The following is a 57,671-nucleotide window of genomic DNA, read 5'->3' on the forward strand; positions in this document are numbered from 1 at the left end:
TCATCAGCGTGAAGTGGTCAACCATGCACTGGATGGTTCAGAGCGACATGTACTACTGCAATTTTCCATTTTTCCAAGCTATGAACATGACTGGTCGATGGTGCAACTGGCAATGACGGATATTACTGCACGCAAAAAAGCAGAGTCTTATCTGGAATATCTGGGTAAACATGATGTGTTGACCAAACTGTATAATCGCGCATTTTTTCATGAAGAACTGAAGCGTTTAACCCGACAGAAAATTTTCCCTGTGTCGGCAATTTATCTGGATCTCAATGCCTTAAAGACAGTCAATGATGATTTTGGACATGATGCTGGCGATGATATCTTGCGGCGAACAGGTGAAATTCTGCAACAGGCAATCAGTCCGCCATATTCAGGTTCACGTATCGGTGGTGATGAATTTGTTCTGCTGCTGCCACGTGCAGATCAGCAGGCTGCAGCAAAACTTGTAGTGACTTTGAGAGAACTATTTCATTTGGACAACCAGTACCATGCCAGCTTACCGATGAGTATCGCAATCGGAACAGCAACCAGTGAACCATATGAATCTCTGGAAGATATGCTCAAACGTGCTGATCATCAGATGTATCTGGACAAAAACCGTTACTATGCCAAAAACTCGGCAGTTTTAAACCCTTAAGCCCAAATTATTTGCTGAAAATGTTGCTGGTAACTGGCAAGATCAATCTCTGATTTGGCTTCCTGATTGCTAATGAGCATGGAAACTTCATGATGTTGTGCATAACGCACACGACTGACCACACCGAGTTTACTCTGATCTGCCAAAATAAAAGTTTGTTTGGCTTGCTTGACCATAGCTTTGGCAATGTTGGCTTCTTCACTATAGAAACTGCTTGCACCGTGTACAGGGTCAATCCCGACAGGTGACAATAATGCAATATTTGCCTGATAGCGATAAATCTCCGAAATCACTAAATCGCCTTGAGTTTGCGGGCGCTGTTGTACCCGCCCACCGAGTAAAATAATTTCATGTTGTGGGGCATCATGCTTATAGCCAACGGTTAAGTTAAATACCGCCTGTAAGCTATTGGTGATAATCATTAGTCCTGATAGGGTTCTGAGTTCTTCTGCCAAAATTGATGTGGTACTGCCTGCATCTAGAAAAATGATTTGCCTAGTCTGCAAATGTTGTAGTGCTGCCCCGTGCAATGGCGCATTACTAATGTATATCATGAGCATGTTGAGTTTGTTTAAGCTGCGCCGTTCTGAACCAAACTTAAACCGTTCATTTTTTATTGTGATTTATCTTGGTTGAAGTGGTTCATGAAAAAAGAAACAACCTTAATATTCCTGCAAGATCTTGCCACTAATAAAGGCAAAATACTCTCGAAGCCATGCGTTATAACGTGTTTCTAATGGTGTTTGTGCTGCAAACATCATGCTGTGAGTGTAGTGTTGTTTGCATGCAATTGCTTGCGCACGGATGGTATGAAAGTCACTGGTGACAATCGCAATCGGCATATCTTTTGTTACCTGATGCTGTGCCAATAAAACGGTACTGTTTTTAAAATTAAGTTCAGTACTGGTGCTTCGATCTTCTAGCAACATGTGCTGTCTAGGTAGTCCATATTTTTGCTGTAAATAGTTTGCCATGACCTGTGCTTCCGTCACTGTTTCTGCAAAATCTAATCCACCTGACAGTACAAGCCATGCTTGAGGCTGTTGCTTGGCAAGCGCTGCTGCACGGTCAAGGCGCAGTGCCAATGTTGGGCTAGGCTGCCCCTGAATCACGCCACTACCCAACACAATAATCGCTCGTACAGGTGATGTAATTTGTGTTTGAGCTTGCATATGGATTTTGAGCTGGTAAATGAAAACTGCAAAAGAAATCAGCCAGATAACAAATAATCCCCAAAGAATAAAGTATGTAGATTGCAGCGCAGGATGCTGTGCCAAATAGCCGTGTATAAACTGCCATGCCAAAGCAATAAAGACAAACCCGATTCCCATCAAGAAGGGCAATATAATCCCAATATGAATTTTGCCTTGTAACAATAAATAGAGGCTGTCAGCCAGAAAAACGCTGCCAATAAAAAATAAAATAATTCGAAAACATATTGTTAGAAGAATTGTCATAGATGCTCAGTTGTTTTTTTGCAAAATGCAACGATTAATTATATTGAAACAATACTGCAAAGAAACGATTCAGATTGAATTATTCTTTCGCAGTAGAATGCCGTGGATTTCCTTTTTTGATTGTCATTTCAAAGATGCTGCCTATGAAACACTGGATTGTGACTGTGACTTGTTTGGGGGCTTTGGTTGGATGTCAAAGCATTCCTCACCATGAGACTCAAACCGCAACTTTACCTATGGTTGCCACTACGGCTATTGTAGATGAAGAGGCTCAATCACGCCCAAATCTGATTAACTTTGAGCAGATCAAACAACAGCAGCATCGTCCAATTGTTGCATTGGTGCTGGGGAGTGGCGGAGCACGAGGCTATGCGCATATCGGTGCAATACAGGTGCTTGAAGAACATGGGATTCATCCTGATTTTATTGTCGGAACCAGTGCTGGCAGCATAGTGGGCGCACTGTACGCTAGTGGGAAGTCTCCTGAACAAATCAAAGATATTGCCTTAAATATGAAAGTGCAGGATGTTCGTGAAATTACCTTGCGCAAAAATGGCTTTTTAGATGGCAGTAAAGTTGAAGACTTTATTAATGATCAGATTGGAAATCTACCTTTGGAAAAGATGAGAATTCCTCTGTTTGTTGTTGCAACAGAACTCAAAGAAGGTAAAAAAGTCGTCTTTAATTATGGTAATACAGGGCAAGCTGTACGTGCATCTTCGTCTATTCCAAGCATGTTCATTCCAACCAAAATTCAAAATAAGGAATATGTTGACGGCGGACTGGTCAGTCCTGTTCCTGTTGATGTTGCCCGTCAGCTTGGTGCGGATATTGTGATTGCCGTGGATATTTTGGCACAACCACAATATACCGAAACAACCAATATGTGGGGGCTATTTAACCAAAATATTAATATTATGCAGCAACAGCTATCTCGTGTTGAACTGAGTCATGCCGATGTGATCATTCAACCTGATTTACGAGAAAAAGCCCATATTTTTGATGTTACCGAACGAGACCGCACCCGTTTAGCTGGAGTTTATGCCACTCAGGCTAAGCTTGAGGACATTCAGCAAGTCATTCATGATAAAGAAGAGCAACTACTTGTGGCTGCTCGGTCTTAACTGGTTAAGATTAAGGCATTGATTTTAAAAAATATTAAAAACACAGCGCATCTTGATAAGATACGCTGTATAATCTTGAGCGTTTCTATCTGAAATACTGATAAATAATCAGAACAATAATTATGAAAAAATCAGCTATAATTGTTAACTGTCAATTATTCTTTAGTCGAAGAGTGTTTTAATGTCACCTTTAGATCAAGTTCTACAGTCAGCGGATGACCAATCTGAATTAACCATGACGGTTCTTATGACACCTGATATGGCAAATTTCTCAGGGAATGTACATGGTGGAGCCATCTTAAAATTACTTGACCAAGTGGCGTATGCATGTGCAAGCCGCTATTCAGGTAGCTATGTCGTGACTTTATCTGTCGATAAGGTAACTTTTAAAGAACCGATTTATGTAGGTGAGCTGGTAACATTCCTTGCAAGTGTTAACCATGTAGGTCGTACTTCTATGGAAATTGGGATTCGCGTTGAAGCTCAAAATATTCGTAGCCGTAGTATGCGTCATACCAATAGCTGCTTCTTTACCATGGTCGCGGTTGATGAACATGGTCAACCTCAAGCAGTTCCTCCATTAAAATTAGACAACGAGTGGAAGCGTTGCCGTTTTGAAGCTGCCGAACAGCGTAAAAAATTACGTTTACATGAAAATCATCACCCTTCTTGTAGTATTTATAAAGAAAGTGCTAAACAGGGCGAATAATCCTGTTTGTGTAAAAAAGACTGCCAGTGTCTAACGCGGCGGTCTTTTTTTATTGCACTTGGAGTGAAAATGCGGGGATCTTATTTTTTACTAAAAATAAAAAACTAGCCATCGGTTTGTTGTTAAGAAGCCCGTAAAATAAGTTTCTTTTATTTAGAGTCTGAATAGTCATGCAAGAGTTGGAAATTATTGATCTAAAAGTCGGTGAAGGTAAAGAAGCTGTGAAAGGTGCGCTCATTACCACGCATTATACAGGCTGGTTAGAAGATGGAACAAAATTTGATTCCTCAATTGATCGTGGTCAGTATTTTGAATGTGTGATTGGTACGGGTCGAGTAATTAAGGGTTGGGATCAGGGTATTATGGGAATGCGTGTGGGCGGTAAGCGAAAATTGAAAGTGCCTGCACATTTGGCTTATGGTGAACGCAAAATGGGTAAAGTCATTCCTGCTAATTCTAACCTGATTTTTGAAATTGAATTGTTTGATGTTAAAACCCGAGACCAATAAACGACTTGAGGTGATGGTCATTCAGTTCTTAAGCTAAGCTGAATGATCATTGTCAAAGAATTGACATGTTTGCTTATTACTATTTAGCCTCGAAGATGTACTAAATTGTAAAAATATGCAGTATCATGTAAGTGTAAGACACGGATCTTTATGATTTCTTGTGTTTTAATATTCAAAAAAATCACGTAAATTTTCACCAAGTTTTTGATTTTGTTTGAATTTAATGTATAATTCTAAGTTATTTTATCGGTTAGCTAAACACAGTTCTTGGGATGGAAATATCTAAATCAGTGGCATGGAAAGAACCAAGCTTTTAAGCTAGTTTTCAGTTTACTTTTTGAAAATATATTGTAATTACTAATCTGAATAGTCATGCAATATAAAAGATTGTTTTCACGACTTGAGTGTTTGAAGTGTAATGTCAGATTGGTTACATCACGATTTATAAAACAGGCATATTATGTTTAATCGCTTTTTAAGTTCAGTGCTTGCAACGTGCGTTGGTATGGCAGCCGTGGGTATGACTCAAGCCGTTTCCGCAAAGAAGCCAAAAATTAATCCAACAACGCTTACAGTGATTGGTTACCATGAAGTTACCGATGATAAAGAAGCGTTGATCCCGATGTATTCGGTTAGTACAGCACGCTTTGAAGAACAAGTTCGTTGGTTACAGAAAAGTGGTTTTCACTTTATTAGCGTTGATCAGTTATTAAAAGCCCATCAAGGCAAAACTGTATTACCAGAAAAACCTGTTTTATTAACAGTCGATGATGGATATGAAAATTTTTATACCAATGTTTATCCATTTGTAAAAGCGAACAAAATTCCTATCGTTTTGGCTGTTGTTGGTTCGTGGTTAGAGCCAAAAGCGGGTGAGATGGTGAATTTTGGTGATGATAAAATTCCTCGTAGCAAAATTGTGACTTGGCCACAGCTTAAAGAAATGAGCAAAAGTGGCTATGTTGAAATTGCAAGCCACAGTTACGATTTACACCACGGTATCTTAGGTAACCCGCAAGGTAACTCTGAACCTGCTGCGACTACACGCTTATATGACACAAAAACTAAAACTTATGAGGGTGATGGTGCATATGCTAAACGTATTTATGATGATTTAAAGAAAAATAATGATTTGATCAAGGCGCACGGGATTCCGTCACCGCGTGTTATGGTTTGGCCGTATGGACGTTATAACCTAGAAACAGTTCGTATCGCAAAAGGACTGGGTATGCCGATTACCGTTAGTCTTGACGATGGTCCTGTATATTTGAAAAAGTCATTGGGTGCAATCAACCGTATTTTGGTTGAACATGACATGACCTTAGACGGTTTGTCAAAAGAGATCACTATACGTGATAAAAACTTGGGTGATAATTATCGCCCACAAAAAATCATGCATGTTGACTTGGATTATATCTATGATCCAGATCCTGAGCAGCAAGAACGTAACTTAGGCGATTTACTTGACCGTATTCAAAAAATGCACATTACGACTGTGTATTTGCAAGCATTCTCTGATCCTGATGCTAATGGTTCAGCCGATATGGTGTATTTCCCGAACCGTTATCTTCCAGTGCGTGCTGACCTATTTAACCGTGTATCTTGGCAAATCCAAAGCCGTACTCAGGTAACTCGTTTATATGCGTGGATGCCACTTTTAGCATGGGAATTGCCAAAATCTAACCCTGTATCTCAAGACTTGGTGGTAACACAGCAGCCTAAAACCAGTGATCACCTGAACATGGGTTATATCCGTTTAAGCCCATTCTCTGCCCCAGCACGTCATGTGATTGAAGGCTTGTATCAGGATTTGGCGAAGTCTTCAACTTTCAACGGTATCCTGTTCCATGATGATACGACGTTGTCAGATTATGAAGATGCGAGTCCATATGCATTGAAGGCATACGCAAAAGCAGGTCTTCCAACTGATTTGGAAGAAATGCGAAATAATGATGCTGAAATGGAAAAATGGACGAAATTCAAAACCAACTATATTGACAACTTTGCTTTGCAGTTGGCAGGTGAAGTTCGCCAGTATCAACCATTTTTAGTGACTGCCCGTAATTTATATGCACAAGTGGCATTGAATCCGTATGCTGAAAACTGGTATGCACAGTCATTAGAGCAATCTTTAAAACGCTATGACTTTACTGCCATTATGGCAATGCCATACATGGAACAGGCACCAGATAAAGATAAGTTCTATCAAGATATTGTGAATCATGTTAAATCCTATCCAAACGGTCTACACAAAACAGTATTTGAACTACAAGCAGAAAATTGGCGTACCAATGAACCTGTACCGTCAGAAGAGTTAGGCGATACGATTAAGTCTTTGTATAAACAAGGTGCTTTGCATATTGCGTATTACCCAGATGATCCAGTCAAGCAACATCCTGATGTCGATATTATGCGTAAGGCTTTTGATTCTAAACCAGATCGCATAGTGCCGTAGGAGTTTGAGCATTATGTCTGCGTTACAGCACTTTTGGCGATCTGCCTTAGAGTTCGTGTTTTATTACCCGTTATTTATGTCCTATTTGTGGATGATCGGCGCGATTGTGTTCTATATGAAAGAGCGCAAAGAGCCTGCGTACAATCAGCCAAAGGATTTGCCTTCATATCCAAAGGTAGCAGTTCTTGTTCCTTGTTTTAATGAAGGTGAAAATGCTGAAGAAACTATCAGCCATGCACTAAAACTGGATTATCCAGACTTTGAAGTGATTGCGATTAACGATGGTAGTTCGGACAATACGGGCGAAGTGCTAGATCGACTGGCGGAAAAATTTGATAAATTACGCGTGGTGCATTTGGCGCAAAATCAGGGCAAAGCCATGGGGCTTCAGGCAGGCAGTTTAATGACTGACGCTGAATTCCTGATCGGAATTGATGGCGATGCCTTGCTTGACCCACATGCGGCAAAGTGGATGATTCGTCATTTCCTTGCTGATGAAAAAATTGCAGCCGTAACAGGTAATCCTCGTATCCGTACCCGTTCAACATTGCTTGGACGGATTCAGGTGGGTGAGTTTTCATCCATTGTTGGCATGATCAAACGTGCCCAGCGGGTATTCGGACGCTTATTTACGGTTTCTGGTGTAATTACTGCTTTTCGTAAAAGCGCAGTACATGAAGTTGGCTATTGGTCTCCCAATATGCTCACTGAAGATATTGACATTACTTGGAAATTGCAACGTGCTGGTTGGGATGTAGAGTTTGAACCTAATGCATTGGTTTGGATATTGATGCCTGAAACCTTAAAAGGTTTGTACAAGCAGCGTTTGCGCTGGGCGATGGGTGGCGCACAAGTTCTAATCAAAAATTTTGATGTAATATTTCGACCTGGTTTGAACTTTTTATGGCCACTCATGATAGAATTACTACTAACATTAGTATGGTCATATTTAATGTTATTGGTAGCTTGTATTTGGTTAGTGGATCTCATCGTTCCTAATCATTTCTTACCTGTCATGAGCTCACCATTTCTCCCATACGGTACAGGTATTTTGTTAGGTGCGACCTGCTTGTTCCAATTCATGATTAGTAAATGGATGGATAGCCGTTATGAACCAGGTCTACTGAAAAATTATTACTGGATGATTTGGTATCCATTCGTATTTTGGCTAATCACCGTGACTGCTAGCATTATTGCCTTTCCAAAAGTATTAATAAGAGGGGATGGCAAACGTGCGCGCTGGGTAAGCCCGGATCGCGGTATTCGCTAAAATCGTCGATAACTTAGGTGTATATAGATTCTCATGAGTACAAATTCGTTAATTATTGACTTGCGTGCACAGTTACCTTGGCATAGACGCTATATGTCTACAACCTCAACTGCAATCCTGTGGGGTGCGTGGTTCTTGCTTTGGCGTCCAATGCTAGTGTTGTTTACCCTTATGAGTTATAACAAGCCGTATGGATTCCATCGCTTGTTTAATGCTTTCTGGTTTGGTTTGCAAATGGATATGATCACTTTGCTGACCTGTGCTGCGATTTTGTGCTTATGGTGTAAGTTAATCCCTGCACATAGTGTGAAACACGCCAAAGTGAAATCGACCAATGATTATGCACGTCATTTTGATTTGCCTGAGCAAGAAATTGTACAAGGTCGTCAGCAAAAAGTGACCGTGGTACATCATAATGAACAAGGTCAAATTATTCGCGTAGAATAAAATATTTAAATCGTGATATGAAGCCCCTAAATCAGGGGCTTTTTTCTATTTATTCTTGCATGAGCGTGGATTCAGTCCTATGCTTGGCACGTTTAAAAAATTCTTGATTGCTCCCACTATGGCAAAATTAAATGCAGCGGAAAGTATTCGTGGTTTGGCATGTTTGGCTGTGGTGTTTTCACACCTCTCCTTAAGCTTTTACCCATACCTACATCACTTTAGTCCAGATGATCGAGCGCATGGTCAGTGGGACTATTTTATGCACCACTCGCCATTTGCTTTCTGGTATTCGGGTACTGCTGCGGTTTTTGTCTTTTTTGTATTAAGTGGTTTTGTATTAAGTTATGCCATTTTAAGACATGACGATGTTCCCCGAAAAGTCACTGAAATGGCGATCAAGCGTTATCCACGATTGGCAATTCCTGCATTTTTTTCTTGTATTTTGGCTTGGTTAGCACTCAGTTATACCAGTATAAACAGTGATCTAGTTAATGATTGGTTACAAGCCTATGCAACACAGCAAGTCAGCCTGAAACAAGCAGTTTATGAAGGCAGTATAGGCGCATTTTTGTTTGCTGAAAGTAGTACTAACTGGGTTTTGTGGACCATGCAAATTGAGCTATTTGGTTCAATTCTCTTGTTTGTTTTATTGTTGCTCTATCATTATAAAAAACTGCTGTTTCATATTGGCTCAATATTTTTGCCACTGCTTGGCTTATGGGATGATGAGCGCTTTTTTTTAGGTTTGTTGAGTTTTGTGATTGGCGCTTATATGTACTTGTATGGCAGGCAAATTAAGCCTGTTTTTGCATGGTCAATGTTTGTTGCAGGGCTATACTTTGCAGGTGCACATAATAGCAGTCATGCTTATCACTGGTTATATAAAATCTTAGGTTGGAGAACCTACGACTATAGTAATTTCTTTTCAGGTATTTTAATTGTTTATAGCATTTTACTGTGTACTCAACTGTCCGATATATTTGATAAAAAGCCATTAGTTTATTTAGGTAAATTATCGTTCTCGATTTACTTATTACACATGATGCTGATTTATTTGGTCTGTATCCCTGCATTTAATTGGTTGATGGGTATGGGATTCAACTATGATCTTTCTGTACTGTTAGCCGTGCTGACTTGCCTGAGCAGTATTTTAGTGGCTTCTGCATTTTATAGTGAATACGTCGATAGTTTGGCAGTTAAAATCAGCAACAAGTTGGCGAAATGGGCCATGAAATCTTGAGTTTTGTGTCTGTTGTTTTAGCCCAGACTTTTGTTGGCGAAACTCGGCTGTATAGTGATGTTTGTTTATGTCAAATCTAGAAATTTTTTCGGTCATTATTAGCTTGATTGGCGTTGGATTAACGATTCTTCGCAATATGTGGTGTTGGCCGTTTAATATGCTTGCTTATATTTTATATGGCTATTTGTTCTTTACCTACCAGCTTTATGGGGAAGTCATTCTGCAAATTTTCTTTTCTGTGATGAATTTGTATGGCTTCTATGTCTGGATGAAAAGTAAGCAAGTCGATCATGATATTAAAATTGAGCCATTAGCTTTTTCTAAAATTATTTTACAACTGATTGTCTCGGCAATCGCGGGTCTGGCTTTTGGCCTGATCTTGAAAAATTTTACCAATGCGGCAGTTCCAATGCTGGATGCACAACTTGCAGCGTTTAGTTTGCTAGCCACTTACTGGACGAGCCGTAAACATATTGCAACATGGGTACTGTGGGTGGTTGTTGACATTATTTATGTGGGTATGTTTATTTACAAGGACTTGTATCTAACTGCAGGCTTATATGCCGCATTTGTGGTCATGGCGGCGTATGGCTGGCATCAGTGGTTGCGTGTACAAAGTCAGCAACGTACGGAACTTATGTCGACTGAGAACTAAATTAATTAATTTCAATGAAAAGCTTGCAGATTGCAGGCTTTTTATTTTTATCCATAAAAAATAATAAGATTTTGATTTTGCAAAACTTCACTATAATTCTTTTTGAACATTTTCTACTATAACGGGTTTGAGTTGCAGCATTTCACCTGATTGGACAATTTTTTATGTTAATACGCCTGAAACAACTAACTTGGTCCTTGTGTTTGATTGGGGTGAGCACGGCAACATTTGCCCAGACTGTTTTGGTGAGAAGTCAGCATCAGATTAATGAGTACCAACTAGATAATGGCTTACGGATAATCCTGGCCCCAAATAATAGTGAAAATAAGGTGTTTATGAACACCGTTTATTTGACAGGTTCTTTGAACGACCCACAGGGTAAGGGCGGGTTAGCACATTTGTTGGAACATCTGGCATTTAAAGGTACACAAGATGTGCAAGGTGAAGAATTTCAGCGCAGACTCGATCAGTACACCTTAGCCACCAATGCCAGTACGGATTACTATTCAACCAAATATACCAATATTATTCGCCCTGACCAAAAAGCGATTGATCAAGTGCTTTATCTTGAAGCACAGCGTATGGATAAACTGGTTTTACAGCAAAAATTTGTACCTTCAGAAATTGAAACTGTACGTCGTGAACGTGAGTTACGTCTTGATCAGCCTTTTGCAGTGTTAATGGATCAGATGTTTAAAGCAGCTTATGGCAATCGTGATTTGGGGCGTTTGCCGATTGGTGATCTGAATGAGCTGAAGTCGATTCAGATGAAGGAGCTCAATCAATTTTATCGTAAATGGTACGCTCCCAATAATGCGGTGATGGTAGTTACAGGTAAGTTTGATCAGGCACAGGTATTGCAGCATATTGAGCAAAACTTTGGCAAAATTCAGGCACATGCTGTACCTGCCATGGCTAAAGTACCTTTACTGGATGCCAGTAAAATTCAGCAGCGTCAGTTGAGCGTACAAAAGGGCAGTGATCTGGCTAAAGTCAATATGTATCTGAATAGTCGCGATTTGAAAATTCAACCTGTGCTTGCTGTCGCGCCATATTTGTATACCTTGCAACCGAGCGGGCAATTGTATAAAGCCATGGTAGAAACAGGTATGACCACGACAGTACAATCGACCACATGGCTTGATCAGGATTTTAATGTGGTATTTATGGGAGCGATGTATGCGCCAACCCAAGATGCTCAACAAATTTCCAAAAACTTGGCACAGAATATTGAAACTCCAGCACATTTTAATGATGCTGATTTGAACCGCGTTAAAAGTGTATTTAAAAATCAGGCTGACAGTATTGCAACCAATGCAGTCGCGCTGGGTAATCGTCTGAGCGACTATGCGGTGTCTTCACATGGACATTGGGAACAATATTTTAATGATGTGCAGGCAGTTCAAAATCTGTCAACTCAACAGGTCAATCAGAGCTTGAATACATTTTTTCAACCTCAACATCGTATTTCTGGTGATATCCAGCCAACACCTGATTCACAAAAAAAAGCGATGCAGCTTCAGCCATCACAACCGAAAAAACCGTTGCAGACCGCTCAAAGTGCTGACCCAGAACCTGTTAAAAATATCCAGCAGTATCAACAAGAAATCCAGGATTATCTGACACGCTCCAAACAGCACTTACAAACCACTGAACAGCAGATTCAGCGTGGCAAGCTCAAGAATGGTTTGCGCTATGCCTTATTTTCAGTGCCTACGCATGACAACAAAGTCTATGCCACTATTAGTCTGAACTTTGGTACAGAAAAATCTTTATGGAACAAAGGGCAAATACTGGATTTAACCGCTTATTTGTTGTTGCGTGGTTCAGATCAGCAAACTTTACAGCAGGTGATGGATCAATCGATTGCTGCCGATGGGCAGGCAACTGCAGTAAGTCAAGACAATGGAATGCTGATTCAGATTCAAGCCAATAAACAGCACTTTGCCGATTATTTTCAATATATTGTTGGCATTATGCAGCACCCGAGTTTTGAGCAAAGCCAGTTTGATCTGATCAAGTCGCAAAGTCTGGCTAGCCTGAACAGACCTTATACTGAACCTGAAACTGTAGCGGCTTTAACCATGTCTCGATTAGTGGAACAGTATTCGGCAGGTGATTTGCGTTACCACTTTGAGCCTGAGCAGGTTAAACAACAACTTCAAGCCGTAACGCAGCCTCAGGTTCAACAACTGTATCGGCAGTTTATGGGGTTTAACCATGCTGAATTGGCAATGACAGGAGAATTCAATACTCAGCAAATGCATGACTTGATTACCCGCCAGTTTGCGACATGGTCATCGAAACAAAGCTATCAGCGCTTATCATCTAAATACAAAAGTTATCCTGCAACCCAAGTTCATGCGTTAGCAGAGCAGCGTGAATTTGGCAATTATCAGGGTTTACTGGTATTGCCTGTGGGAATAGACGATGCTGATGCGCCTGCTTTGCAAGTCTTGAGTTATATTTTAGGCGACTCGCAGCTTTCATCGCGTTTAGGGCAAGCACTGCGCGAAAAAAATCATTTAGTTTATGGTTTTTCGAGTGATTTAAATCTGGATTTACATGATTCGGTAGGTGTTCTGACCATTCAGGCAAATTACACGGCAAATAAAGCGGCACAAACCTCGCAAGCTGTGCATCACGTATTGCAGGACTTGATTCAAAACGGCATTACGCCACAGGAGCTTGCTGCGGCAAAAGCCAATATTTTAAAACAGCGTGTCACTAGCCTTGAGGATAGCCGAATTATTCATCAAATGCTTAACAGTCAGCTTGAACGTGGTAAAATCATGCTGAGTCGTGAACAGCGTGATCAGGCGATTGCACAGCTCAGAAAAGCTGATGTTGATAGCGTGATTAAAAAATATATCCAGCCTGATCATTATGTTGAAGTCATGGCGGATCAATATGGTCAGTAACAAACTGACTTAAAAGTAGCGGCATTGAGCAAATAAAAAAAGCGGTATATTTCGATAAAAAAAGAGCTTGAATTCAAGCTCTTTTTTTGAGTTTCAAACAGGGGTAATTAGTGATCGTGTTCATGATCATGTTTATGTGCATGAAAATCTTCATTTTTACGAAAACGTAGATAATTCTCAAACTGCTCACAATACTCATCATAATTGTCATCAAGCATCATTTGAAACTGCTGCATCAAGTAAGACATAACTTGATCTTTGGCATCACGCATTTCATTGCCATCTTTAAAATTGTTGGCAGCAACCCATGTATTAAAACGAGCAGTTGCAAAAAGCATCGCTGCGCTTACTTGTCCGCGTAACTCGGCAGGTTTAGGCTTTTGACCTTTTTCAGGGCGACAAAAATCGTTTGCCAGTTTGATAAATTCATCGGTACGCTCGAAAAAGACCGCATTCTGTGCTTCTTCTTCAGTAATATCCGTCGCTTGAATTTTTTGGGTCATAGGGAAGTTCCAACACAAAAATGACAGCCCCTATTATAGGCAAAGCCTTGCAGAAACTAAACAGTTGGCTTAATCTTTAAATAGCCTAAGCATGATGAGCCGAATGTATGCAAGATTCAATTGCGATACAAAATCTAAAACAAGATATTCAACTTCTGCGTCAGCAAATCTGGCCGCCTGAACATCTGGAACATGTCGAAGGTTTACCGATTTATTATGCATCGCAAGCCGAAGCAGAGCATTATTTTAGCCAATGGCGTGAGTTAACTGAACGGGCACAGCAGTTGTGCCAACCATTTTTACAAGATGAAGTGATTGATGCGATTCATTTGCCAAGCCATCTAAATTTACCGTTATTTTTCTTTCATGTAGACCGAATTCGAATTAATAAAACTCGCGCTAAAGAGTCCAAAACTTTTCGGGGCATACTTAGTCTGGTAGAAAAATGTGGGCAGTTTGACCCTGAACAGATGCTGGCAATGAAAACATGGCTGGAAAGTGATGACACCGCAGCTTTGGTTGCACACCGCGAATTTATTGATTTGAGAACTTATGTTTTTCAGCATGGGCAAAGTGAATATACCCGCACGCGTTTTTACAACAATGGCATTGTTCTGGGTGGGGGAAAGCATTTTAAAGTGCTTGATGCGCGGGAAAAGCCACGTAAGCAGCGCAGTGATAGCTATAGCGACCCGCTTGCCGATAATGGTGTCTGGAAAGTATTTGGGAAGTATCGTTAAACAAAAAAGCTATGCTGTTCAAATTTAAACAGCATAGCCTGTTACTCAAATATGTGGTTTTAAACGTCTAGTTTTTTTAACAGTTTTTTGATGGTTATTTCTAAATGTGCCTGTTGTGAAGGAATTTGATTGGCGAGCCAACCTAACACAAAATATTGCTGCTCTGCTGAAACCAGATATTTATAAGCATGTTGCTGAGCAACCCAGATATCTAGACTTTCATTGAGTTCAGGCTGTAGTTCTACATAAAGTGCCAAGTGTTTTTTGATGGTAAATGGTGTACAGAGCGCCAGAGCATCACCCCAACACTGGATATGGCTCAAGACTTGACATTTTTCAGCGACATCGAGTTGTGCAAAGTTTGCAAAATCCGCAGTAAATTGTTCAATCTGCTGTTTAAATTGTTTTTTAATGCTGCTTTTGATTTTGCGAGGTGGCTCAGCATCAGCATCGTTTAAGCTGAATGCCAGTAGTTCCAAGATCAATAATGTACAACCCGTTTGCGTAAATACATGATTGGCATGATGTAATTCTAAATCGGCAGTCTCGGCATGTTCAGCATGTAACAATATTGCAGGGTAAAGTGTTGTTGCCAAATATGCTTGATGAGTGGTCTTTAATAAGTGCTGTAACTGTGTAACATGTTGAATCAGCGCGGCTGGAGCAAAATCCTGAAATAATTGCAAGCTGCTGGCGAGTTGGCGCAGTGCCAAATAAGCCTGATAATAATGAGCCGGTTCAGCAATCTGATCTGCAATTGCAGCAAAGTTAGGTAAAGCATGACGTAATGCAGCTGCAATCAGCTGTTTTAAAATAAAATCTGGCTGAGCTTTCTTGTCATATTTTGTAGGTGAAGCAACCGTTGCTGGGCTGACTTGTAGTTTTTGAGCCAATAAATTGCCACGTTCAGCTTTACTGCGAACATCGAGCCAAATGTGATACTTCTTAACCCATTGTTGTGTAAGCTGAATCAGGTCGGAAATTTGTCCTTGCTTGAGTTCAAACTCAACTTCATAAATTTCACGTTGTTCGTCAACATTTTGTACAACGCCTCGGTCAAGGCAAATTTCAATCTTGGAATTGTTAAATTGCACAACACGATAAGCACGTTGCACAATCGTTTCAAATTTTAAAATTAATCCATTAAAATCATCACCCAAGGCATTTTTGAGTAATTTCAATGCCTGTGGTTCTTCTTTATAAACACTGAGATCTAGTTCCGGAGCTAGAGTTGATTCTCCTAAGTTCACTTCATGTTCGTAACGCTTTAAAGGATTTTCACCTGCGCCTTTGAGGGTCTGAACCCAAAAAATTCCTTCTTTACGAATTCGGATTGCAATCTGCTTTGCTGCTAGTTTTGAGTCAGCAGTGTCAAAATAACGCGCATGTAACTCAATATGCTGAGTGGTTTTTGTGTCAAAAGCCTTAACGATTGCAGCACGTTTCTGCTCAGGAATTTGTAGTTTTAATTCAATTTCATGCATGAGCTAAGCCCTATGAGTTCTTTTGAAGATAATGTCACTATAGACCGAGATGCTTCAGTTGAACATTTAAAAAATCAGATTTGCACTAATTTTTTTATGCTTCTTTCAACTCGTTTGTAATAAGCTTATCCTTAAATCATAAGACTAATTTTAATTTTATATATTTTTTAAGTACTTACATGGTTTTTTAAGGGTTTAAAAGATAAACATTTAAAAGAATCGCGACTGATGAGTATTCTTTTATAAGTAATTGATAATATATGTTTTTTTTAAATTAAAATGATTTTTAGATTTATTGGAAAATAAATATTGACTTTATCGTATTGCTATTTAAAGTAATTATTCTAATATTAAAAACAAATGATGAAGGCTTGGAAGCCTCGTGATCGCTGTTTAACCATGATGATGGAATCTTAATTTATGAAAAAATTGACTAAAGCACTCATTCCAGCTGCTTTATTTGCAGTCAGCTTTGCAACGCATGCTGAGACTTCAGAGGGCAAGGTCTTGGCTGTTTCTGCAGGCTGGGCACATATTATGCCGCAAGGGACTAAACAAGGCGTGTCTACTCAAGTGGGGAGCACAGGCCCATATTTACCATTTACACCCTCTGCTGGTTTTGAATTGAAAGATTCTGATACTGCTGAGTTTAAATTTGATTATTTAGTAGATGATAATGTTAGTTTGGGGTTAATTGTAGGCGTGCCACCAACCTTTGATATTAAAGGTAAAGGACAATTATTAGGTGGGGCGTTAAATCTAGATAAATTTAGTAAAGTGGGCGACGTTAAAGTTTATAGCCCAGTTGTAACAGGTAAATATACTTTTGGTGCAGTAAACAATAAATTGCGCCCATATGTTGGTGCAGGTCTTATGTATGCGCACTTTAGTAACTTTAAATTAGACTCTGCAGTAGTTTCTGATACTGCGTCAAAAGGTATAAGTATCCGTAACGTAAAAATTGATGATGCTGTAGCTCCTGTTGCTTTTATTGGTGCAGATTACAATATTACGAAAAACTGGTTTGCAACAGCTTCTGTGAGCTATGTTCATCTAAGTACTAATGCCAAACTTGATGTCGCTAATAATGTAACAGGGGCTACATTGGTTACAGGTCGCAGTAAAATCGAAATCAATCCAATCGTGACTTACCTTGGTGTTGGTTACCGTTTCTAAAATCTAATATGATTTAGACAATAAACCGAGAAGTTAACTTCTCGGTTTTTTATTGGAAGTTTGAACTTAAGAGATGTGAGCGTTACACTAAACTCAAATTCGCTTGATATTTAGAGTTTATATGCGTGGTTTATATCTCATTACTAATGATGACCCTTTAGAAATATTACTTGAAAAATTAGACGCTGCGCTGGCGACAGGACAGGTGGCAATTTTGCAATATCGCCGTAAAAAAGTTGCTAGAAGCGATCAGCCTGTTGAGGTTGAGCAGATCAAGCAGCTTTGTGAAAAATACCAAACGCCTTTTGTGATCAATGATGATTTAAGCCTTGCTGCACAATTTGGCTTGGGTGTGCATCTGGGGCAAACAGACGGTGAAATTACCGATGCCAAAGCTCAACTCGCTGAAGGTGCAATTATTGGTCGGACTTGTGCCAATTCACTTGAACTGGCTGAACTCGCTATTGCCCAAGGCGCAACTTACGTGGCATTTGGTGCGATTTATGCCACATCGACCAAACCTGAAGCGGGCAATATCGGTCTGGAGACTTTAAAGCAAGCATCCTTGCAGTTTAAAAATGTGCCGATCTGCGCGATTGGTGGTTTAAGCGTTGAAAATTCTCAGGTCGTGGTCGATTCTGGTGCAGACCTATGCGCGGTTATTAGTGATATATTAGCGCGACCAGTCGCTGAAATTCCTGCACGTGTGAATGCATGGGCGAATTTATTTTAATCATTCCTAAATCATTCAGTCTATTTGAGTAATGCTATGAGCCTTTCTGCAAAACAACAGCAACTTTTTAAGCAAGCCAGCAAACATATTCCAGGTGGTGTCAATTCACCAGTGCGTGCATTTAATGGTGTTGGTGGAACGCCTGTTTTTATTGAAAAAGCGCAAGGCGCATATTTATGGGATGTCGATGGTAAACGCTATGTCGACTACATTGGTTCATGGGGGCCAATGATTTTAGGTCATTCACATCCAAGTATTGTGAAGGCAGTTCAAGATGCAGCACAAGACGGTTTAAGCTTTGGTGCACCAACTGTACATGAAACCACGTTGGCAGATGTGATCTGCGAAATCATGCCGTCGATTGAAATGGTGCGTATGACCAACTCGGGCACAGAAGCGACCATGTCAGCGATCCGTTTGGCACGTGGCTATACGGGGCGTGACAAAATCGTGAAATTTGAAGGTTGCTATCATGGGCACTCAGATTCACTGTTGGTAAAAGCAGGTTCAGGCATGCTGACTTTGGGTGAGCCAACCTCTAAGGGCGTACCTGCTGATTTTGCTAAACATACAATTACTTTGCCATACAATGACATTGAAGCAGTGAAAGCCTGTTTTGCGAAATTTGGCGGTGAAATTGCAGGGGTGATTGTAGAACCTGTTGCAGGTAACATGAATTTGGTGAAACCAGTTGCAGGGTTCTTGGAAACCATTCGCGAAATGTGTGATGAGCACAAATCTGTCTTTATCATTGATGAAGTGATGACAGGTTTCCGTGTAGCGCTAGGTGGAGCGCAATCGGTTTATAACGTTAAACCAGATTTAACTACGCTAGGGAAAATTATTGGTGCAGGTTTGCCTGTGGGTGCATTTGGCGGTAAGCGCGAAATTATGGAATGCATCGCACCACTTGGTGGCGTGTATCAGGCAGGGACATTGTCAGGTAATCCGCTCGCGATGCGTGCGGGTATTGAAATGTTCAAACATTTGCGTCAAGAAAATTTCTACACTGATTTATCTGCAAAACTGGCGAAATTATTGGCTGGTTTTCAGCAAGTGGCTGAAGAAACGGGTATTGCACTTAAAACTGAACAAATTGGCGGCATGTTTGGTTTGTACTTTACCGATCAAACTGAAATCACCAGCTTCGATGATATCTTGAAGTGTGATGTAAATGCCTTTAAACAGTTCTTCCACGGTATGTTGGATCGCGGGATTCATTTTGCACCGTCTGCATTTGAAGCTGGTTTTATCTCATCTGCACATAGTGATGAGGATATTGCTTATACCATCGCGGCAGCAAAAGAAGTGTTTACCGAGATGAAACAGGCATAAATCATTGCTCAAAAAACGGAATCACGAGATTCCGTTTTTTATTTGGTGATGCTTTCGGATGAAATAACAGGAATTTATGCTTTTGTTGCAGATTGTCTCTTGTATTTCAGGCGTAAGCTTTTTATTATTGCCCGCTTGTTTTCGTGGTCAGCTTGGGATTAAATTTTGAGTAATTTTTTAACCGATCATCTGATTCATCGAGATGAAGATTTTATGGTCATCCATAAACCCGCAGGTTTACTCAGTGTTCCAGGTAAAGGCGAAGCCTTACAAGATAGCGTGCTGACACGTTTACTTGCGATAGAACCGAAAACTTTACTGATTCATCGTCTTGATCGTGACACCTCTGGCATTTTGGTCTTTGGTTTATCCCGCTTAGGGCAAAACCGAATTTCACGCCAGTTTCAGGAGCGCCACACCACTAAAACCTATCAGGCTTTGGTCGCAGGTTCGCTTTCAGGTGAAGGTACTATTGATATTCCTGTAGTGTATGATCCAGATCGACCACCACTTCATATTGTTGATCCACAACATTCCAAGCCAGCACTGACGCATTGGCAGGCGTTAGAGCAGTTTGAACTGGCAGGTCAAGTGGTGACACGTGTCAAATTAACCCCAATTACTGGGCGTTCACATCAACTTCGGGTACATATGCAATACTTGGGACATCCGATAGTCGGAGATACCCTGTATGCAACAGAGCAACAACAGCAATTGACTGATCGCTTGTGTCTACACGCACAGCAGCTCAGTTTTCATCATCCCAAAACAGATGAATTGTTAAACTTTGAATGTGCCGTACCATTTTAAAAAATCATCAGCATAACCTGACGTTTTGTTATGCTTTGTGCGAAAATATTTAGATTGAAGCTAAAAGCCAGAGTGTGCTTTTAGTGCAAACTTGAAATAAAGGTGAAAAAATTGCAACAGTTTGCTATTGGTCAACGTTGGTTATCTGATACTGAAACGGAACTTGGTTTGGGCGTTGTCATAGATGTAGATGAGCGTTCCCTCAGCATTTTATTTCCAAAAAGTGACGAAACACGAGTATATGCACGTAGCAATGCACCTTTATCTCGAATTATTTTTAATATCAATGATGAGATCTACGATCAGGAAGGTAACCTGTGGTTGGTTGAATCATTTGAAGAACGCTTTGGCGTGATTCGCTATAACGCTATACGTACTTTAGACAATGGCGAACAAGAACGTAAAACCTTAAATGAAACGCGTATTGGCGCGCAGATTCAGTTGTCTAAACCCCTTGATCGCTTACTTGCCAGTCAAGTCGATATCAAGGCGTGGTATGACTTGCGTATTGAAGCTTTACAGTTACAAGCCAGTATGCAAACCAGCCGTTTACGCGGTTTACTCGGTGCGCGTGTAGGATTGATTCCGCATCAGCTTTATATTGCGCATGAAGTCGGGAAACGTTTTGCGCCGCGTGTTTTACTGGCCGATGAAGTTGGTCTAGGTAAGACCATTGAAGCGGGTTTAATCATTCATCAGCAGCTCAAAACAGGGCGTGCCGAACGTATTTTGATTTTAGTGCCTGATTCATTGCAGTATCAGTGGATGATTGAAATGCGTCGCCGTTTCAATCTGAATTTCTCATTGTTTGATTTGACGCGTACAGCGTCGATTAAAGAGCATGACCCTGAACTCAATCCGTTCCTAACTGAGCAATGCATCATTGCCAGTGTCGATCTGATGATTGACCACGATGATCTACGTGAACAGGCGGTTGAAGCAGGCTTTGACTTGCTTGTGGTCGATGAAGCACACCACTTGATGTGGAGTGAAGAAGAAGGCGGCAATGACCGTTATGATCTGGTTGAAGAACTTGCAGAGAACACCGCAGGCGTATTACTACTCACTGCAACGCCTGAACAGTTGGGTGTCGAAAGCCATTTTGCCCGTCTGCGTTTACTTGATCCGCAGCGTTTTAGCAGCCTAGATCGTTTCCTTGACGAAGAAGAGCAATATCAGCATACCGCCAAAATTGCCGAAGTGTTGATGTCGGATGAAGCTTTGACCGAGCAGCATTTAACTGCGCTTGAAGGCTTGCTTGGACATCGAATTGAAGATCAGCCTGAGCAACGCTATCAAGCCATTCATGAACTGCTGGATCGTCATGGTACAGGACGTGTTTTGTTCCGTAATACCCGTGAAGCGATTCAAGGCTTCCCAGGACGTGACTGTCAGCCTGCGCCATTAGTTGCACCTGCTGACTGGTCTGTCGATGGCAAACTACGTGAACAGATGTGGCCAGAGGAGAATCAGCTCGATGGTTCTTGGATGGAAACTGATCCGCGTGTAGCTTGGCTCATGGAAATCCTGCGTAAAGATTTGAAACACAAGAAAGTCTTATTGATCGCACGTAGTGGCCCAGTGGTTGAAGCATTAGAAAGTGCTTTACGTTTGCATGCAGGTGTACGTACAGCCATGTTCCATGAAGGTATGAGCCTGCTGGAGCGTGACCAAGCTGCTGCATATTTTGCTGAAGAAAGCTATGGTGCTCAGATTCTACTATGTTCTGAAATTGGTTCAGAAGGGCGTAACTTCCAGTTTGCCAGTGACCTGATTTTATTTGACTTGCCTGCAAACCCAGATGTACTGGAGCAGCGTATTGGTCGTCTAGACCGTATTGGTCAGCAAAACCGCATTCAGATTCATGTGCCGTATTTGCAAGGGACAGCGCAGGAGCGCATGTTCCGCTGGTACAATGAAGCTTTAAATATCTTTAGCAACATTTCACCGACAGCGCAGACGCTACAAGAAAATTTCATTGTTGACCTAAAAGAATGTCTGCTGGCTGATCTTGGACAACGATTTGAAGACCTGCTTGAAGAGGTTAATGTACAACGCGAAGCGTTAGAAGCCGAGCTACAAGCTGGTCGTGACCGCTTGCTTGAGTACAATTCTTGCCGTCCAGTAATTGCACAGGAAATTGTGCAGGCACTTGAAGACTACGATGACAACACGACTTTGCCAATGTTTGTGAAGCGCTTCATGTCGTCAACCAACATTGATTTTGATGAACAAAGTAATGGTACGGTCATCATTAAACCGACGGATCAAATGCAGGTTCAGGGTTTAACGCTTGATGAAGAAGGCATGACTGCGACATTCTACCGTGATCAGGCACAAATTCGTGAAGATGCACAGTATTTGACCCTTGAGCATCCATTCATTGAAAGTATGATGGAGATGATCAACACGCAATCGTTTGGTAGCACCAATGTTGCGTTGTTGAAGTCAAATGCCTTGAAACAAGGTTCTGTCTTGCTTGAAGTCTGGTTTAAGGTCGATGTAATTGCGCCGAAGGCTCTTAACTTGCCTGCAAGTTTGCCACAGCAGCTCGTCCGCGTATTGCTCAGTGAAACTGGTCAGGATTTATCGGCTAAAATTGATCCAATGATTCTAAAACCATATTTGCATCATCTCGATGGCAATAGTTGTCGCCAAGTGGTGAAAGCACGCCGTGACGTGATTGAAACGCGTTATCGTCAAGCACTTGATATTGCCAAAACGGTATTACCTGAGTTGCAGCAACAGGCGAAAAGCAACTACGGTCAGCAATGGCAGTACGAAATTGAGCGTTTAAGCTATTTGAAACAGTTCAATCCAAGTATTCGTCAAGATGAAATCGAACGTTTGCAAAAACTGCAACAGGAAGGTTTAAGCTTGCTCGATAGCTTGTCGATTAGCCCAGAAGCCATTCAGGTTCTAGTGGTTGTAAAACCATAAAATGAGTGTTGTAAATAAAAAGCCCTTTATTCGAGATTGCTCTTCAAAAATTGCATAGTCGGATAAAGTGTTTTTTTTTAAAGAAAAAGCTGAGTTCTGTATTTTACAAAACTCAGCTTTTTTATTGCTGTACAGGGGTTAAAACCACCAAAGCTTAGGCTTCGATAGTTTGTACTGTAATTTTTTTCGCAGGGTCAACTTTACGACGTACTTCTGGAACAGGTTCGCCATAGTATTGACGGTCAGCAAAGTAGCTTGAACGTACCATTGGTGCAGACCAGATATTTCTAAAGCCAAGTTTACGACCATGCTCTGCATAGCGCTCAAACTCTTCTGGCGTTACAAAACGGTCAATTGGTGCATGTTCTTTAGAAGGCTGCAAGTATTGACCGATAGTGACATAGTCAACATCATGCGCGCGTAGATCATCAAGTAGTGAAATGACTTCTTCTTCAGTTTCACCAATACCAACCATCAAACCACATTTGGTTGGTACATCTGGGCAGTATTCTTTAAACATTTTTAGTAAGTTTAAAGAGTGCTGATAATCTGAACCTGGACGCATGGCTTTGTAAAGACGAGGCACAGTTTCAATATTATGGTTAAACACGTCTGGTGGGCATTCAGTCATAATGCGTAAAGCAATATCCATACGACCACGGAAGTCAGGCACCAAAATCTCTAATAAAGTTTTTGGGCTAAGCTCACGAGCTTCTTTAATACAGTCAACAAAATGCTGAGCGCCGCCATCGAGTAGATCATCACGGTCAACAGAGGTAATCACCGCGTACTTTAAACCTAAGTTGGCGATGGTTTCTGCCATATGGCGTGGTTCATCAGGGTCAAGTGCATTCGGACGACCATGAGCAACGTCACAGAACGGACAACGACGGGTACAAATATCACCCATAATCATAAAGGTTGCTGTACCACCACCAAAGCATTCAGGCAGGTTCGGGCAGGCTGCCTCTTCACATACGGTATGTAGTTTTTGTGCGCGTAATGTGGTTTTAATCCGTTGAACTTCATCTGGTGCTGTCATCTTGACACGAATCCAATCTGGTTTTCGTGGCACATCAACCGTAGGAATCACTTTTACAGGAATTCTAGCGACTTTCTCTGCGCCACGAAGTTTGACACCCTGTTCAGGTTTACGGCTACTGGTCATATTCAACTTTTCCACTGTTTGACGATGAACTTTTTACTGCTTAAGCTCACAATTATAGCGGAAAGCAAAACTTTTAGGGTGAAAAAGATATTCATAAAATAAATGTTGACATTAAATATATATGTGGTCGAAATAAACTAAATCTTTAGGAATTCAGCTAAACTATGGTCTAAACATGAAAGTAAAGGAGCATTGAATGTCACGTAAAAAAGAGGTCATGAGAGGGAGTTTTATCAAATACGATGCCGTCGTGCTTGGCTCAGGCCCTGCGGGTGAAGGCTCTGCAATGAAACTTGCCAAATCTGGCAAGCGCGTTGCGATTGTTGAAATGCGTGATCAGCTAGGTGGTAACTGTGCCCATGTTGGAACAATTCCAAGTAAAGCATTACGTCAGACAGTATCGAGCATTATCCGTTATCAACGTGATCCGATGTTTCAAAAAGTAGGTGAATGGAAAAAATTTACCATGAAACAGGTGCTCAGTCATGCTCACCGTGTGATTCAGCAGCAGGTTGCAACCCACTCTCGTTTTTATGACCGCAATAACATCGACGTTTTTCATGGTCGCGCTTATGTTCAGGACAGAAACACCCTCTTGGTTTTCACTCCAGAAGGGATTAAAGAAACCATTGTTTTTAACGAATTGGTCATTGCAACAGGTAGCCGTCCATACCAGCCACAAGGTCTAGATTTTAACCATCCTCGCGTTTTCGATTCAGACAAAATTCTTGATCTGGATTACACCATTAATAAAATCATTATTTATGGTGCAGGGGTGATTGGTTGTGAATATGCTTCTATTTTCATTGGTTTGAATCATAAAGTTGATCTGATCAATACCCAACCCAAATTACTCAGCTACTTAGATGCCGAAATTTCCGATGCCTTGTCTTATCACTTGCGTGAACAAGGGGTTTTGATTCGCCATAACGAACAAATGGATCATTTGGAAACATTTGATGATCACATTGTATTGCATCTGAAAAGTGGTAAAAAAATCAAAGCTGATGCAATTTTGTGGTGTAACGGACGCTCAGGCAATACCGATGGCTTAGGTTTGGAAAATGTCGGCTTGACCCCAAATAGCCGTGGTCAGTTGACTGTCAACGAAAAATATCAGACTGAAGTTGAAAACATTTTTGCAGCAGGTGACGTGGTCGGTTGGCCATCGCTTGCTTCGGCAGCTTATGACCAAGGGCGCTGTGCTGGCGCGAACATGAGCGGCGAAGAAAATGTAAAACCTGTAACGGATATTCCAACAGGAATTTATACCATTCCAGAAATTTCTTGCTTTGGTAAAACTGAGCAGCAATTGACTGAGGAAAAAATTCCATATGAAGTAGGGCAGTCATCTTTCCGTCACTTGGCGCGTGCGCAAATTACAGGTGATACGGTTGGTGAGTTAAAAATTTTGTTCCATCGTGATACCTTGGAAATTTTAGGAATTCATTGCTTTGGGAACAATGCCTCTGAAATTATCCATATTGGACAGGCGATCATGCAAAGCCCGAACAATACGTTGAAATATTTTATTGAAACGACATTTAACTATCCGACCATGGCAGAAGCCTATCGCGTTGCAGCATTGAACGGTTTAAACCGTCTATTCTAATCGTGTGCTTTAAGAAGCAGGGGAACAGGAGTTTCCCTGCTTATTTTCGATTGAACAACATGCGGCATTCGGACTTGGTGTTTTCATTTGCTGTTCAATATAATCTTGTGTTTCACAATAACAACGATACTGATTTTTTCCTTCATGCTTAGCAATATAAAGTGCCAGATCGGCTTGCACGATAAGATCATTAAGATTTTGGCTGGTCATGTGTGGGCATAAACTGGATACCCCAATACTGTAAGTAATGTTAATCGTAACATCATCATGGCAAATACGGGTTTTTGATGATTGCTGCATTAAGCCTTGTGCCAGTTGATGAATTTCTGTGCCTGAACGACAAACCTTAATAAAAACAAATTCTTCTCCGCCATAGCGGGCAAAAAAACCATTAACCTTTTGACTATAGCTGTCCAATGCATCTGCAACCAGCATAAGACAAATATCACCAAACGGGTGTCCATAGGTGTCGTTGATATTTTTAAAGTTATCAATATCAATCATCATCCATGCAATACATTGCTGCTGAGCTTTGGCTTGATCCCATAATATGCTGAGCTGTTTGTCTGCATGTAATCGATTGGGCTTTTGAGTTAGAAAATCGGTAAAAGCCATATTTTCCAAAGTGATAGACTTTTGCTTAAAATAGGAAAAAGTAATGAGTGCTTGCCAGTAATCCCGATACTTAAGCTGAGATGAGCGAATAATATACAAAATATTGAGGCTGGCTAAAGGTAAGAAAATCAGATTTTCTGAAGAATTCTCCACCAATACAGCAGTTAATGCAGGTAAAATCATGGCAAGTGGCACCATGATTTTATATATAGGATCAATAGTTAAAAGTAATGAGGTTGCTGTGCATAACACCGCAGTAATAATAATAAAGGGAACAGTAATGGTGTAAATAATATGAAGATAAATACACCATGAACAAATTGAGCCAAGCATTAAGCAGGGAATAATAATTAATATAGCAAGAAATAAACGTGCGCGATGAAAATTATGTTCTAAAAGCTGACTAAAACGATAGTGTAAAATGATGTGAAAGATAAGTATTGTGAGAAAGAAAAATGAAATACTATAAAATGTTTCCTGAATAAAAACATCATCTTGATTGTTTAAGGCAATAATTAGCCAGCAAGGCAAATAAATGAACGCACTGATAAAAGCACGGCGCTCTAATTCTTGCATTGCATTAATGATGATTTCATTGTTACATTCAGGGAGATTGAACATAGATACTATTTCTATAGCTTAAACCACTACAATTGCTATTGTACAAAAAATAATGTCATAAAAGAGAGTTTTTTTAATCGCAGATAAATTATTTTTTATTTAAAATCTGATGAGTATCAATAATAAAATCCTGTCATCATTTAAATTTTAAATCATCTATTATGTGATGTTTAAAATAATTTATTTATTTTAATTTATTAATTGATTAAAACTATTTACCATTTGGTTGAATATCATGATTTTAATTGGTGTCTTGCATCATTGTTTATATTCTCTCTGTTTTTCTTGCTGAGCAAAACTGTAGGGTATTTTAATGAAACGCAAGAAAAATAAAAATGAGTTTATAAACAACGTCTAATGTTGAAGTTGGCGTAGTTTTAGCACTATAAAATATAAGATGAAATGAAGTTAAATATATGAGTCATATACAAAATGCTTTAATTACAAAACTCAAGCGATCTGAACATTGGTATGCCTGTTTAGAACTAAAATTTTCTGCACAAGAACGACGAACTGTTTTAGTGCATAGAAAACATTATGGCCCACTTAGAGTGCAAAAGATGCTATGGCCAGAAAAAACAGGCGTTTGTCATAGCATTATTGTACACCCACCTGCAGGTATTGCAGGGGGAGATCATCTTACTTTTGAGATCGAAGTACAATCGAAAGCACATGCGTTGGTTACCACGCCTGGCGCAGGAAAATGGTATAAAACCAATGCTAAACAAGCCTTTCAGCATATTCATTTACAGGTAGATGATCATGCAACTTTGGAATGGCTGCCTCAAGAAACCATGCTCTTTAATGGAGCGAATGCTTATTCAGAAACGCACATTCATCTGGCACAGTCGGCAAGTTTTATTGGGTGGGATATGCTGGTACTAGGGCGTCAGGCACGTCAGGAAAACTTTGAAACAGGTCAGTACCATAATCAGTTGCGTTTATGGCATGCAGGAAAATTATTGCTTGCAGATACCTTACAGTTTCAGGGTAATGACCGCTGGTTAAGTTCGTGTTTGGGCATGAACCGCCAAGCGGTACTTGGAAACTTGTGGGCAGTTGCTCCTGAAAAGTTTCGTGCGACTGTAATTTTAGAACAACAGATTGAGCTGATTCGTGAATTAATGGTGCGTATGCAAGTACCTGTCACATTAACTCTATTGAATGATGTAGTGAGTGCGCGTTATCTAGGACAAGATGCGCGGCAATGTCATGATGCCTTTGCGGCAATTCGGGCACGTTTGCGTCGCTACTGGTTTGATCTGGATGAAGAATTTCCGCGCATTTGGCGTACTTAAATTACGTCATATTGCTTATTTTCAAAACATTCAATTCCGTTAAGCTGTGTTTTAGCACATATTTTGCTTAATCAAAGACAAATAAATCAGGAAAGAGATATGGAACTCAATCCCACAGAAAAAGATAAATTACTGATTTTTACAGCAGGTCTGGTGGCAGAGCGTCGCAAGGCACGAGGTTTAAAGCTGAATTACCCTGAAGCGATTGCTTATATTTCAGCAGCTTTGCTTGAAGGTGCACGCGATGGGATGAGTGTTGCGGAACTGATGCATTATGGAACGACCTTACTGAGCCGTGACGATGTCATGGAGGGTATTGCAGAGATGATTGCTGAAGTGCAAGTTGAAGCGACTTTTCCTGATGGTTCAAAACTGGTTACGGTTCATCAACCGATTGTTTAAACAGGAGAATAAATATGATTCCTGGAGAAGTATTGACCTCGGATGCTGACATCGAACTGAATGCTGGACGAGTAACTTTAAAAATTTCCGTGAGTAATCTTGGTGATCGCCCGATTCAGGTCGGTTCACATTTTCATTTCTATGAAGCCAACGATGCCTTGCAGTTTGACCGTGAGGTGAGCAAAGGTTTTCGTTTGAATATTGCCGCAGGAACAGCGGTGCGTTTTGAGCCAGGGCAACGTCGTGATGTCGAATTGGTGGCTTTGGCAGGTAAGCGTGAAGTCTATGGTTTTGCTGGGCGTGTCATGGGGAAATTGGACAGATGATACAGATCCGATCTGCGACACCACAAGATGTTCGTGCCATTCAAGCTTTGATTCAGCCTTATTTCGCTGACTTTGTGGTAGATGAATCAGGTTTGGCACATTTTAGTGAGCAAGTGGTGATGGATTTTATTCATCATTCTGAAGTGCATTCTTTTGTTGCTGAGCAAGATCAGCAGATTTTAGGTGTGGTTGCCTATCGGGAGCCTGCACATCTGTTGCATTTTTTTGTAGATCAGCATCACCACTCACAAGGAATTGGTAAGCAGCTTTGGCAATATGCCGAGCAGCATGCTTTGCAGCAGCCGATTCAGGAATTTACCGTCAATTCGAGCTGTGCTGCGCAAGATGTGTATCGCCGCTTTGGCTTTGAAGCGGTACAAGATGTTAAAGAAGCACATGGGCTGCGCTTTATTGCCATGAAAAAGACTTATCCCACAACACCATAAGATTAGGATAAAAATGATGAAAATGTCACGCCGTGCCTATGCGGAAATGTTTGGTCCTACTGTCGGTGATCGGGTCCGGTTAGCCGATACCGAGCTTTTTATTGAAGTGGAACAAGACTTCACCACTTATGGCGAAGAAGTCAAATTTGGTGGTGGCAAAGTTATCCGTGACGGGATGGGGCAGTCTCAATTGCTGGCGGATGATGTCGCAGATACTGTAATTACGAATGCCTTGATTGTGGATTGGTGGGGCATTGTCAAAGCTGATGTCGGTCTGAAAAACGGGCGCATCTGGAAAATCGGCAAGGCAGGCAATCCTGATATTCAGCCGAATATTACCATTCCACTCGGTGCAGCTACGGAAGTGATTGCAGGTGAAGGGCAGATTTTGACGGCTGGCGGAGTCGATACGCATATTCACTGGATTTGCCCGCAACAAGTGGAAACTGCGCTGATGTCTGGCGTGACCACTATGGTGGGTGGTGGAACAGGACCTGCTGCAGGAACATCGGCAACCACTGTGACGCCAGGTCCTTGGCATATTGGCACCATGCTGCAAGCGATTGACGACTTACCGATGAATATTGGTCTGCTTGGTAAAGGTAACTTGAGTTTGCCTGATCCAATTCGTGAGCAGATTAAAGCAGGGGTGATCGGGCTGAAACTGCATGAGGACTGGGGTTCAACGCCTGCAGCCATTGATAACTGTTTAAGTGTTGCCGATGAATATGATGTGCAAGTTGCGATTCATACAGATACCTTAAATGAAGGTGGTTTTCTGGAAGAAACCCTTGCCGCATTTAAAGAGCGTACCATTCACACCTACCATACTGAAGGTGCAGGTGGTGGGCATGCACCCGACATTTTAAAAGCCATCGGGCAAAGTAATGTCTTGCCATCATCGACCAATCCAACTCGTCCCTATACCGTCAATACCATTGATGAGCATTTGGATATGCTGATGGTCTGCCATCACCTAGACCCTGCAATTGCTGAAGATGTAGCATTTGCCGAGAGCCGTATTCGCCGTGAAACCATTGCTGCGGAAGATATCTTGCAGGATATGGGAGCAATCGCCATGATGTCTTCCGACTCACAAGCCATGGGACGCGTCGGTGAGATGATTATTCGCACATGGCAAACCGCACATAAGATGAAAGTACAGCGTGGCAGTCTAGAAGGTGACAATGCCCAGCACGATAACAATCGCGTGAAACGCTATATCGCCAAATATACGATTAACCCTGCGATTACCCATGGTCTAAGCCATGAAATTGGTTCAGTCGAAGAAGGTAAACTGGCAGATCTGGTGTTGTGGAAGCCAGCATTTTTTGGGGTAAAGCCATCGATGATCATTAAAGGCGGCATGATTGCTGCTGCACCGATGGGGGATATTAATGCCTCGATTCCAACCCCGCAGCCTGTGCATTACCGTCTGATGTTTGGTGCATTCCCGCGAGGAGTTCATCGTACCTGTTTGACCTTCTTGCCGCAGGTCGCGATTGATGCGGGTGTAGCTGAACAGTTAGAACTGAAAAAAATGATTAGCCCGTGTAAAAACACTCGCAATATCAGCAAGCAGGACATGAAACACAATAGTTATTGCCCTGTGATGGATGTGCATCCTGAAACTTATGAAGTGCGTGCAGATGGTGAGTTACTCACCTGTGAGCCTGCGGATGTGCTGCCGATGGCACAGCGTTACTTCCTATTTTAAAAAGATTGAATAAAAACCTTTGCAATATTGTGCAAGAACAAAAGCCATGAAAAGTGAGTATGACGATATGAAAATTTATACCCAACGTCTTGACAATATCGCAGCAGAAGAGCCTTTTGAGGTGGTGGAACTCAGCTTTGATACTCGCCAGAAATCACGTTTTCGTGCCACATTAAACAATGGTACAGACATTGGTGCAGACTTGCCACGGACGGGAATTTTACGCAGTGGTTCATTTATTGCCACGCCAAATGGTGAGATTTTACGGGTGGATGCCAAAGCTGAACGCCTGATGTGTGTGACTGCACCGACTCAGTTCGATCTACTTAAAGCTGCTTATCATTTAGGCAATCGTCATGTGCCATTGATGTTGACGCCTACAGCATTGTATTTCGAACCTGACCATGTCTTGGCAGAAATGGTGCAAGGTTTGGGTTTGGCAGTGAATGAAGTTGAACATCCGTTTGAGCCTGAAAGTGGGGCATATGCACAGCATAGCCATGACCACCGTTTAAGCCCGATTAAGGCTTTACATCATGTCCATCACTAATGCAGCGCAACTGCTGAAATTATTGACCCTGTCATCGACTGCGTTGCCAGTTGGAGCGTACTGTTATTCGCAAGGTGTAGAAAGCGCGATTCAGATTGGACTGATTCAGGATGAAGCCAGTAGTAAGGCTTATTTTGAAGATGTCTTGGAAATGCTGCTGGTACGCTTTGAGCTGCCGATGTTACAACGCCTGATGCAAAGCTATGCAGACACAGAACAGTTTGAGGTATGGGCAGAAATATACCGAGCCAGTCGAGAAACCAAGGAATTTTTGGCGGAGTCACAGCAACTGGCATTTTCATTAAATGCTTGGATTAAAGATGTTCTGCAAATTCCTGTCGAAGTAAAAAAACAGTTTGGTTTTGTGCCTGTGTATGCACAGCTCTGTGGGCGTTTAGAACTTGAACTGGTAGATGTTTTGACAGCGTATACATTTACCGTGTTGGAAAATCAGGTTTTGGCCGCAGTGAAAACTGTGCCGCTTGGACAGATTGCAGGGCAGCGGATTTTATGGCATGTGCATGGCTTGATTCCCGATGCGATACAACGCGCAATGCAATTACAAGATCATGACATGAGTAGCGCCTTACCGAACTATGCCATGCTGAGTATGCAGCATGAAACCCAATATTCACGATTATTTAGATCATAAAACAGATTCTCTCGTTCAGTGCGAGAGTCATAAATTTAGAAGGAAACAACGATGTCAGAACGTAGCCCATTGCGTGTTGGAATTGGTGGTCCAGTGGGATCAGGCAAAACCGCATTAACTTTGAATTTATGCCGTGCTTTACGTGACAAATACAACATGGCAGTTGTGACCAATGACATTTATACAAAAGAAGATTCCAACTTTTTAACCCGCAATGAAGCCATGAATCCTGAGCGTATTGTCGGAGTGGAAACAGGTGGTTGTCCACATACCGCGATTCGTGAAGACGCGTCGATTAACCTTGCTGCAATTGATGACTTATGTGAGAAATTTGATGGCTTGGAGCTGATCATCATTGAAAGTGGTGGTGATAACTTGGCTGCGACGTTTAGCCCAGAATTGTCAGATTTAACCCTGTATGTCATTGATGTGGCAGGTGGTGAGAAAATTCCACGTAAAGGTGGGCCAGGCATTACCAAGTCAGATTTGCTGATTATCAATAAAACCGACTTGGCGCCAATGGTGGGTGCAAATCTGGATGTAATGGATCAGGATGCCAAACGTATGCGCGGCGATAAACCATTTTTATTTTCCAATATGAAAACCCAAGATGGTTTGGCAGAAATTATTCGCTTCATTGAAAAACAAGGCTTGTTTAAATCATAAGGAGAAGGGCATGAAAATTTTAAAAACATTGAGCAGTGCTTTGATCCTGAGTGCTTTACCTGTGCTAGCGATGGCGCATCCAGGGCATGAATTTCCACAGCTTGGTTTTTTAAGTGGTTTTGTTCATCCATTTACTGGGCTAGATCACATGTCCATGGCGGCAGGTTTGGGTGTACTGCTGTGGAAAACCAAACGCCAATGGCAAATGTCGGGTGTGGTTGCACTGGTTGCTGCATTACTGATTGGTTTTGTTATTGGTGCGCAAAATCTATTGAGTGCTTCGGTTGCAGAATATGGCATTGTGGCATCACTGATGGTTTTGGTTGTGGCTTTATGGCATAAACATAGCGTTTTGATGCCTGTTGCAACTTCGGCATTGGCAATTTTTCATGGCATGGCGCATGGAGCTGAACTCAGTTCACAGGGTCACTGGGCAGGGCTGATGCTGGGAATGATTACAGCAATGGCATTGCTTTATGCGATCGGTTTGGGTGTCGGTGCATTGCTTGAACGCTATATTCCAGAGCAAGGTCGTAAAATGGTTGCAGGTGTAGTTGCTCTTGTGAGCTTGTTCGGCTTGGCTTAATTCAGCCATTTTAGAGATTGACAGGAAGTTAAAGTAACTCATTTGCTTTAACTTCTTTTACCTAACCATTCATATCTTCACATTGCATCACACAGCACAGTAAATTCCTTTCAAAATTTGTGATAAACCGTGTTTTAAATTACATGACCCCTCAAGATTTTTAGGTGATCTTTCCCAACAATAGCGCAATGCTGTTGTAGAGAGGATAAAACTTCATGAAATATTTTTGGATTGGTTTGATGTGTTTGGTGACTTTAAATGGCTGTATGGTGCCACACTCGCATGCAGTATTATCCAAACAGACCAATCTTGCATCAGAGCCGTTCAAGCCTAAACCTTTACATGTTGACAATGGTTTTCATGACGATGATGGGCGTGAACATGAGCCACAGCATAGGCGCCGTGAAGTAGTCTATGCGGAAGATTTACGCTGTGATGATCCACCTGATCAGGAGGAAACCACTGAACTGTTATGAAACCTGTTTTTGGAATAAACCAGCCTGAACCTGACCTGCCTTGGTTTGTTTAAGAAGTTGCCATGATGTTGGGAGCTTTAGGCTGTTTAGCGCACGATCAGCTTCTACATAAATCAGCCCCTGATCTTTTAAATGAACATCGGCAAGTTCAGCCAATTCTTGCCACAAATCTAGGCTATACGGTGGATCAAGAAAAATTAGATCAAATTCTTGAGAGAGTTTAGGTAAAACATTTTCTGCCGTATTGCTATAAAGTTGGCAATTTTCAGCTTTAAGCAATTGGATGTTGTCTTTAAGGAATTTGGCTTGACTGCGATCAGGTTCAATCATCACCACTTGCGCTGCACCACGTGACAGGGCTTCAAATCCGAGTGCCCCTGAACCCGTACAGACATCCAGAACGACTGCATTTTGAATATTCCACATTAACCAGTTAAATAGCGTTTCACGCACACGGTCAGGGGTAGGACGTAAACCATCAATCGGCGCAAAACCCAGTTGACGTCGTTTCCATTGCCCACCAATAATACGTAACTGATTTTTCATGCTTTATTCCGTGATATCTACTGGCTGTGAAGCTGCTGCAGGTTTAGGTTTTTGCTCTTGCTGTGGTTTTTGTTTGTTCGGTAGAGCTTTGGGGTCAGCCTGCAAAATGCTCTGACCGCTTGGTAATTGGCTTGGCTGAATCCCTGCTGTCATTAGGCTACCTGTAACCTGGTGAGTCGTTGGGCGAATTGGATTGGATTTGCGTTGTAGCATCCAATAATCAAATACAGGGCGTGCCAATTGTGCTGCTGCACCCCCGTGCCGACCATTTTCCAAAATGACTGCAATCGCAATTTGTGGATTGTCAGCTGGTGCAAAGCCCACAAATAAACCATGGTCAAGCTGACGGTCAGTCAGTGAAGCTTCGTTATATTTTTTACCTTGTGCAATACTTTTAACCTGTGCTGTCCCTGTTTTACCTGCGATTTGATACGCATTGGTACGAATACCACGTCCTGTCCCCTCGTTAATTACATTGACCATGGCATCGCGCATTTTTCCCCAGTCCTCATCAGTTCCTTTAAACTGGACGCGACCATCAGGAGCATTACGCACGGGGAATGGTTTTGCACCACGAGTATTGCTGACCACGTGCGGGATAAGGTGGTAACCGTGATTGGAGACAATCGAGATTGCCATTGCCAACTGAATCGGTGTTGCGGTAAATGCACCTTGCCCGATACTCACCGAAATGGTTTCACCTTTGAGCCATTTGGCTTTTCGGGTACGTAGTTTCCACTCTGGGTTCGGGTATAAGCCAGTACTTTCATTGGGCAGGTCAACTCCTGTTTTTTCACCAAAACCAAACTGGCGCATCCATGAATTCATGCGCTCAATACCCATCTGGCTCGACAGGATATAAAAATAGGTGTCGCAAGATTCCTGAATGGCTTTGTTCAGATCGACAATCCCATGTCCTGTTTTTTTCCAGTCACGGAATTTATGCGAGTCGCCTGGTAAATGGAAATAACCAGGGTCATTAATGGCAGTTGACCAGTCAATCACACCATAATTAATGCCACCTAAACCTTCAACAGGCTTAATGGTTGAACCGGGTGGATAAACCCCTTGTAAAGAACGGTTATAAAGAGGCTGATCAAGGTTGTCACGCAAGGCAACATAATCTTTTGAACTGATCCCTGATACGAACAAATTGGGGTTGAAGCTCGGGCTAGACACCATTGCTAAAATTTCCCCAGTATGCGGATCAATCGCCACGATTGCACCACGACGACCTGCCAGTTGCTCAGACGCAACCATTTGCAGACCATAATCAATCGATAAATACAGATCATTCCCGCGAACAGGGTCTTTACGCCCTAAATGACGCAGGACGTTACCGTGTGCATCGGCTTCAACCGATTCATTGCCCGGAATACCATGCAGCAAATCTTCATAAGATTTTTCAATACCGATTTTACCGATCAGGTTAGTGCCTGCGTAGACATCTTTATTGATGTTTTTTAATTCTCGGTCGTTAATTCGTCCTACATAGCCAATCACATGCGCAAACAGTTCCCCATACGGATAGTAGCGCGTCATTTGTGTTTCAATGTTGACGCCAGGAAACAGGTATTTAACCTCACTGAATTTGGCAATTTCACTTTCATTGAGATTCAGTTTAAGCGCGACTCGTTCAGTTTTTTTGGCAGTTTTGATACGGCTATTGAAACGCTCAATATCATCCTGATTCAGATTTAAAATTGGGATCAGCCGTTTGACTGTACCGTCAATATCGTCAATATCGGCTTTACTGAGTGTTGCAGTAAAAACGGGGTAGTTGTCGGCAAGCAAAATGCCGTTACGATCATAAATATAACCACGTGCAGGAGGGAGTGGCTGTAAGCGAATTCGGTTGTTATCAGAAGCTGTTTGAAATTCTTGGTAATGAAAAATCTGCAAATAGATGTAGCGGGCAATCAATGTTCCGAAACATAGGAACACCATACCGATGGCGATAAAAATGCGACTACGAAAAAGGCGTTTTTCTTCTTGAACATTCTTTAAGGGAAGATGTTGCTTCATATTCGTGTCGTCAATGAGCCATGTGAGAATAAAGGCGGATTATTTTAACTCAACATGAGAATGAAAGTCGCAAGTATTTTACGCATTCTGTGTAAAACTTGTAGTTTGGCTGATTTGACAGCAATTTTTTTGCTCAATGTTGCTACAGTGAATCTTGAAAATCTGCTACAGTGCATTGCAGAACAACATTAAAAAATCATCCTTGTAAAGCAGTCAAATCTTGGTCTTACAAATTTGGTATATTTTAAGTAATTGTATTCGTTCAAAATAGCCTTTCTCTATTGAACACCTGAAGTTATAGCGTACGAGAGCATTCATGTTCGAATTTATTAGTCATTTGTGGCAAGTTTTTATGCATCGTCCAGATCACTGGGCGATAATAAGTATTATCCCAGTGACTGCATTTGTAACATGGGCACATGTGTGGATGGCACTAAAAATGGTGTTCTATCCAATCCAGTTTTGGGGCTTTCATGTTGGCAATCTGCCCATCGGTTGGCAGGGCATTGTGCCACGTAAAGCTGGGCGTATTTCTGGAATTATTACTGATAATACCTTGACAAAAATTGGTTCTCTGAGTGAATTTCTTGAGGCGATGGATCCTGAAGAGATGGCCAAGGTCATTGGCGAACAGGTTAACCACGAACTGGAAAATCTGATTGACGAGATTATGCTGGAGCGTAATCCCGTACTTTGGGAAAATATTCCGTATTCGATTCGCCGCCGTATCTATGATCAGGCGCATAAACAGTTACCTGCGGTACTTGAACATTTGGTCACGGAGCTGACCTACAAGGTTGAATCGCTGGTGGATATGCGAGAAATGGTGGTTCGCCAAATGGAAGCAGATCGCAAACTTATGGTGCGTATGTTTCTAAAAGTTGGGCAAAAAGAGATTAATTTTATTTGGCACATTAGTGCTTTGATTGGCTGTTTCTTTGGTCTATTTCAGATGATTGTCTGGTTTTTGGTACCTTGGCATTGGACAGTCCCTTTCTGGGCATCCATTTGGGGATTTTTAACCAACTGGATTGCCATCTGGATGGTCTTTAATCCAATGTACCCGCACTATGTCCGCTATCCCCAGTTTTTTAGACGTACCCATAACCACCAGTTTCCTTGGGTTGTGCCTGTGATTCCACGTATTGGCACATATAATATTCAGGGCGCTTTTATGAAGCGTCAAGAGGAAGTCTCTGACGTTTTTGCCAAAGTGGTGACTGAAGAGTTAATTACTTTAAAGACCATCATGAGTGAAATGATGTATGGTCATCATAAGGAAAAAACCCGACGTATTGTGAAGCAGCATGTCAATCAGATCATGGATACGCCACTGGTACGTACCACGTTGCAATTGTCTTTAGGATTAAGAGAGTACGCGAAGTTAAAAACAGACTTGATTGACCGCTCAATTGAAATTACGATGGTACCTGTAAGCGACCCTGCATTTAATGCAAGCCGTGCACGCAAAATATTTCAAATGTTTCGAGACCGTATTCGTGAGTTAACTCCAAGCGAATTTCAAAATTTGTTACGTCCCGCGTTTCAAGAGGACGAGTGGATTTTGATTGTATTGGGGGGGGTAACTGGCTTTATTGCTGGTACAATACATTTGTTTGTTGCTTTTTTATAATACTTAGCACTTTCAGAAGGTTAAACTTTCTGGATGGGTTAAGACTGTTTTTATTTTAGATGAGGATTTATTAGATGCGCATTATATTACTCGGACCACCTGGCGCAGGTAAAGGTACTCAAGCTCAGCTGATCTGTAAGCGCTATGATATCCCACAAATTTCAACTGGCGATATGCTCCGTGCCGCAATTCGTGAAGGAACCGAATTAGGGTTGAAAGCGAAAAGTGTAATGGAATCTGGTGGTTTGGTTTCTGACGATTTAATTATCGGCTTAGTCAAAGAGCGTATTGCCCAACCTGATTGTGTCAATGGCTGTATCTTTGATGGTTTCCCTCGTACGATTCCTCAAGCAGAAGCGCTAGAGAAAGAAGGCATTAGCATTGATCATGTTATCGAGATTGATGTTCCAGACGAAGAAATCGTCAAACGTCTTTCTGGTCGTCGTCAGCACCCTGCATCTGGGCGTGTTTACCATGTCGTTTATAACCCACCAAAAGTGGAAGGCAAAGACGATGAAACAGGTGAAGAGCTTGTGCAACGCCCAGATGACCAAGAAGAAACTATTCGTAAGCGTTTAGCTTCATATCATACTGAAACTGAACAATTGGTCGGTTTTTACCAAGGTCGTGCGGCTTCTGGTGACAACGCGCCAAGCTATGATAAATTAAATGGCTTACGTCCGATTGATAATGTTCAAACTGATTTGTTCGCGATTTTAGATCAAGCGAAATAATCGACTTTGACATATAAAGAGCCCTCATTCATAGTAGGGCTCTTTTTTTATGCTTGAAAAGGCTCAATATGTTGAAATTGGCACTGATTTTACTGATTGTTTTGAGTTTAGCCGCTTTAATTTTTCTGATTTTGCAAAGCAAAAAACTGCTGAATGATACAGTGAAGCAGCATAAGCCAATGCCTAAATCTCAAGATAAACCTCAGCCAACCCAATCATCTGTTCGTTCTAAAAAGAAACGCTAATTGAAGCATAATAAATAATATGAGTTAACCAAAATTGCTTTTTAAAAGTGATTGACGCAGTTTGAGCAGAAAATTCAGTGCTATTAAAATTAGTCTTCTGCTTTAGGCTGTTCAGGTTTTATTGCACCAAAATCAAAGCGGTCTCTCCAATTACACACATCTGAAACCACGCATTCAGCACATTTGGGTTTACGTGCAACACAGCAGTAACGTCCATGCAAAATCAGCCAGTGATGAGCATCTAACATAAATTCTTCTGGAATGACTTTAATCAAACGCTGTTCAACTTCAAGCACGTTTTTCCCGACAGCCAGACCTGTACGATTGCCTAAACGAAAAATATGTGTGTCTACTGCTATCGTTGGTTGTCCAAAAGCAGTATTCAGCACGACATTGGCAGTTTTTCGCCCAACCCCAGGTAAGGCTTCCAGATCTTTACGATTGTCAGGAACTTGGCTGTTGTGCTGACCGATCAGAATCTCACAGGTTTTAATGACATTTTCGGCTTTTGAGTTATATAGACCAATGGTTTTGATATATCCTTTTAAACCTTCTAAACCGAGTGCCAGAATCTGTTCGGGTGTATTGGCAATAGGAAAGAGCTTATCAGTGGCTTTATTCACACTCACATCGGTAGCTTGTGCAGACAGCATAACCGCAATGAGCAGCTCAAATGATGAGGAAAAATTTAGCTCAGTCGATGGTTTAGGACGCTGTTCACGTAGCCGCTCGAAAAATGTATATACCTGTTTTTTAGTCATGTTTTTGCTAGACATTAAGCATCACCTTGTAATGCATCTAACTGGGCATTGAGCTGCTGTAGCTGTTCGCGTTTAGCAGGGTTGTCCCAAACGCTGAGCTGTTTTTCCAGTTTTTTAATTTGTGTGCGTAGTTTAGCCAGTTCAATTGTGGTTTTTGCATCGGCAACCAAATCTTGTTCGGCAGATTTTTCAGCGCGTTGAATGGTCGGAACGCTATTTAAATAACTTGAGAACTGCACAAACAATTCGCTATCGATCGCGGCACGGACAATAGGGCCTTTACGTTGAATGCGACGCTGCTCTTCACGTTGAATATGGGCATAATAACGATAACGCAAATCATCTTGCTGCTCGATTTGCTGTGTCGCTGTAGGTAATAGTTCGGTATCTTCGACCAAGTCAATACAGTCGACAGGGCATGGTGGAATACAGAGTTCACAGCCTGTACACAGATCACTCAAAATACTGTGCATCAGTTTGCCACTACCAATAATTGCATCTACAGGGCAGGCATTAATACATTTGGTACAACCAATACATTCATCTTCGCGAATAATCGCTTTCATGCGCTGTGGTCGACCATCGGCTTGAATGTCCCAGACACTTTCTTCGGCTTTCAGCAAAGGGCGCTTTAGAAGCTGTGCAATAGCATCGGCAACAGGCTGACCACCTGGTACGCATTTGTTGGCATCTTCACCTTCACTAATCGCTTTGGCATAAGGCAAACATCCATCACGATGTCCACATAAACCGCACTGGGTTTGTGGCAATAAGGCATCTATTTGCTGGATGAGAGGGAACGGCAAACTCATTTGGCTACGGCTATGCTAAATACAAAGGTAAGAATTGTGCAGAAAAATAGTGAACTCGACAAGCCTTTTTACTGGCTAAGTCTGGTTTTTCAATATGTACACGTAAAAAAACCGAAGCACAGAGCCTCGGTTTTTATTATGACAGATTCAGCAAATTATTTGTCTACGAATGCACGTTCAATTACGTAGTCACCCATTTCACCCATACGTGGAGACTCTTTCAAACCGTGCTGGTCAAGCAATGCAGCCACATCTTTCAGGAAGTGCGGGCTACCACAAAGCATGGCACGGTCAGTTTCAGGGTTGAAACGTGGCAAGCCAATTTTTTTAAAAATCTGACCAGATTCAATCGCAGCAGTTACACGACCTTGAGTGTGGAATGGTTCACGTGTTACGGTTGGGTAATAGACCAATTTATCTTTAATGCCCAACTCTTCGAAGAATTCGTTGTTTGGAAGTTCATTCAAAATCAAATCTTGGTAAGCCAATTCGCTGATGAAACGTGTACCGTGAACGACGATTACTTTTTCAAAGCGTTCATAAGTTTCAGGATCACGAATAACAGACAAGAATGGAGCCAAACCTGTACCTGAAGAAAGAAGGTATAAGTTTTTACCTGGCAACAAATCATCAAGAACCAAAGTTCCTGTTGGTTTTTTAGAAACTAAAATTTCATCACCCACTTGGATTTTTTGCAAAATCGAAGTCAGTGGGCCGTTTTGCACTTTAATCGAGAAGAACTCAAGTTCTTCTTCGTAGTTGGCACTTGCGATTGAGTAGGCACGCATTAACGGTTTGCCGTTGACTTCAAGTCCAATCATGACAAACTGACCATTTTTAAAGCGTAGGCTTTGATCACGTGTTGTTTTAAAACTAAATAAAGTGTCATTCCAATGGTGAACATGGGTAACACGTTCAACGTTAAAAGCAGCCATTCAAGCAATCTCAATATATATAATAAAAACTAAGATGTATTTTAATCTAAAATGATTGCCGATAAACTGAATATATTTAATTGTGTTTATAAGAAAAAGTGATGATTACACCGCTTCAAGTTCCTTTCATCGGGTTAATGTATTCTCCCTTTAAGGAAAAATTTGGTATTCCACGTCAGCCGAATCTGGTTGATGTCGAGTCTTATATTGTCATGCAAGCCCCATATGATGACATTCGTGCTTTTGCAGGCATTGAAGAATTTAGTCATTTATGGTTGTTGTGGCAGTTTCATCACAATAAAGCATTAGACGGGTTCCGTCCGCAGATTCGTCCCCCACGTTTGGGCGGTAACCAAAAAATCGGGGTATTTGCTTCGCGCAGTATGTATCGACCTGCACAAATTGGGCTGTCTGTGGTGCGATTAAAGCGAGTAGAACAGATCGATGGGCAATTGCGAGTTTATGTATCTGGCGCAGATTTACTTGATGGGACGCCAATTGTTGACATTAAACCGTATATTGCCTATTCAGATGCGATTGCCGATGCACAAAGTGGTTATGCTAGCCAAGCACCCCAGTTAAAGCGGGTGATTTGGTCAGACACGGCTCTTACCCAGTGGACACAACTTGCTGAGCGAGGATTAGGCTCATCACGACAATATCAGGAAATTGAACAAGTATTGGCATTAGACCCGCGCCCAGCTTATCAGGATGACCCTGAACGAATTTATGGGCTACATTTTGCTGAATTTGACGTGCGTTTTCGGGTACGTGCTACAGAAATTGTGATTGTGGAACTGATTGAATATAAAAATTGAATAATGCTTTGTAAAAATATAGTTTCAGAGGAAATCATTAATCCCTATAGCAGAAAGTGCTAACATAGCCCGTATAAAATCATAATCAGTATTTTTTTGGGGTTCCTATGCATTCAAATCAACGGCTTACACAATTTTCTTATTCGATTGATTTGACGTGGTGCCTAGATCAACTACTGTGGGATAAAATAATTACCGAGCGGGATCATGCACTGGTACAAACCACGCATCGTAACAAAAAACAATTAGCATGGCATCCTTTGCAATGGATTGCACAATTTGACTTGGTCCATCAGAAAGAGCCCGAGAAAAAATTGACGTTAAGTTTACTTTGTCAATGGCTCGCCGAAAAAGCCAATTTACCATTTTATGTGATTGATCCGCTTAAAGTTGATGTTCCAGTGCTTACGGGGGTTATGTCTCAAGAATTCGCTACCCGTAATCATATTCTTGCGGTTGAAGTCAACGATGCCGAAGTGTTGATTGGAACAGATCAACCCTTTTTAAGCGATTGGATCGGGTATTTGGAAAATGGCTTAAAGCCGAAGAAAATTCAGCGGGTTTTTTTAAGCCCAGAGCAGTTACAGCGTTATTTGTCTGAATATTATCAAGTGAGTCGTGCGGTTCATTCATCACAAAAAAGTCAGAACTACGAACGTGATGGCCGTGGTGTAGAAGCCTTACTGCAACTGGGAGATATTAGCCAAAACCCCGATGCCAATGATCAGCATATTGTGAAATTGGTAGACTGGATTTTACAGTTTGCCTTTGAACAGGGCGCGAGTGATATTCACCTTGAACCACGCCGCGAACACAGTAAAGTGCGTTTTCGTATTGATGGCATTTTACATACCATCTATAAAATGCCTTCCAATACTTTAGGAGCAGTCATTGCCCGAATTAAAATTTTGGGACGGATGAATGTTGCCGAAAAACGTAAACCGCAGGATGGTCGTTTAAAAACCCGCACACCACGTGGTCTGGAAACCGAGTTGCGTCTGGCGACTTTGCCAACCGCCTTCGGTGAGAAAATGGTGATGCGTATTTTTGACCCAGAAGTGTTAGTGCGTAATTTTGAGCAGTTGGGATTTGACCAAAAATTATTGAGTCAATGGCAAGAACTGACCCAACATAGTCACGGCATTATTTTGGTGACTGGGCCTACAGGTTCGGGCAAAACCACGACTTTGTATTCAACATTGAAACAACTGGCAACCGAAGAGGTCAATGTCTGTACCATTGAAGACCCGATTGAAATGATTGAGGGTAGTTTTAACCAGATGCAAGTCAATCATGGCATTGAACTGGGGTTTGCCGATGGGATTCGTGCGCTCATGCGTCAAGACCCTGACATTATTATGGTGGGTGAGGTACGTGACCAAGATACCGCTGATATGGCAATTCAGGCGGCATTGACAGGACACTTGGTACTCTCGACTTTACATACCAACGATGCACCTTCAAGTTTGACGCGGTTACATGATTTGGGTGTGCAGCCATTTTTATCTTCAGCAACGTTGCTTGGAATATTGGCGCAGCGTTTGGTGCGTAAACTTTGCCCACAGTGCAAGCAAAATGCACCGATTAATGAACAGCAATGGATGCATCTCACGACGGACTATACGGTTGATGTGCCAAAAACAGCTTATGTGCCTGTTGGCTGTGAAGCCTGTCGCTATACAGGCTATAAAGGGCGTATCGGAATTTATGAGTTTATGCCGATTAGTCTGCAACTCAAGCAAATGATCAGTGAAAATGTATCGTTAAATGCCTTGCGCTTTCAGTCAAAAAAAGAGGGAATTGAACCGCTTCGTATCGCGGGTGCGCGTAAAATCATGGCGGGGGTAACCTCACTTGAAGAAGTGCTGCGGGTCGTACCATTAAGTTAATTTTGGCAGAGCCTTCATCTCAAAATTCAAATGATCTGGTTTTGTTGTCATTGCAATAGAACCAGTGTATTCGTCAAAAATCTATACTAAAATATGATTTAAATTTTTGAATTTATAGTGGTTTTTTGAGTTGAATCTAGAATTTCTGATCGCGAAAATCTTATAGACGCTTGTCAGTCCTGAGATGAAGACATTACCTGTGAGCAACAATTGCTTAAATAAAAAAGCAGCACAGTGTTTGAATGCGCTACTTTTTTCCACGTTTATTATAAACACCGCTATTTTCAATCAAGCTTATTATTTGGTGAGAATAAGTCGATTATTGCGTGTCAGGCGCAAGCGATATTCTTCTCCTGCGTGCATAATGCGAATTTCACGCCCGAGCGCAAATAAATTATTCGAATGCAGCAGTGGTAAAGACTGAGTAGTATCGGTATTACGAGTAAATAAGTTAAATGGTGCGTTCATGTTATTGTGTTCTCGTGGTGTTAATTGGCACTTTAAATGATAATTATTATCAAATGTGGCTGTCAACGAAAATTTAGCACTCCATGTAAAAACTTTGTAACATGCTCAGCGTCAAGGTTAAGCATGATGAAATGTACAAAGGAGCAGTGATGCAAAAATCCCACGTAGAAGTTGCCATTGGGCTCTTATTTTCAAAAACACGTGTCTTGGTTGGATGGCGTGATGCCGAGCAGCATCAGGGCAACAAGGCTGAATTTCCTGGTGGTAAGGTTGAGCAAGGTGAAACTGCACAGCAAGCTTGCCGCCGTGAGGTTTTGGAAGAAGTCGGGATTGATCTGGTAGACTGGCATCCATTTGAGAAAATTCAGCATGAATATGACGATATTATCGTGCATTTACATGTATTTTTTAGTTATGTGCCTGAAGCATTGTTAACGCAGATTCAGCAACCGTGGCAGTGGTATTCGCGCCCTGAACTGGCAACCCTGAACTTCCCGAAAGCCAATCGTACATTAATCCAGCGTTTGTTGTTTCCACAGCAAATTAAAATTCGGACGCAGTTACAGGAACTTGTCAGTCTGACTGAGGGGCAAGCAATTTATTATCGCCCTGAACAGCAGCCTGAATTGGAAAGTATTAAAAGTTTACCAGCCGAACTATTAGGCAAGTTAATTCTTAATCAAACCTTGGCAGAGCAGCTGAGCCTTGAGCAACAACGTCAACTCGCCGCCATTCATCTTAAACAGCCACAACTTTTAGCAACTCAGCAAGGTGAACTGCGCGTGGGGCAATGCTATGTAGCAGCCTGTCATGATTTGCATAGTTTAAAGCATGCTCAGCAGATTGGTTGTGATGCAGCATTACTCAGCCCAGTATTGGCAACAGCAACGCACCCTGACGTAACAGGGTTAGGCTGGGTACAATTTCAGAACTTGGCAGAGCAGGTTGATTTACCCGTGATTGCTTTGGGTGGGCTTAAAGCTGAGGATTTAGTAATTTACCAGCAAAATGCCGCTTATGGAATCGCAGGCATTTCTCAAGTTTAGAATTGCTGTAAAGCACGTTTTGCTTGTTGAATGGCGTTTTGGTTATGTTGAGTTTGTGCGATCTGCAAGCGAATCAGCCAAAGTTGCTTTTTGGTCGCATTGTCGTTTGCCAAACTTAGACCGCGTTGTAGCAAGGCCTCTGCATGATTATAGTTACGTTGTTTCTGAGCTATTTGTGCCAAGATCACATAACTTTGTGCCGCTTGTGGTGAAATACGCTGTGCCTGCAATGCCAAATGTTCAGCCTGAGTGAGATGGTTTTGTTGCAAAGCTTGTCGCGCTTGTTGAATCAGCTGGCGAAAAACGGGTTTTTCTGAACCATCTGGAGTTACTGCAGGTTGTAGAGGGACAGAATGGTTTTTTACAGGTATAGATTCACGTTTAATTTCAGGAACTTGATAAGGTATAATCTGAACGCCATTGGCATGAGAATGTGGGGTGGTTTTTTTATCTGTCGGGGGAGTGCTTTGATGCTTAGATTGGGGCTGTTGTGTCAGTTGGCTACAGCCAATCAGGCTTAAACTTAATACACAACTACTGATCAGTTTTAAATGCATTCGCGAGAGTTCTCCATCTAGATAATACTTTAAAAAAAGAATTGGGCAATAGTAATAACTATTGCCCAAAGATGAAATTACTGTTCGTAACTGCCGCTTGAAATGATACGTGTTGGTGTATTGGAGTTAGTGTCACTATTGTTACTTTCCCGAATCAGGTTTTCGAGATTATCTGGGCTGGTTGTGGTAGCGGGTGCAGATGCACTAGCTTCATCAGTAGATGCTTGATGATTTGGAAACCCGCAGCTACCTCCAGGTTCAGGCAAGTGGTCTGCAAGTAATGGAATATACATTGCACCTGAACAATTGACTGCTGACAAGCGTCCTGAATGCACATTAACCCATTGCCACTGAACATTGTTAGGTTGCTTAATATTGACAGGTTGCTGGCGTAACTGCTTCATGACATTAATCCATACAGGAAGTGCGCCTGAGGAACCTGTTAAACCTGTTACTTTGTTATTGTCTAGACCTAGCCATACTACAGTTAAATAATTACCTGAATAGCCCGCAAACCATGAATCACGAGTGTCATTGGTTGTTCCTGATTTACCCGCCAGTTTTAGACTAGAAGGTAAGCTATTATAGGCTGCTTTACCTGTACCGTTGTTCATGACTTGCTGTAAGCCATAGTTCAGAACATAGGCCGCTGCTGGATCAACAGTTTGTTGAACTTCGAGTCCATAACGGTTGAGTGTTTTGCCATTTGGATCAACAACTGAGCGAATGGCTTTGGTTGGATATTTAAAACCACCTGTTGCAAAGTTGTTGTAAAGACCCAAAACTTCCATTGGTGATAAGTTTACTGCACCCAAGAAAACAGATGGATAAGATGGAATATCACTCGTCACACCAAATTTGCGTAACTGATTGGTGAATGTTGCAACCCCAAATTCTTGTCCTAAACGTACAGCCGCAAGGTTATAAGAATGTTGTAATGCCTGCACCATCGGCACCATACCATGCTCACCACCATCATAGTTTTTAGGTGTCCAAGCCTTCCCTTGAGTTGGGATGCTAATAGAATTGTCTTGAATCGCGGATGCCCAATTATAACGGCCCGATTCAATTGCACTGAGATAAATCACAGGTTTGAGCAATGAACCAACTTGGCGTTTGGCATCAATGGTACGGTTAAAGCCAGTAAAGTTTTGTGTTGAACCTACGGCTGCAACCAGTTCGCCATTGTCTGGGCGCTGAATCAGTACAGCACCTTGTAAATCGGCTAACACACGAGGATTACGTTTTGACAGATTGTCTACGGTATCTTTAAAGCTGTTTTGAACCTTAGTTTGTGCAATCGGGTCAAGCGTGGTGAAAATACGTAAGCCCTGATTGGTCAGGTCAGATTCTTGGTATTCACTGCGTAGTTGACGACGAACAATATCCATAAAGTCTGGGAAGCGAGTTGGACCTAATGCAGGTTTTGCCACGACACCCAGTGGACGGGCACTTTCTTGTTCATACTGCGCTTGAGTCAGATAGCCCATCACCAGCATATTGTGCAAAACGGTATCGCGACGGTTTTTTGCCCCTTCAGGATTACGCCAAGGATTATATAAAGATGGTCCTTGTACCAAACCAACCAAGTAAGCTTGTTGGGCAATATTCAGTTCACCTAAAGGTAGACCAAAATAAAACTGTGAAGCTAAACCATAACCATTGATGGAATAGTTACCATTTTGCCCCAGATGCACTTCATTTAAATATGCTTCTAGAATCTCATCTTTGTTGTAGTGCATTTCCAGCAATATAGACATTAAGGCTTCATTGACCTTACGCTTTAAGGTTTTTTCTGGAGACAAGTAGAAGTTTTTCACCAGCTGTTGGGTGAGTGTTGATCCACCCTGGCGTTTACCGCCTGTAATGTTGCTGACAATTGCCCGAGCAGTACCACGAATCGAAATCCCATGATGCTCATAGAAATTACGGTCTTCTGTTGAAATTAGTGCATCAATGAGAGGTTTTGGTACATTTTTCAGCTTGATAAGAACGCGGTCTTCGTTATGCTGCGGATAGATGCCGCCAATCAATAACGGTTCGAGACGAGTCATTCCTGTACTAGATGGTTTGGTCGTGCGCACGTCCTGCATTTGCTCATTACCAAAGGCAATATGCAAAACTTGTTCAGGCTCGTTACTGTCGCCAAAGTCAAAGCCACGCGTATGTACATAGACGCTATTGCCATTCAGTACATAGCTGCCTGGTTGAGTATAACCATCGGCTTTTTTATAGCCCAGCATTCCTAGCTCTTGTAGAAAATCAGGTTCATTTACAGGTGCCTGATTGTATATTTCTAAAGGGCGTGCATATACTTTGGCAGGGATATCCCAACGCTGACCTTCAAATTTCTTTCGAATAACACTATCAATATGAATAACATACGCGCTAAAGACGAGAAATCCTACGATAACAACAATACAAAAAATCAGGGGAAATAAACCAAGACCGCGTTGTGACTTCATAAAAAGTGATAAGCTATCCGACATAAACCCTGTAATCATGCGAAGCTTTTATTTATTTTGCAATGATTATTCGTGAAACAATACAAAATTAAGCAATAATTTAGCGTTTTATCAGAGGCTTTGTATTGTTTTTTCAAACCTGAAACAACGTGTTATTATGGCTGCGAATCCGAACGGAGCGCTTGAGTTGGTGAAAATCTCACACAAGTCGTTTCGCAACATTGGGCTAATTGGACGACCAGAAAAAGCCGCTGTTGTAGAAACACTTTGTCTTATTTATGACCATTTGCTGAAATTGGGATTACATCCAATTTTTGATGTCGAAACAGCAAAACTTGTCCCTTATCAAAATTGCCAGATTGTCAGCCGTAATCTGATGGGTGAAGTGGCAGATTTGGTTGTCGTTGTAGGCGGTGATGGTTCTTTATTACATGCCGCACGCGCACTGGTGAAGTACAATACACCTGTAATCGGGGTCAACCGTGGACGTTTGGGATTTTTAACCGATATTAATCCAGTTGAAGTGCTACAAAAACTGGACTTGGTGCTCAAGGGAAATTTCCAGCTTGATCGGCGCTTTTTGCTGGAAATGGAAGTTCGCACTGCAGGCGAAACTGTTTATAGTGCCATTGCACTGAACGATATTGTATTGCACTCAGGCAAGTCGGTGCATATGGTGGATTTTGAACTCTCCATAGATGGGCAGTTTGTTTACCGCCAGCATAGCGACGGTTTGATTGTTGCGACTCCGACAGGTTCGACTGCTTATGCATTGTCAGGCGGCGGTCCAATTATTCACCCAAGTATGGATGCAATTGTCTTAGTGCCGATGCATCCGCATACACTTTCATCTCGACCAATTATTGTTGGTGATCAAAGTGAAATCAAAATTACCGTCCGTAAAAACCGTATTTTACCGATGGTCAGTGCCGATGCGCAGCATAGCGTGGCGCTAAATGTTGGAGATGTTTTGTATATTCGCAAACATCCCTTTAAATTAAGTTTATTGCATCCACCTGGTTATGACTTCTATATGGCATGTCGTACCAAGTTGGGATGGCATCAGGATTTTGAAGCATTGCAGCAGCAGGAAGAGTCATGAATATTGAACAAATGCTCTCGGTCTTAGACCCCGAAATTGTACAACGTCTAAAAACAGCAGTTGAAATTGGTAAATGGCCTAATGGTGTTGCCTTGACCCAAGAGCAGCGCGAAATTTGTATGCAGGCTGTGCTGGCATGGGAATATAAACATTTACCTGAAGAAGAACGTACAGGGTATATTGACCGTGGTACGAAAGAAGAAGGTGAAGTTTGTGAAGATGATCATCACAAAAATGAGCCTGAATTTAAGCCAATTCGCTTTGTCTAAATAAAAAATCCCCAAACGGGGATTTTTTTATGCCCATGGTTTTTATTGATGACGAGTTTGCCATAAGGTTTGGGCTTTTTGCATGGCAGCGTCATAACTGTCCTCTACACCCATGCTATATAAAGCAATACCCATGGTTTCAACCACAGCTATCTCACCATAGCTATGCTGTTGTTTGCCTTCCCAAACTGCTTTAAAGATATTTAAATCTAACTCTTCTTCGGTTGCACTGCGCTCTGGTGTGAGTTTAGGTAATTCATATTCGTACATTTCACCATCACGAATGCCGCAAATTAAGGTCTTGGCATCAGGATTACGCTCAAACTCACCGCCTTCACCTTTAATTACAGCACTATTTTTATAGCCAAGAGTAAATGCTGCACGTTGGTGTGAACTACGATAAGCAGGATGGAAAATCGCCTGTAACGTAGCTTTAGCGTTAAACGGGTTAATTAAGCGTGCTAAGGTGTGAATCGGGGAGCGTAGCCCCATGACATTGCGTAAACCAATCAACTCATCCAGTACAGGTGAAATCGCAGCGAGAGGTAAATAAGCAAAGTTGCGCTGTTTTAATTCTTGTTCAACGTCTTCTTGCGTATGGCAAATCGGATAGTTGAGAAACTCTAAAACCTGCTCGGTATAAACGCGGTTTAAGGTATGACCTGCTGCACCATGCATCACCACGCGATAGCCATGTTGTGCCAGAGTCAGCGCCGCCAGTAAAAACCATGGATAATGTTTACGTTTACCTGCATACGATGACCAGTCCAGATCAACCTCAAGTGGATGGTAGTGAAGCTGATCTTTAGTGGCTTGTACAAAGCCTGCCAGTTCTTCGACCGATTCTTCTTTGACACGTAACAACATCAGAAATGCACCAAGTTGTACATCGAGCACATCACCTTTAAGAATCATGCTAAATGCATCATAGGCTTCCTGAAAAGTCAGTGAACGCGCACCTGTTTTGCCTTTGCCAATAATACGAATGTACTGTGCAAAAGGATGCTCAAAGTCTTGATAGATATTACGTTTAGTTGTCATGATCGAATTGTGGGCAAATAAAAGATATTCAGCATACTAGCATAAGCTGTGCCAGAACCAAGTGTGGTTGTATGGTGAGACCATGACAAAAAGAAATGTGCAGTAATACTTCGTTTTGTGAACAATACCACTGTATTTTTATCTCGCCTGTGAATGTCGACGTTACAGTTGAGATTCAAGATGAGTGCAGGATCGAGATTGAGCTAGCTCTAGCTATACTCTAGCTATAGTTGTTAAATGCATTGATCTACTCGAAAAACTTAATTTGCCACTTAGGATGTGATGACATTTCCCAGTTGAATGTGGTTATACTTGCAGGCAGAAAAAAACATGAGCACGGGGCGAAATGACATGATCCAAGATGATCAGAAAACGACTTCTCTGAATTTAGAACAATTACGTTCGGATATTGATAGCGTAGACCAGCAGATTCAGGATTTATTGAATCGTCGTGCACGCTTAGCGGAAGCAGTTGCCAAAGCCAAATTTGCAACTGAAGAGAATCCTGTGTTTTATCGCCCTGAACGCGAAGCGCAAGTTTTACGTAAAGTGATGGAACGCAATGAAGGCCCGTTGTCTGATGCGACCATGGCACGTTTGTTCCGCGAAATTATGTCAGCATGTTTGGCACTTGAAGCACCACAAAGCATTGCTTTTTTAGGCCCTGAAGGCACATTTACCCAAGCTGCAGCCTTGAAGCATTTTGGTCAGGATGCAATTGTACGTCCAATTGCAACCATTGATGAAGTATTCCGTGAAGTTGAAGCAGGTAGCGCACATTATGGCGTTGTCCCTGTAGAGAACTCATCTGAAGGTGTGGTCAACCATACTCTAGACTGTTTTAAATCATCGAACCTGAATGTGATTGGTGAAGTTGAATTGCGCATTCATCACCAGTTTTTAGTCTCGGAAAATACTCGTAAAGACAGTATTAAACAGATTTATGCCCACCAGCAAACCTTGGCTCAATGTCGCAATTGGCTGGATATTCATTATCCTGGTGTTGAACGTGTTGCTATGACTTCTAATGCGGAAGCGGCACGCCGTATTCGTAATGAATGGCATTCAGCAGCAATTGCTTCTGATATTGCGGCAACGATGTATGGTTTAGAAATATTGCATAGCAATATTGAAGATAATCCTGAAAATACCACACGTTTCTTGGTGATTGGCCGTGAGAAAATTCCTGCAAGCGGTAATGATAAAACCTCTTTATTGATTTCTGCGCATGACCGTGCAGGGGCACTCTTAGAGATTTTAGAGCCATTTGCCAAGCACAATATTAGCCTGACCAGTATTGAAACCCGTCCAGCGCTTCCTGAAAAATGGGCGTATGTATTCTTTGTTGACTTGGAAGGGCATATTGATCAGCCAAATGTTGCGGCTGCACTTGATGAAATTCGCCCACTGGTTAAAGAATTACGTGTACTGGGTTCATATCCTGTTGCCGTGTTGTAATCTGCTGGTTGAGCATTTTTATCGTATTGAGCATAGAGGCAAATTTTGGTGGTAGTTTCAGAAACACAGCCCTTGTTTCATAAAGTGGCATTTATTGGGCTAGGCTTGATTGGTTCAAGTCTGGCACGTGTGATTCAGGCAGAAGGCTTGGCAACACAGGTTGTAGCATCAACACGCTCAGCCAAGACCTTGCAAGATGCAAAAGCATTAGGACTAATTCAAGAGGGCTATGCCTCTGCAATTGACGCCGTGCAAGATGCGGATCTCGTGGTATTGGCATTGCCTGTACAAGCCACTGAAAAAGTCTTGGTGCAAATTAAGCCATATTTAAAAGCCGATGCGATTTTAACCGATGTAGGCAGCACCAAAGGTAACGTGGTGGCTGCGGCACAGCGTGTATTTGGTGAGAGTCTGCCTGTGGGTTTTGTGCCGGGGCATCCGATTGCGGGCAGTGAACACACGGGTGTACATGCAGGAAAAGTGGATCTGTTTGCGCATCACAAAGTGATTTTAACGCCATTGTCAAGCAGTGCGCCTTGGGCAGTTGAAAAACTGATTACTCTTTGGCAGGCAGCAAAAGCCGAAGTGATCTGTATGGATGTGCAAAAGCACGATGAAGTGTTGGCACATACCAGTCATTTACCGCACCTGATGGCGTTTAATTTAGTGGAGCAACTGGCAAACCGCGAAGATAATCTGGATATTTTCCGTTATGCCGCAGGTGGTTTTCGAGATTTTTCACGAATTGCAGCATCTGATCCGCAAATGTGGCATGACATTTTCTTTGCCAACAAGACTGCAATTTTAAAAGCTGTCGATGGCTTTGAACAACAACTGGCGATTATTCGTGGGCTGATTGAAAAAGAAGATTCGCAAGCGCTGATGGGCTTGCTCGGACATGCCCAAGCCGCGCGTCAACATTTTAACCATATGCTTGCCCAAAAACCTTTAATGGAGAAAGACAAGGTGACCCAACAATTTACCATTCAACCTCAACAGCATCGTTTTCAAGGAACATTTACCGTTCCGGGTGATAAATCGGTGTCACATCGTTCGATTATGTTTGGTGCAATTGCTGAAGGCACAACACATGTCACAGGCTTCCTTGAAGGTGAAGATGCTTTGGCAACCTTGCAGGCCTTTCGTGATATGGGCGTGTCGATTGAAGGTCCAAAAAATGGTGAAGTGACCATTCATGGTGTGGGCATGCACGGTTTGAAAGCGCCAGCAAGTGCGTTGTATATGGGTAACTCAGGTACCAGTATGCGTTTGCTTTCAGGTATGTTGTCGGCACAGAAATTTGATACGGTCATGACGGGTGACGCATCGTTGTCAAAACGCCCGATGGAGCGTATTGCCAAGCCACTGCGTTTAATGGGTGCACAAATCCAGACCACAGGTGAGAGAGGTACACCACCTGTCAGCATTACAGGTTCGCAAGCCCTCAAAGGCATTCAGTATGATTTGCCAATGGCATCAGCTCAGGTGAAATCAGGGATTTTGCTGGCAGGTTTGTGGGCAGAAGGTGAAACTTCAGTGACTGAACCTGAACCAACGCGTGACCATACTGAACGTATGTTGCGTGCCTTTGGTTATGAAGTAAAAACCGAAGGTAATCGTATTAGCCTGCAAGGCGGTGGTAAATTGGTCGGTACAGATATCCAAGTACCTTCAGATATTTCTTCTGCGGCATTCTTTATGGTGGGTGCAGCGATTTGTGAAAATGCTGATGTCACCTTAGAAGCAGTTGGGATTAACCCAACTCGTACAGGCGTGATTGAAATTCTCAAGGCCATGGGTGCTGATCTTGAAGTGTTGAATGAACGTATCGCAGGCGGTGAACCGATTGCCGATATTCGTATTCGTGCAACACGGACATTAAAAGGGATTCATATTCCTGAAGACCAAGTGCCATTGGCGATTGATGAATTCCCAGCCCTGTTTATTGCTGCTGCGTGTGCCGAAGGTGAAACGGTGCTGACAGGCGCTGCTGAACTGCGCGTGAAGGAATCTGACCGTATTCAGGTGATGGCAGATGGTTTGCAAGCGATGGGTATCCAATGTACCCCGACTGAGGATGGTATTATCATTCAAGGTCAGGGAAAATCTGGCGACTGGTCACCAATCTTTAAAGGCGCTCAGATTGAATCGTACCATGATCATCGTATTGCAATGAGCTTTAGTATTGCCGGACTACGTGCTGCTGAAGCGATCACGATTGTGGGTACGGAAACGGTTGCGACCAGTTTCCCAACCTTTACTGAACTGGCAAATCAGGCAGGTTTAAGCATCGAAGTCTCTGAATAATTTGACCTGTTTTAAAATTAAAAGCCAAGCATCTGCTTGGCTTTTTTATATCTGTAGTTCTCTTTCGGCAAGGTTTTACCTTGTCAGCTCATTTTGCAGTATAGTGAAACCAAACAGACTTATTTTCTTTACGAGACCAGATCATGAATGTCGTTGATTTTTCTCAACTCTCACCACAAAACGTCTGGCAGCATTTTGCCACTTTATGTCGTATTCCTCGTCAGTCCAAACAAGAACAACAACTACGCCAATATTTACAGGACTGGGCGAAAAACAAAGGCTTAGACACTTATGTGGATATTGTTGGAAATTTAATTATCCGTAAACCTGCAACTGCAGGCATGCAGCATAAAACAAGTGTGATTTTGCAAGGGCATCTGGATATGGTGACCCAAGCCAATCGTGGTACGGTACATGATTTTAGTCGTGACCCAATTCAGCCGATTTTGGAAAATGGCTGGCTGGTTGCACCCAATACCACACTCGGTGCGGATAATGGTATTGGTGTAGCGCTGGCGTTGGCTGTACTGGATGCCGATGATATTGCTCACGGGGCGATTGAAGTGTTGCTGACAGTCGATGAAGAGGCTGGCATGAGTGGTGCACGTTTTCTTGAAGAAAATGTCCTGCAAGGCAAATGGTTATTTAATATTGATACCGAAGAGTGGGGACAACTGTATCTGGGCTGCGCAGGTAGTCAGGATATCGAAGTCGAGCAAACCTTGACTTATGTGCAAACTGATGCCGAACTGACTGCAGTTGAAGTACAGGTACTTGGACTTAAAGGTGGGCATTCGGGTGTTGATATTCACTTGGGCCGTGGTAATGCCAATGTGATTTTGGCGCAGTTTTTACAGCAGCATTTACCTAAACTGCAAGCGCATCTGGTTGAGTTCTCAGGAGGTACAGCGCGTAATGCCTTACCACGTGAAGCCACTACCAAGATTGCTTTGCCAAAATCAGAACTTGCTCAATTAGATGCTCTACTACAACAGGCTCAAACAGATTGGCGAATGCAACTTAAAGGTGTAGATGAGGCGATTGAATTGCGTGCTCAGCCACTTGATGAAGTTGTCACTGAAGTGATTGCCCGTGAGCAGCAACAAGCATGGCTAGCTGCTTTGTCGAGTTGTCCGTATGGCGTGGCACAAATGAGTCAGGCACTGCCTGATGTAGTAGAAACCTCAAACAATATCGGTGTGGTGCGTTTAAACCATGAACAAGCCAGTGTGTTGATTATGGTGCGTTCAATGGTCAATGATGAACTGGAAGCACATGCACATCGGATTCAGCAGCATTTTGAATATTATGGGTTGCATTCGAACCTTGCGCCATTCGTTTCGGGTTGGACACCGAACCCAGAATCGGCCGCCTTAAAATGTCTGCAACGCGCTTATCAGGATACTTTCCAGATTGAACCTGAACTTAAAGTCATTCATGCAGGTTTAGAGTGTGGAATTATTGCCGAGCATTATCCTGACTTGCAAATGGTGTCTTTTGGTCCAGATATTCAGGGCGCGCATGCACCAGGCGAACGAGTCAAAGTGGATACAGTCGAAAAATGCTGGCAGTTGTTGGTGGCTGCACTCGCAACAGTTGATTAAAAAATGCACCTGATTAGCCAGTGTCGCTGTGCGGATCAGGTGCATTTCGTTTTTTTGATTGAGCTCATGCTCCAAATGAATTGAGCATGTTTTTAGTATCTTCCTAGATGCAATACATTCGGAATACAACTTCTTGCCATACAATACGAATTTACAAACGAAGATATTGGCTAATCACTTGGCGAAGTGGTTTTAAATAACCTGTAAAGAAGTGGTTTGCCCCTGGAAAAATCGTAATGGGGTGTTTTTGCGGTTTTGCCCAAACAATTAAGTCACTGAGCAAGGTAATATCATCTTCTTCGCCATGTACAAATAACATATCACCTTGAATTTCAGGTGTTTGATAGTCACGTAAACCACGTACCATCGCTGTCGGTAAACCACATAACACCAACTGTTTTGGACGCTGTGCAACATCGAGTGCAGCGTAACATTTGGCTAGCACATGCGCACCAAAGCTAAATCCACCTGCATAAAAATCAAGGTTCGGATGCAGTTCACGCAATTGTTGCAAGATTGCCAAAATATCGTCGGTTTCGCCAAAACCTTCTTCATGCAAGCCTTCTGTTTGTCCTGCGCCGCGGAAACTTGGACGGTACACAATACAGCCGCGCTCGGTCAAAATATTCGAGAGTAACATCGGGACTTTATGATGGGCTGTACCACCTTG

54 protein-coding genes (2 of these 54 cut by a window edge) are annotated in these 57,671 nt (G+C 42.0%); 38 read left to right on the forward strand and 16 right to left on the reverse strand.

What is annotated here, in order from left to right:
- On the forward strand, positions 1-643 hold the 3' portion of the coding sequence (locus F975_RS05410) for a sensor domain-containing diguanylate cyclase (RefSeq protein ID WP_004751132.1). It extends 815 nt beyond the left edge of the window; 643 of the gene's 1,458 nt are visible here — the last part of the coding sequence; the start codon falls outside the window, past its left edge; its stop codon occupies positions 641-643.
- Here the strand turns inward: F975_RS05410 and F975_RS05415 are convergent.
- The gene (locus tag F975_RS05415) at positions 640-1,203 is read right to left on the reverse strand and encodes a DeoR/GlpR family DNA-binding transcription regulator (protein ID WP_228127410.1); all 564 of its coding nucleotides are present in this window, start codon (positions 1,201-1,203) and stop codon (positions 640-642) included. The two genes, F975_RS05410 and F975_RS05415, sit on opposite strands and share 4 nt — an antisense overlap.
- 102 nt (positions 1,204-1,305) lie before the next feature.
- Complete coding sequence (locus tag F975_RS05420; RefSeq protein ID WP_004751137.1) at positions 1,306-2,100, reverse strand: YdcF family protein; 795 nt, start codon at positions 2,098-2,100, stop codon at positions 1,306-1,308.
- A gap of 134 nt (positions 2,101-2,234) precedes the next feature.
- Here F975_RS05420 and F975_RS05425 point away from each other — a divergent pair, with 134 nt between their 5' ends.
- From F975_RS05425 to F975_RS05465, 9 genes are all read left to right on the forward strand, one after another.
- On the forward strand, positions 2,235-3,224 hold the full coding sequence (locus F975_RS05425) for a patatin-like phospholipase family protein (RefSeq protein WP_051064816.1): 990 nt from the start codon (positions 2,235-2,237) through the stop codon (positions 3,222-3,224).
- Positions 3,225-3,405: 181 nt separating this feature from the next.
- A complete protein-coding gene (locus tag F975_RS05430) occupies positions 3,406-3,933 on the forward strand; it encodes an acyl-CoA thioesterase (protein ID WP_004751141.1) in 528 nt (175 codons plus the stop codon).
- 170 nt (positions 3,934-4,103) lie between these two features.
- Positions 4,104-4,442: an FKBP-type peptidyl-prolyl cis-trans isomerase gene (locus tag F975_RS05435; RefSeq protein ID WP_004751143.1), complete on the forward strand. Its 339-nt coding sequence runs from the start codon at positions 4,104-4,106 to the stop codon at positions 4,440-4,442.
- A 460-nt stretch (positions 4,443-4,902) separates the two neighbouring features.
- The gene (pgaB, locus tag F975_RS05440) at positions 4,903-6,897 is read left to right on the forward strand and encodes a poly-beta-1,6-N-acetyl-D-glucosamine N-deacetylase PgaB (protein ID WP_004751145.1); all 1,995 of its coding nucleotides are present in this window, start codon (positions 4,903-4,905) and stop codon (positions 6,895-6,897) included.
- Positions 6,898-6,910: 13 nt separating this feature from the next.
- Positions 6,911-8,167, forward strand: a complete 1,257-nt coding sequence (gene pgaC / locus F975_RS05445) for a poly-beta-1,6-N-acetyl-D-glucosamine synthase (protein ID WP_004751147.1) — start codon at positions 6,911-6,913, stop codon at positions 8,165-8,167.
- A gap of 33 nt (positions 8,168-8,200) precedes the next feature.
- Positions 8,201-8,614, forward strand: coding sequence for a poly-beta-1,6-N-acetyl-D-glucosamine biosynthesis protein PgaD (gene pgaD / locus F975_RS05450; protein WP_004751149.1), 414 nt, complete (start codon positions 8,201-8,203; stop codon positions 8,612-8,614).
- A 79-nt stretch (positions 8,615-8,693) separates the two neighbouring features.
- Entirely contained in the window at positions 8,694-9,854 is a 1,161-nt protein-coding gene (locus F975_RS05455; RefSeq protein WP_004751152.1) for an acyltransferase family protein, read from the forward strand.
- Between the two features lie 67 nt (positions 9,855-9,921).
- On the forward strand, positions 9,922-10,509 hold the full coding sequence (pnuC, locus tag F975_RS05460) for a nicotinamide riboside transporter PnuC (RefSeq protein ID WP_004751153.1): 588 nt from the start codon (positions 9,922-9,924) through the stop codon (positions 10,507-10,509).
- Positions 10,510-10,673: 164 nt separating this feature from the next.
- Entirely contained in the window at positions 10,674-13,430 is a 2,757-nt protein-coding gene (locus F975_RS05465) for a M16 family metallopeptidase (protein ID WP_004751155.1), read from the forward strand.
- Positions 13,431-13,537: 107 nt separating this feature from the next.
- Here the strand turns inward: F975_RS05465 and F975_RS05470 are convergent, their stop codons facing one another.
- Positions 13,538-13,933: a DUF3144 domain-containing protein gene (locus tag F975_RS05470; RefSeq protein ID WP_004751157.1), complete on the reverse strand. Its 396-nt coding sequence runs from the start codon at positions 13,931-13,933 to the stop codon at positions 13,538-13,540.
- A 107-nt stretch (positions 13,934-14,040) separates the two neighbouring features.
- Between F975_RS05470 and F975_RS05475 the strand changes: the two genes are divergently transcribed.
- Complete coding sequence (locus tag F975_RS05475; RefSeq protein WP_004751158.1) at positions 14,041-14,673, forward strand: hypothetical protein; 633 nt, start codon at positions 14,041-14,043, stop codon at positions 14,671-14,673.
- Positions 14,674-14,732: 59 nt separating this feature from the next.
- Here the strand turns inward: F975_RS05475 and F975_RS05480 are convergent, their stop codons facing one another.
- Positions 14,733-16,157, reverse strand: coding sequence for a CYTH domain-containing protein (locus tag F975_RS05480; protein ID WP_004751161.1), 1,425 nt, complete (start codon positions 16,155-16,157; stop codon positions 14,733-14,735).
- 420 nt (positions 16,158-16,577) lie between these two features.
- On the opposite strand from F975_RS05480, the gene F975_RS05485 reads away from it, so the two are divergent.
- From F975_RS05485 to rapA, 5 genes are all read left to right on the forward strand, one after another.
- Complete coding sequence (locus F975_RS05485) at positions 16,578-17,333, forward strand: OmpW/AlkL family protein (protein WP_004751163.1); 756 nt, start codon at positions 16,578-16,580, stop codon at positions 17,331-17,333.
- Between the two features lie 121 nt (positions 17,334-17,454).
- Positions 17,455-18,066 (forward strand): thiamine phosphate synthase, encoded by a 612-nt coding sequence (thiE, locus tag F975_RS05490; protein ID WP_004751164.1) that lies wholly within the window; start codon positions 17,455-17,457, stop codon positions 18,064-18,066.
- Positions 18,067-18,102: 36 nt separating this feature from the next.
- The gene (gene hemL, locus F975_RS05495) at positions 18,103-19,401 is read left to right on the forward strand and encodes a glutamate-1-semialdehyde 2,1-aminomutase (protein ID WP_004751167.1); all 1,299 of its coding nucleotides are present in this window, start codon (positions 18,103-18,105) and stop codon (positions 19,399-19,401) included.
- A gap of 165 nt (positions 19,402-19,566) precedes the next feature.
- Complete coding sequence (locus F975_RS05500; RefSeq protein WP_034425779.1) at positions 19,567-20,211, forward strand: RluA family pseudouridine synthase; 645 nt, start codon at positions 19,567-19,569, stop codon at positions 20,209-20,211.
- Positions 20,212-20,313: 102 nt separating this feature from the next.
- Positions 20,314-23,151, forward strand: coding sequence for an RNA polymerase-associated protein RapA (gene rapA / locus F975_RS05505; protein ID WP_034425781.1), 2,838 nt, complete (start codon positions 20,314-20,316; stop codon positions 23,149-23,151).
- A gap of 154 nt (positions 23,152-23,305) precedes the next feature.
- Here the strand turns inward: rapA and lipA are convergent, their stop codons facing one another.
- A complete protein-coding gene (gene lipA, locus F975_RS05510) occupies positions 23,306-24,319 on the reverse strand; it encodes a lipoyl synthase (RefSeq protein WP_004751171.1) in 1,014 nt (337 codons plus the stop codon).
- A 196-nt stretch (positions 24,320-24,515) separates the two neighbouring features.
- On the opposite strand from lipA, the gene sthA reads away from it, so the two are divergent.
- Positions 24,516-25,931: a Si-specific NAD(P)(+) transhydrogenase gene (gene sthA, locus F975_RS05515; RefSeq protein WP_004751173.1), complete on the forward strand. Its 1,416-nt coding sequence runs from the start codon at positions 24,516-24,518 to the stop codon at positions 25,929-25,931.
- Between the two features lie 9 nt (positions 25,932-25,940).
- On the opposite strand, the gene F975_RS05520 is transcribed toward sthA, so the two are convergent.
- The gene (locus tag F975_RS05520; protein WP_004751175.1) at positions 25,941-27,167 is read right to left on the reverse strand and encodes a GGDEF domain-containing protein; all 1,227 of its coding nucleotides are present in this window, start codon (positions 27,165-27,167) and stop codon (positions 25,941-25,943) included.
- A gap of 416 nt (positions 27,168-27,583) precedes the next feature.
- On the opposite strand from F975_RS05520, the gene F975_RS05525 reads away from it, so the two are divergent.
- The 10 genes from F975_RS05525 (at position 27,584) to F975_RS05570 (ending at position 34,286) form a co-directional block, all read left to right on the forward strand.
- Positions 27,584-28,465 carry an urease accessory protein UreD gene (locus F975_RS05525; RefSeq protein ID WP_004751177.1) on the forward strand — a complete coding sequence of 294 codons (882 nt, stop codon included), beginning with the start codon at positions 27,584-27,586 and terminating at the stop codon, positions 28,463-28,465.
- A gap of 99 nt (positions 28,466-28,564) precedes the next feature.
- Positions 28,565-28,867 carry an urease subunit gamma gene (gene ureA / locus F975_RS05530; RefSeq protein ID WP_004751178.1) on the forward strand — a complete coding sequence of 101 codons (303 nt, stop codon included), beginning with the start codon at positions 28,565-28,567 and terminating at the stop codon, positions 28,865-28,867.
- 14 nt (positions 28,868-28,881) lie between these two features.
- Positions 28,882-29,193 carry an urease subunit beta gene (locus tag F975_RS05535; protein ID WP_004751179.1) on the forward strand — a complete coding sequence of 104 codons (312 nt, stop codon included), beginning with the start codon at positions 28,882-28,884 and terminating at the stop codon, positions 29,191-29,193.
- Positions 29,190-29,639: a GNAT family N-acetyltransferase gene (locus F975_RS05540; RefSeq protein ID WP_004751180.1), complete on the forward strand. Its 450-nt coding sequence runs from the start codon at positions 29,190-29,192 to the stop codon at positions 29,637-29,639. The genes F975_RS05535 and F975_RS05540 overlap by 4 nt, the downstream gene beginning before the upstream one ends.
- 16 nt (positions 29,640-29,655) lie before the next feature.
- On the forward strand, positions 29,656-31,356 hold the full coding sequence (ureC, locus tag F975_RS05545; RefSeq protein ID WP_034425783.1) for an urease subunit alpha: 1,701 nt from the start codon (positions 29,656-29,658) through the stop codon (positions 31,354-31,356).
- Positions 31,357-31,423: 67 nt separating this feature from the next.
- Complete coding sequence (gene ureE, locus F975_RS05550; protein ID WP_004751182.1) at positions 31,424-31,906, forward strand: urease accessory protein UreE; 483 nt, start codon at positions 31,424-31,426, stop codon at positions 31,904-31,906.
- Positions 31,893-32,558: an urease accessory protein UreF gene (locus F975_RS05555; protein WP_004751183.1), complete on the forward strand. Its 666-nt coding sequence runs from the start codon at positions 31,893-31,895 to the stop codon at positions 32,556-32,558. The genes ureE and F975_RS05555 overlap by 14 nt, the downstream gene beginning before the upstream one ends.
- A gap of 51 nt (positions 32,559-32,609) precedes the next feature.
- Complete coding sequence (gene ureG / locus F975_RS05560; protein WP_004751184.1) at positions 32,610-33,224, forward strand: urease accessory protein UreG; 615 nt, start codon at positions 32,610-32,612, stop codon at positions 33,222-33,224.
- 10 nt (positions 33,225-33,234) lie between these two features.
- Positions 33,235-33,810, forward strand: a complete 576-nt coding sequence (locus tag F975_RS05565; RefSeq protein WP_004751185.1) for a HupE/UreJ family protein — start codon at positions 33,235-33,237, stop codon at positions 33,808-33,810.
- A gap of 215 nt (positions 33,811-34,025) precedes the next feature.
- The gene (locus F975_RS05570) at positions 34,026-34,286 is read left to right on the forward strand and encodes a hypothetical protein (protein WP_004751186.1); all 261 of its coding nucleotides are present in this window, start codon (positions 34,026-34,028) and stop codon (positions 34,284-34,286) included.
- On the opposite strand, the gene rsmD is transcribed toward F975_RS05570, so the two are convergent.
- Positions 34,281-34,832: a 16S rRNA (guanine(966)-N(2))-methyltransferase RsmD gene (gene rsmD, locus F975_RS05575; protein ID WP_004751187.1), complete on the reverse strand. Its 552-nt coding sequence runs from the start codon at positions 34,830-34,832 to the stop codon at positions 34,281-34,283. The two genes, F975_RS05570 and rsmD, sit on opposite strands and share 6 nt — an antisense overlap.
- Before the next feature lie 3 nt (positions 34,833-34,835).
- A complete protein-coding gene (mrdA, locus tag F975_RS05580) occupies positions 34,836-36,857 on the reverse strand; it encodes a penicillin-binding protein 2 (RefSeq protein WP_004751188.1) in 2,022 nt (673 codons plus the stop codon).
- Positions 36,858-37,173: 316 nt separating this feature from the next.
- Here mrdA and F975_RS05585 point away from each other — a divergent pair, with 316 nt between their 5' ends.
- The 3 genes from F975_RS05585 to F975_RS15815 all read left to right on the forward strand — a co-directional run bounded on the left by F975_RS05585 (position 37,174) and on the right by F975_RS15815 (position 39,469).
- On the forward strand, positions 37,174-38,490 hold the full coding sequence (locus tag F975_RS05585) for a DUF445 domain-containing protein (RefSeq protein ID WP_004751190.1): 1,317 nt from the start codon (positions 37,174-37,176) through the stop codon (positions 38,488-38,490).
- A 74-nt stretch (positions 38,491-38,564) separates the two neighbouring features.
- On the forward strand, positions 38,565-39,224 hold the full coding sequence (gene adk / locus F975_RS05590) for an adenylate kinase (RefSeq protein WP_004751192.1): 660 nt from the start codon (positions 38,565-38,567) through the stop codon (positions 39,222-39,224).
- A 68-nt stretch (positions 39,225-39,292) separates the two neighbouring features.
- The gene (locus F975_RS15815) at positions 39,293-39,469 is read left to right on the forward strand and encodes a hypothetical protein (RefSeq protein WP_004751193.1); all 177 of its coding nucleotides are present in this window, start codon (positions 39,293-39,295) and stop codon (positions 39,467-39,469) included.
- 89 nt (positions 39,470-39,558) lie between these two features.
- On the opposite strand, the gene nth is transcribed toward F975_RS15815, so the two are convergent.
- The 3 genes from nth to F975_RS05605 all read right to left on the reverse strand — a co-directional run bounded on the left by nth (position 39,559) and on the right by F975_RS05605 (position 41,977).
- Positions 39,559-40,245: an endonuclease III gene (gene nth, locus F975_RS05595; RefSeq protein WP_004751196.1), complete on the reverse strand. Its 687-nt coding sequence runs from the start codon at positions 40,243-40,245 to the stop codon at positions 39,559-39,561.
- Complete coding sequence (locus F975_RS05600; protein ID WP_004751198.1) at positions 40,245-41,042, reverse strand: RnfABCDGE type electron transport complex subunit B; 798 nt, start codon at positions 41,040-41,042, stop codon at positions 40,245-40,247. Before F975_RS05600 ends, nth begins: the two co-directional genes overlap by 1 nt.
- A 155-nt stretch (positions 41,043-41,197) precedes the next feature.
- Complete coding sequence (locus tag F975_RS05605) at positions 41,198-41,977, reverse strand: ferredoxin--NADP reductase (RefSeq protein WP_004751200.1); 780 nt, start codon at positions 41,975-41,977, stop codon at positions 41,198-41,200.
- Positions 41,978-42,078: 101 nt separating this feature from the next.
- Between F975_RS05605 and tsaA the strand changes: the two genes are divergently transcribed.
- Together tsaA and tfpB are read left to right on the forward strand one after the other, a co-directional pair.
- Positions 42,079-42,795 carry a tRNA (N6-threonylcarbamoyladenosine(37)-N6)-methyltransferase TrmO gene (gene tsaA / locus F975_RS05610; RefSeq protein ID WP_004751201.1) on the forward strand — a complete coding sequence of 239 codons (717 nt, stop codon included), beginning with the start codon at positions 42,079-42,081 and terminating at the stop codon, positions 42,793-42,795.
- A 107-nt stretch (positions 42,796-42,902) separates the two neighbouring features.
- Entirely contained in the window at positions 42,903-44,684 is a 1,782-nt protein-coding gene (tfpB, locus tag F975_RS05615; protein WP_004751204.1) for a type IV pilus assembly ATPase TfpB, read from the forward strand.
- A gap of 297 nt (positions 44,685-44,981) precedes the next feature.
- On the opposite strand, the gene hemP is transcribed toward tfpB, so the two are convergent.
- Positions 44,982-45,152, reverse strand: a complete 171-nt coding sequence (gene hemP, locus F975_RS05620) for a hemin uptake protein HemP (protein WP_004751206.1) — start codon at positions 45,150-45,152, stop codon at positions 44,982-44,984.
- Between the two features lie 149 nt (positions 45,153-45,301).
- Here hemP and F975_RS05625 point away from each other — a divergent pair, with 149 nt between their 5' ends.
- Positions 45,302-46,198 (forward strand): NUDIX domain-containing protein, encoded by an 897-nt coding sequence (locus F975_RS05625; protein ID WP_004751209.1) that lies wholly within the window; start codon positions 45,302-45,304, stop codon positions 46,196-46,198.
- Here the strand turns inward: F975_RS05625 and F975_RS05630 are convergent.
- Both F975_RS05630 and mrcB read right to left on the reverse strand, forming a co-directional pair.
- Positions 46,195-46,755: a hypothetical protein gene (locus tag F975_RS05630; RefSeq protein ID WP_004751211.1), complete on the reverse strand. Its 561-nt coding sequence runs from the start codon at positions 46,753-46,755 to the stop codon at positions 46,195-46,197. The two genes, F975_RS05625 and F975_RS05630, sit on opposite strands and share 4 nt — an antisense overlap.
- 77 nt (positions 46,756-46,832) lie before the next feature.
- Positions 46,833-49,220 carry a penicillin-binding protein 1B gene (gene mrcB / locus F975_RS05635; protein WP_034425787.1) on the reverse strand — a complete coding sequence of 796 codons (2,388 nt, stop codon included), beginning with the start codon at positions 49,218-49,220 and terminating at the stop codon, positions 46,833-46,835.
- A 190-nt stretch (positions 49,221-49,410) separates the two neighbouring features.
- Here mrcB and F975_RS05640 point away from each other — a divergent pair, with 190 nt between their 5' ends.
- Complete coding sequence (locus F975_RS05640; RefSeq protein WP_171063163.1) at positions 49,411-50,322, forward strand: NAD(+) kinase; 912 nt, start codon at positions 49,411-49,413, stop codon at positions 50,320-50,322.
- The gene (locus tag F975_RS05645; protein ID WP_004751217.1) at positions 50,319-50,591 is read left to right on the forward strand and encodes a YeaC family protein; all 273 of its coding nucleotides are present in this window, start codon (positions 50,319-50,321) and stop codon (positions 50,589-50,591) included. Before F975_RS05640 ends, F975_RS05645 begins: the two co-directional genes overlap by 4 nt.
- A gap of 42 nt (positions 50,592-50,633) precedes the next feature.
- Here the strand turns inward: F975_RS05645 and F975_RS05650 are convergent, their stop codons facing one another.
- A complete protein-coding gene (locus F975_RS05650) occupies positions 50,634-51,632 on the reverse strand; it encodes a glycosyl transferase family protein (RefSeq protein WP_004751218.1) in 999 nt (332 codons plus the stop codon).
- Between the two features lie 351 nt (positions 51,633-51,983).
- Here F975_RS05650 and pheA point away from each other — a divergent pair, with 351 nt between their 5' ends.
- The 3 genes from pheA (at position 51,984) to F975_RS05665 (ending at position 57,001) form a co-directional block, all read left to right on the forward strand.
- The gene (pheA, locus tag F975_RS05655; protein WP_034426166.1) at positions 51,984-53,090 is read left to right on the forward strand and encodes a prephenate dehydratase; all 1,107 of its coding nucleotides are present in this window, start codon (positions 51,984-51,986) and stop codon (positions 53,088-53,090) included.
- A gap of 48 nt (positions 53,091-53,138) precedes the next feature.
- The gene (locus F975_RS05660; protein ID WP_004751223.1) at positions 53,139-55,397 is read left to right on the forward strand and encodes a bifunctional prephenate dehydrogenase/3-phosphoshikimate 1-carboxyvinyltransferase; all 2,259 of its coding nucleotides are present in this window, start codon (positions 53,139-53,141) and stop codon (positions 55,395-55,397) included.
- 143 nt (positions 55,398-55,540) lie between these two features.
- Positions 55,541-57,001 carry an aminoacyl-histidine dipeptidase gene (locus F975_RS05665; protein WP_004751224.1) on the forward strand — a complete coding sequence of 487 codons (1,461 nt, stop codon included), beginning with the start codon at positions 55,541-55,543 and terminating at the stop codon, positions 56,999-57,001.
- Positions 57,002-57,152: 151 nt separating this feature from the next.
- Here F975_RS05665 and F975_RS05670 read toward each other — a convergent pair whose 3' ends face one another.
- Positions 57,153-57,671, reverse strand: the 3' portion of a protein-coding gene (locus F975_RS05670) for an alpha/beta hydrolase (protein ID WP_004751227.1). It continues 111 nt past the right edge of the window; the window shows 519 of its 630 coding nt (coding positions 112-630); its start codon lies beyond the right edge, outside the window; it ends in the stop codon at positions 57,153-57,155.

The organism is Acinetobacter brisouisimilis (assembly GCF_000368265.1).
Classification (GTDB): domain Bacteria; phylum Pseudomonadota; class Gammaproteobacteria; order Pseudomonadales; family Moraxellaceae; genus Acinetobacter.

Bases quoted from the DNA above. Each gene is read 5' to 3' on its own strand.
- F975_RS05455 (WP_004751152.1), top strand. From the start codon at position 8,694: ATGCTTGGCACGTTTAAAAAATTCTTGATTGCTCCCACTATGGCAAAA.
- F975_RS05420 (WP_004751137.1), bottom strand. From the start codon at position 2,100: ATGACAATTCTTCTAACAATATGTTTTCGAATTATTTTATTTTTTATT.
- ureC (WP_034425783.1), top strand. From the start codon at position 29,656: ATGAAAATGTCACGCCGTGCCTATGCGGAAATGTTTGGTCCTACTGTC.
- F975_RS15815 (WP_004751193.1), top strand. From the start codon at position 39,293: ATGTTGAAATTGGCACTGATTTTACTGATTGTTTTGAGTTTAGCCGCT.
- pnuC (WP_004751153.1), top strand. From the start codon at position 9,922: ATGTCAAATCTAGAAATTTTTTCGGTCATTATTAGCTTGATTGGCGTT.
- F975_RS05650 (WP_004751218.1), bottom strand. From the start codon at position 51,632: ATGACAACTAAACGTAATATCTATCAAGACTTTGAGCATCCTTTTGCA.
- F975_RS05665 (WP_004751224.1), top strand. From the start codon at position 55,541: ATGAATGTCGTTGATTTTTCTCAACTCTCACCACAAAACGTCTGGCAG.
- thiE (WP_004751164.1), top strand. From the start codon at position 17,455: ATGCGTGGTTTATATCTCATTACTAATGATGACCCTTTAGAAATATTA.
- F975_RS05535 (WP_004751179.1), top strand. From the start codon at position 28,882: ATGATTCCTGGAGAAGTATTGACCTCGGATGCTGACATCGAACTGAAT.
- pgaD (WP_004751149.1), top strand. From the start codon at position 8,201: ATGAGTACAAATTCGTTAATTATTGACTTGCGTGCACAGTTACCTTGG.
- tsaA (WP_004751201.1), top strand. From the start codon at position 42,079: ATGATTACACCGCTTCAAGTTCCTTTCATCGGGTTAATGTATTCTCCC.
- ureA (WP_004751178.1), top strand. From the start codon at position 28,565: ATGGAACTCAATCCCACAGAAAAAGATAAATTACTGATTTTTACAGCA.
- F975_RS05630 (WP_004751211.1), bottom strand. From the start codon at position 46,755: ATGCATTTAAAACTGATCAGTAGTTGTGTATTAAGTTTAAGCCTGATT.
- pgaC (WP_004751147.1), top strand. From the start codon at position 6,911: ATGTCTGCGTTACAGCACTTTTGGCGATCTGCCTTAGAGTTCGTGTTT.
- F975_RS05485 (WP_004751163.1), top strand. From the start codon at position 16,578: ATGAAAAAATTGACTAAAGCACTCATTCCAGCTGCTTTATTTGCAGTC.
- tfpB (WP_004751204.1), top strand. From the start codon at position 42,903: ATGCATTCAAATCAACGGCTTACACAATTTTCTTATTCGATTGATTTG.
- F975_RS05475 (WP_004751158.1), top strand. From the start codon at position 14,041: ATGCAAGATTCAATTGCGATACAAAATCTAAAACAAGATATTCAACTT.
- rsmD (WP_004751187.1), bottom strand. From the start codon at position 34,832: ATGAAAAATCAGTTACGTATTATTGGTGGGCAATGGAAACGACGTCAA.
- F975_RS05625 (WP_004751209.1), top strand. From the start codon at position 45,302: ATGCAAAAATCCCACGTAGAAGTTGCCATTGGGCTCTTATTTTCAAAA.
- F975_RS05470 (WP_004751157.1), bottom strand. From the start codon at position 13,933: ATGACCCAAAAAATTCAAGCGACGGATATTACTGAAGAAGAAGCACAG.
- F975_RS05605 (WP_004751200.1), bottom strand. From the start codon at position 41,977: ATGGCTGCTTTTAACGTTGAACGTGTTACCCATGTTCACCATTGGAAT.
- lipA (WP_004751171.1), bottom strand. From the start codon at position 24,319: ATGACCAGTAGCCGTAAACCTGAACAGGGTGTCAAACTTCGTGGCGCA.
- sthA (WP_004751173.1), top strand. From the start codon at position 24,516: ATGTCACGTAAAAAAGAGGTCATGAGAGGGAGTTTTATCAAATACGAT.
- F975_RS05555 (WP_004751183.1), top strand. From the start codon at position 31,893: ATGTCCATCACTAATGCAGCGCAACTGCTGAAATTATTGACCCTGTCA.
- F975_RS05645 (WP_004751217.1), top strand. From the start codon at position 50,319: ATGAATATTGAACAAATGCTCTCGGTCTTAGACCCCGAAATTGTACAA.
- F975_RS05435 (WP_004751143.1), top strand. From the start codon at position 4,104: ATGCAAGAGTTGGAAATTATTGATCTAAAAGTCGGTGAAGGTAAAGAA.
- F975_RS05465 (WP_004751155.1), top strand. From the start codon at position 10,674: ATGTTAATACGCCTGAAACAACTAACTTGGTCCTTGTGTTTGATTGGG.
- F975_RS05520 (WP_004751175.1), bottom strand. From the start codon at position 27,167: ATGTTCAATCTCCCTGAATGTAACAATGAAATCATCATTAATGCAATG.
- F975_RS05480 (WP_004751161.1), bottom strand. From the start codon at position 16,157: ATGCATGAAATTGAATTAAAACTACAAATTCCTGAGCAGAAACGTGCT.
- F975_RS05585 (WP_004751190.1), top strand. From the start codon at position 37,174: ATGTTCGAATTTATTAGTCATTTGTGGCAAGTTTTTATGCATCGTCCA.
- F975_RS05415 (WP_228127410.1), bottom strand. From the start codon at position 1,203: ATGCTCATGATATACATTAGTAATGCGCCATTGCACGGGGCAGCACTA.
- F975_RS05570 (WP_004751186.1), top strand. From the start codon at position 34,026: ATGAAATATTTTTGGATTGGTTTGATGTGTTTGGTGACTTTAAATGGC.
- pgaB (WP_004751145.1), top strand. From the start codon at position 4,903: ATGTTTAATCGCTTTTTAAGTTCAGTGCTTGCAACGTGCGTTGGTATG.
- F975_RS05540 (WP_004751180.1), top strand. From the start codon at position 29,190: ATGATACAGATCCGATCTGCGACACCACAAGATGTTCGTGCCATTCAA.
- ureG (WP_004751184.1), top strand. From the start codon at position 32,610: ATGTCAGAACGTAGCCCATTGCGTGTTGGAATTGGTGGTCCAGTGGGA.
- F975_RS05600 (WP_004751198.1), bottom strand. From the start codon at position 41,042: ATGAGTTTGCCGTTCCCTCTCATCCAGCAAATAGATGCCTTATTGCCA.
- mrdA (WP_004751188.1), bottom strand. From the start codon at position 36,857: ATGAAGCAACATCTTCCCTTAAAGAATGTTCAAGAAGAAAAACGCCTT.
- ureE (WP_004751182.1), top strand. From the start codon at position 31,424: ATGAAAATTTATACCCAACGTCTTGACAATATCGCAGCAGAAGAGCCT.
- F975_RS05425 (WP_051064816.1), top strand. From the start codon at position 2,235: ATGCTGCCTATGAAACACTGGATTGTGACTGTGACTTGTTTGGGGGCT.
- mrcB (WP_034425787.1), bottom strand. From the start codon at position 49,220: ATGAAGTCACAACGCGGTCTTGGTTTATTTCCCCTGATTTTTTGTATT.
- F975_RS05430 (WP_004751141.1), top strand. From the start codon at position 3,406: ATGTCACCTTTAGATCAAGTTCTACAGTCAGCGGATGACCAATCTGAA.
- F975_RS05525 (WP_004751177.1), top strand. From the start codon at position 27,584: ATGAGTCATATACAAAATGCTTTAATTACAAAACTCAAGCGATCTGAA.
- pheA (WP_034426166.1), top strand. From the start codon at position 51,984: ATGATCCAAGATGATCAGAAAACGACTTCTCTGAATTTAGAACAATTA.
- hemP (WP_004751206.1), bottom strand. From the start codon at position 45,152: ATGAACGCACCATTTAACTTATTTACTCGTAATACCGATACTACTCAG.
- hemL (WP_004751167.1), top strand. From the start codon at position 18,103: ATGAGCCTTTCTGCAAAACAACAGCAACTTTTTAAGCAAGCCAGCAAA.
- F975_RS05565 (WP_004751185.1), top strand. From the start codon at position 33,235: ATGAAAATTTTAAAAACATTGAGCAGTGCTTTGATCCTGAGTGCTTTA.
- adk (WP_004751192.1), top strand. From the start codon at position 38,565: ATGCGCATTATATTACTCGGACCACCTGGCGCAGGTAAAGGTACTCAA.
- nth (WP_004751196.1), bottom strand. From the start codon at position 40,245: ATGTCTAGCAAAAACATGACTAAAAAACAGGTATATACATTTTTCGAG.